At 73.2% G+C, this 55890-nt stretch carries 52 protein-coding genes, 3 tRNA genes and 1 pseudogene (2 of these 56 only partly in view); 26 read left to right on the top strand and 30 right to left on the bottom strand.

The window, feature by feature from the left end; translation table 11 throughout:
• Positions 1–1123: the 3' portion of a tyrosine-type recombinase/integrase gene (locus tag GA0070624_RS10385; RefSeq protein WP_091339530.1), read on the top strand. The gene continues 140 nt to the left of window position 1, outside the view; 1123 of the gene's 1263 nt are visible here — the last part of the coding sequence; its start codon lies off the left edge, out of view; the stop codon is at positions 1121–1123.
• A gap of 85 nt (positions 1124–1208) precedes the next feature.
• Here the strand turns inward: GA0070624_RS10385 and GA0070624_RS10380 are convergent.
• Positions 1209–1284, bottom strand: a tRNA-Lys gene (locus GA0070624_RS10380).
• A 187-nt stretch (positions 1285–1471) separates the two neighbouring features.
• Between GA0070624_RS10380 and GA0070624_RS10375 the strand changes: the two genes are divergently transcribed.
• Both GA0070624_RS10375 and GA0070624_RS10370 read left to right on the top strand, forming a co-directional pair.
• A complete protein-coding gene (locus GA0070624_RS10375) occupies positions 1472–2728 on the top strand; it encodes a L,D-transpeptidase (RefSeq protein ID WP_091339526.1) in 1257 nt (418 codons plus the stop codon).
• Positions 2729–2934: 206 nt separating this feature from the next.
• A complete protein-coding gene (locus GA0070624_RS10370) occupies positions 2935–4212 on the top strand; it encodes a L,D-transpeptidase (RefSeq protein WP_091339523.1) in 1278 nt (425 codons plus the stop codon).
• Positions 4213–4317: 105 nt separating this feature from the next.
• Here the strand turns inward: GA0070624_RS10370 and GA0070624_RS10365 are convergent.
• Positions 4318–4393, bottom strand: a tRNA-His gene (locus GA0070624_RS10365).
• Between the two features lie 116 nt (positions 4394–4509).
• Positions 4510–5100, bottom strand: coding sequence for an oligoribonuclease (gene orn, locus GA0070624_RS10360; RefSeq protein ID WP_091339520.1), 591 nt, complete (start codon positions 5098–5100; stop codon positions 4510–4512).
• Positions 5101–5173: 73 nt separating this feature from the next.
• Between orn and GA0070624_RS10355 the strand changes: the two genes are divergently transcribed.
• Positions 5174–6442 (top strand): glycosyltransferase 87 family protein, encoded by a 1269-nt coding sequence (locus GA0070624_RS10355; protein ID WP_091339516.1) that lies wholly within the window; start codon positions 5174–5176, stop codon positions 6440–6442.
• A gap of 157 nt (positions 6443–6599) precedes the next feature.
• On the opposite strand, the gene GA0070624_RS36800 is transcribed toward GA0070624_RS10355, so the two are convergent.
• From GA0070624_RS36800 to GA0070624_RS10335, 4 genes are all read right to left on the bottom strand, one after another.
• Positions 6600–7592, bottom strand: coding sequence for a hypothetical protein (locus tag GA0070624_RS36800; RefSeq protein WP_425413498.1), 993 nt, complete (start codon positions 7590–7592; stop codon positions 6600–6602).
• Positions 7593–7743: 151 nt separating this feature from the next.
• On the bottom strand, positions 7744–8469 hold the full coding sequence (locus tag GA0070624_RS10345; RefSeq protein WP_091339512.1) for a YcnI family copper-binding membrane protein: 726 nt from the start codon (positions 8467–8469) through the stop codon (positions 7744–7746).
• A 15-nt stretch (positions 8470–8484) separates the two neighbouring features.
• Entirely contained in the window at positions 8485–10167 is a 1683-nt protein-coding gene (locus GA0070624_RS10340; protein WP_091348558.1) for a copper resistance CopC/CopD family protein, read from the bottom strand.
• A 44-nt stretch (positions 10168–10211) separates the two neighbouring features.
• Complete coding sequence (locus tag GA0070624_RS10335; protein WP_091339508.1) at positions 10212–10856, bottom strand: zf-HC2 domain-containing protein; 645 nt, start codon at positions 10854–10856, stop codon at positions 10212–10214.
• Between the two features lie 106 nt (positions 10857–10962).
• On the opposite strand from GA0070624_RS10335, the gene GA0070624_RS10330 reads away from it, so the two are divergent.
• From GA0070624_RS10330 to GA0070624_RS10315, 4 genes are read left to right on the top strand one after another with little or no spacing between them, the layout of a single operon-like run.
• Positions 10963–11550 (top strand): sigma-70 family RNA polymerase sigma factor, encoded by a 588-nt coding sequence (locus GA0070624_RS10330; RefSeq protein WP_091339505.1) that lies wholly within the window; start codon positions 10963–10965, stop codon positions 11548–11550.
• Positions 11551–11581: 31 nt separating this feature from the next.
• On the top strand, positions 11582–12106 hold the full coding sequence (locus GA0070624_RS10325) for a DoxX family protein (RefSeq protein WP_091339502.1): 525 nt from the start codon (positions 11582–11584) through the stop codon (positions 12104–12106).
• Positions 12099–12812: a DsbA family protein gene (locus tag GA0070624_RS10320; protein ID WP_091339499.1), complete on the top strand. Its 714-nt coding sequence runs from the start codon at positions 12099–12101 to the stop codon at positions 12810–12812. The genes GA0070624_RS10325 and GA0070624_RS10320 overlap by 8 nt, the downstream gene beginning before the upstream one ends.
• Entirely contained in the window at positions 12809–13921 is a 1113-nt protein-coding gene (locus GA0070624_RS10315) for a hypothetical protein (protein WP_342672745.1), read from the top strand. The genes GA0070624_RS10320 and GA0070624_RS10315 overlap by 4 nt, the downstream gene beginning before the upstream one ends.
• Here GA0070624_RS10315 and GA0070624_RS10310 read toward each other — a convergent pair.
• From GA0070624_RS10310 to GA0070624_RS10295, 4 genes are read right to left on the bottom strand one after another with little or no spacing between them, the layout of a single operon-like run.
• Entirely contained in the window at positions 13885–14655 is a 771-nt protein-coding gene (locus tag GA0070624_RS10310) for an energy-coupling factor ABC transporter ATP-binding protein (RefSeq protein WP_091339496.1), read from the bottom strand. The genes GA0070624_RS10315 and GA0070624_RS10310 overlap by 37 nt on opposite strands.
• Positions 14652–15422 carry a cobalt ECF transporter T component CbiQ gene (gene cbiQ / locus GA0070624_RS10305; protein ID WP_091339493.1) on the bottom strand — a complete coding sequence of 257 codons (771 nt, stop codon included), beginning with the start codon at positions 15420–15422 and terminating at the stop codon, positions 14652–14654. Before cbiQ ends, GA0070624_RS10310 begins: the two co-directional genes overlap by 4 nt.
• A 12-nt stretch (positions 15423–15434) precedes the next feature.
• On the bottom strand, positions 15435–15938 hold the full coding sequence (locus GA0070624_RS10300) for a PDGLE domain-containing protein (RefSeq protein WP_091339491.1): 504 nt from the start codon (positions 15936–15938) through the stop codon (positions 15435–15437).
• Complete coding sequence (locus GA0070624_RS10295; protein WP_091339488.1) at positions 15935–16654, bottom strand: energy-coupling factor ABC transporter permease; 720 nt, start codon at positions 16652–16654, stop codon at positions 15935–15937. The genes GA0070624_RS10300 and GA0070624_RS10295 overlap by 4 nt, the downstream gene beginning before the upstream one ends.
• A 160-nt stretch (positions 16655–16814) precedes the next feature.
• Between GA0070624_RS10295 and bcp the strand changes: the two genes are divergently transcribed.
• The 4 genes from bcp to GA0070624_RS10275 all read left to right on the top strand — a co-directional run bounded on the left by bcp (position 16815) and on the right by GA0070624_RS10275 (position 18895).
• Positions 16815–17285, top strand: a complete 471-nt coding sequence (gene bcp, locus GA0070624_RS10290) for a thioredoxin-dependent thiol peroxidase (protein WP_091348552.1) — start codon at positions 16815–16817, stop codon at positions 17283–17285.
• Between the two features lie 31 nt (positions 17286–17316).
• Entirely contained in the window at positions 17317–18228 is a 912-nt protein-coding gene (locus tag GA0070624_RS34660; protein WP_218105139.1) for an HNH endonuclease signature motif containing protein, read from the top strand.
• A tRNA-Leu gene (locus GA0070624_RS10280) sits at positions 18214–18297 on the top strand. Before GA0070624_RS34660 ends, GA0070624_RS10280 begins: the two co-directional genes overlap by 15 nt.
• Positions 18298–18364: 67 nt before the next feature.
• Positions 18365–18895: a GNAT family N-acetyltransferase gene (locus GA0070624_RS10275; RefSeq protein WP_091348549.1), complete on the top strand. Its 531-nt coding sequence runs from the start codon at positions 18365–18367 to the stop codon at positions 18893–18895.
• 223 nt (positions 18896–19118) lie between these two features.
• Here GA0070624_RS10275 and GA0070624_RS10270 read toward each other — a convergent pair whose 3' ends face one another.
• The 3 genes from GA0070624_RS10270 to GA0070624_RS10260 form a co-directional block, all read right to left on the bottom strand.
• Positions 19119–19403 carry a hypothetical protein gene (locus tag GA0070624_RS10270; protein WP_245718736.1) on the bottom strand — a complete coding sequence of 95 codons (285 nt, stop codon included), beginning with the start codon at positions 19401–19403 and terminating at the stop codon, positions 19119–19121.
• A 100-nt stretch (positions 19404–19503) separates the two neighbouring features.
• Positions 19504–20319, bottom strand: coding sequence for an MOSC domain-containing protein (locus tag GA0070624_RS10265; RefSeq protein ID WP_091339486.1), 816 nt, complete (start codon positions 20317–20319; stop codon positions 19504–19506).
• Positions 20316–21149, bottom strand: coding sequence for an O-methyltransferase (locus GA0070624_RS10260; protein ID WP_091339483.1), 834 nt, complete (start codon positions 21147–21149; stop codon positions 20316–20318). The genes GA0070624_RS10265 and GA0070624_RS10260 overlap by 4 nt, the downstream gene beginning before the upstream one ends.
• 139 nt (positions 21150–21288) lie before the next feature.
• Between GA0070624_RS10260 and GA0070624_RS10255 the strand changes: the two genes are divergently transcribed.
• The 6 genes from GA0070624_RS10255 to hutH all read left to right on the top strand — a co-directional run bounded on the left by GA0070624_RS10255 (position 21289) and on the right by hutH (position 29357).
• Complete coding sequence (locus tag GA0070624_RS10255; RefSeq protein WP_091339481.1) at positions 21289–22137, top strand: MurR/RpiR family transcriptional regulator; 849 nt, start codon at positions 21289–21291, stop codon at positions 22135–22137.
• Positions 22138–22149: 12 nt separating this feature from the next.
• Entirely contained in the window at positions 22150–23805 is a 1656-nt protein-coding gene (gene hutU, locus GA0070624_RS10250) for a urocanate hydratase (RefSeq protein ID WP_091339478.1), read from the top strand.
• A gap of 55 nt (positions 23806–23860) precedes the next feature.
• A complete protein-coding gene (locus GA0070624_RS10245; RefSeq protein WP_091339475.1) occupies positions 23861–25060 on the top strand; it encodes an allantoate amidohydrolase in 1200 nt (399 codons plus the stop codon).
• A gap of 154 nt (positions 25061–25214) precedes the next feature.
• Positions 25215–26573, top strand: a complete 1359-nt coding sequence (locus GA0070624_RS10240; RefSeq protein ID WP_091339471.1) for a formimidoylglutamate deiminase — start codon at positions 25215–25217, stop codon at positions 26571–26573.
• Between the two features lie 58 nt (positions 26574–26631).
• A complete protein-coding gene (gene hutI, locus GA0070624_RS10235) occupies positions 26632–27831 on the top strand; it encodes an imidazolonepropionase (protein ID WP_091339468.1) in 1200 nt (399 codons plus the stop codon).
• Positions 27819–29357, top strand: coding sequence for a histidine ammonia-lyase (hutH, locus tag GA0070624_RS10230; RefSeq protein ID WP_091339465.1), 1539 nt, complete (start codon positions 27819–27821; stop codon positions 29355–29357). The genes hutI and hutH overlap by 13 nt, the downstream gene beginning before the upstream one ends.
• Positions 29358–29431: 74 nt before the next feature.
• Here hutH and rdgB read toward each other — a convergent pair whose 3' ends face one another.
• The 9 genes and pseudogenes from rdgB to GA0070624_RS10185 form a co-directional block, all read right to left on the bottom strand.
• Positions 29432–30046: an RdgB/HAM1 family non-canonical purine NTP pyrophosphatase gene (rdgB, locus tag GA0070624_RS10225; protein WP_091339461.1), complete on the bottom strand. Its 615-nt coding sequence runs from the start codon at positions 30044–30046 to the stop codon at positions 29432–29434.
• The gene (rph, locus tag GA0070624_RS10220; RefSeq protein ID WP_091339458.1) at positions 30043–30771 is read right to left on the bottom strand and encodes a ribonuclease PH; all 729 of its coding nucleotides are present in this window, start codon (positions 30769–30771) and stop codon (positions 30043–30045) included. The genes rdgB and rph overlap by 4 nt, the downstream gene beginning before the upstream one ends.
• Positions 30772–30828: 57 nt before the next feature.
• Positions 30829–31584 carry an MBL fold metallo-hydrolase gene (locus GA0070624_RS10215; protein ID WP_091339455.1) on the bottom strand — a complete coding sequence of 252 codons (756 nt, stop codon included), beginning with the start codon at positions 31582–31584 and terminating at the stop codon, positions 30829–30831.
• 213 nt (positions 31585–31797) lie between these two features.
• Complete coding sequence (locus GA0070624_RS10210) at positions 31798–32763, bottom strand: PLP-dependent cysteine synthase family protein (RefSeq protein ID WP_091339452.1); 966 nt, start codon at positions 32761–32763, stop codon at positions 31798–31800.
• A gap of 136 nt (positions 32764–32899) precedes the next feature.
• Positions 32900–33199: pseudogene (locus tag GA0070624_RS10205) on the bottom strand (MoaD family protein); the annotation flags it as partial.
• A gap of 71 nt (positions 33200–33270) precedes the next feature.
• Positions 33271–33759, bottom strand: a complete 489-nt coding sequence (locus GA0070624_RS10200; protein ID WP_091339449.1) for a M67 family metallopeptidase — start codon at positions 33757–33759, stop codon at positions 33271–33273.
• A 55-nt stretch (positions 33760–33814) separates the two neighbouring features.
• Positions 33815–34318, bottom strand: coding sequence for a DUF2017 domain-containing protein (locus GA0070624_RS10195; RefSeq protein WP_176731997.1), 504 nt, complete (start codon positions 34316–34318; stop codon positions 33815–33817).
• Positions 34319–34320: 2 nt separating this feature from the next.
• On the bottom strand, positions 34321–34611 hold the full coding sequence (gene clpS, locus GA0070624_RS10190; RefSeq protein WP_089010866.1) for an ATP-dependent Clp protease adapter ClpS: 291 nt from the start codon (positions 34609–34611) through the stop codon (positions 34321–34323).
• 115 nt (positions 34612–34726) lie between these two features.
• Positions 34727–36301, bottom strand: coding sequence for a P-loop NTPase family protein (locus GA0070624_RS10185; protein ID WP_091339442.1), 1575 nt, complete (start codon positions 36299–36301; stop codon positions 34727–34729).
• Between the two features lie 200 nt (positions 36302–36501).
• Between GA0070624_RS10185 and GA0070624_RS10180 the strand changes: the two genes are divergently transcribed.
• Genes GA0070624_RS10180 through GA0070624_RS10165 form a run of 4 tightly spaced genes read left to right on the top strand, consistent with a single transcriptional unit; the run spans position 36502 to position 42349 of the window.
• Complete coding sequence (locus tag GA0070624_RS10180) at positions 36502–39174, top strand: LuxR C-terminal-related transcriptional regulator (RefSeq protein WP_091339438.1); 2673 nt, start codon at positions 36502–36504, stop codon at positions 39172–39174.
• A 16-nt stretch (positions 39175–39190) separates the two neighbouring features.
• Positions 39191–40477 (top strand): nicotinate phosphoribosyltransferase, encoded by a 1287-nt coding sequence (locus tag GA0070624_RS10175; protein ID WP_091339435.1) that lies wholly within the window; start codon positions 39191–39193, stop codon positions 40475–40477.
• A gap of 12 nt (positions 40478–40489) precedes the next feature.
• Positions 40490–41071 carry an isochorismatase family protein gene (locus GA0070624_RS10170; RefSeq protein WP_091339432.1) on the top strand — a complete coding sequence of 194 codons (582 nt, stop codon included), beginning with the start codon at positions 40490–40492 and terminating at the stop codon, positions 41069–41071.
• A 39-nt stretch (positions 41072–41110) separates the two neighbouring features.
• Positions 41111–42349: an MFS transporter gene (locus GA0070624_RS10165; protein WP_091339429.1), complete on the top strand. Its 1239-nt coding sequence runs from the start codon at positions 41111–41113 to the stop codon at positions 42347–42349.
• 886 nt (positions 42350–43235) lie between these two features.
• Here the strand turns inward: GA0070624_RS10165 and ctaD are convergent.
• The 3 genes from ctaD to GA0070624_RS10150 all read right to left on the bottom strand — a co-directional run bounded on the left by ctaD (position 43236) and on the right by GA0070624_RS10150 (position 47132).
• Positions 43236–44993 (bottom strand): aa3-type cytochrome oxidase subunit I, encoded by a 1758-nt coding sequence (ctaD, locus tag GA0070624_RS10160; protein WP_091339426.1) that lies wholly within the window; start codon positions 44991–44993, stop codon positions 43236–43238.
• Between the two features lie 138 nt (positions 44994–45131).
• On the bottom strand, positions 45132–46241 hold the full coding sequence (locus GA0070624_RS10155; RefSeq protein WP_091339421.1) for an FAD-dependent monooxygenase: 1110 nt from the start codon (positions 46239–46241) through the stop codon (positions 45132–45134).
• A 96-nt stretch (positions 46242–46337) separates the two neighbouring features.
• Entirely contained in the window at positions 46338–47132 is a 795-nt protein-coding gene (locus tag GA0070624_RS10150) for an aldo/keto reductase (RefSeq protein WP_091339418.1), read from the bottom strand.
• Positions 47133–47267: 135 nt separating this feature from the next.
• On the opposite strand from GA0070624_RS10150, the gene GA0070624_RS10145 reads away from it, so the two are divergent.
• The gene (locus tag GA0070624_RS10145) at positions 47268–48296 is read left to right on the top strand and encodes a DNA polymerase ligase N-terminal domain-containing protein (protein ID WP_091339415.1); all 1029 of its coding nucleotides are present in this window, start codon (positions 47268–47270) and stop codon (positions 48294–48296) included.
• 8 nt (positions 48297–48304) lie between these two features.
• Positions 48305–49588: a threonine synthase gene (locus tag GA0070624_RS10140; RefSeq protein WP_245718735.1), complete on the top strand. Its 1284-nt coding sequence runs from the start codon at positions 48305–48307 to the stop codon at positions 49586–49588.
• On the opposite strand, the gene GA0070624_RS10135 is transcribed toward GA0070624_RS10140, so the two are convergent.
• The 3 genes from GA0070624_RS10135 to GA0070624_RS10125 all read right to left on the bottom strand — a co-directional run bounded on the left by GA0070624_RS10135 (position 49548) and on the right by GA0070624_RS10125 (position 52616).
• Positions 49548–51332: a glycoside hydrolase family 15 protein gene (locus GA0070624_RS10135; protein WP_091339413.1), complete on the bottom strand. Its 1785-nt coding sequence runs from the start codon at positions 51330–51332 to the stop codon at positions 49548–49550. The two genes, GA0070624_RS10140 and GA0070624_RS10135, sit on opposite strands and share 41 nt — an antisense overlap.
• 28 nt (positions 51333–51360) lie before the next feature.
• Positions 51361–51768, bottom strand: a complete 408-nt coding sequence (locus tag GA0070624_RS10130) for a cupin domain-containing protein (RefSeq protein WP_091348543.1) — start codon at positions 51766–51768, stop codon at positions 51361–51363.
• 260 nt (positions 51769–52028) lie between these two features.
• Positions 52029–52616 carry a YcxB family protein gene (locus tag GA0070624_RS10125; protein ID WP_091339409.1) on the bottom strand — a complete coding sequence of 196 codons (588 nt, stop codon included), beginning with the start codon at positions 52614–52616 and terminating at the stop codon, positions 52029–52031.
• A gap of 86 nt (positions 52617–52702) precedes the next feature.
• Here GA0070624_RS10125 and GA0070624_RS10120 point away from each other — a divergent pair, with 86 nt between their 5' ends.
• Positions 52703–53806 (top strand): beta family protein, encoded by a 1104-nt coding sequence (locus tag GA0070624_RS10120; protein ID WP_176731650.1) that lies wholly within the window; start codon positions 52703–52705, stop codon positions 53804–53806.
• Positions 53807–53817: 11 nt separating this feature from the next.
• On the opposite strand, the gene GA0070624_RS10115 is transcribed toward GA0070624_RS10120, so the two are convergent.
• Entirely contained in the window at positions 53818–54099 is a 282-nt protein-coding gene (locus GA0070624_RS10115; protein WP_091339407.1) for an iron-sulfur cluster biosynthesis family protein, read from the bottom strand.
• 299 nt (positions 54100–54398) lie between these two features.
• On the opposite strand from GA0070624_RS10115, the gene dacB reads away from it, so the two are divergent.
• Positions 54399–55890, top strand: partial view of a D-alanyl-D-alanine carboxypeptidase/D-alanyl-D-alanine endopeptidase gene (gene dacB, locus GA0070624_RS10110; RefSeq protein WP_091339403.1) — the 5' portion only. It continues 92 nt past the right edge of the window; only the first 1492 of its 1584 coding nucleotides appear in the window; its start codon is at positions 54399–54401; its stop codon lies off the right edge, out of view.

Below are 55890 nucleotides of genomic sequence, written 5' to 3'. Positions count from 1 at the left end.
CGACGGCACCTTCAAGCGGGTGCCCGTCTATGGCAAGTCGGCAGAGGAGGTCGACGCCAAGCTAACTGAGATCAAGAGCCGTTCCAATCGGGGACTACCGGCTGAGGCCACCGGCTGGACGATGGCGTCCTACGCGGATTACTGGATGGAGCACGTTGCCTCACCCAAGCTGCGCCCGACCACCCTGGTCCGGTACCGGTCATCGGTCGCGCGCTACGTGGTGCCCGCTATCGGAAAGAGGCGTCTTACCGCCTTAACACCGGCCGATGTCCGACTCATGCTCTCCAAAGCTGCGGCAACGCGTACCGCCGGTCGGAAGGGTCAGCCTGAGGACGAGCGTCCCACCGTCTCGCCACGAACCGTCCAGCAGGTTCACGCGGTGCTGCGGGCGATGCTCAGCCAGGCCGTACGTGAGGAGCTGCTCGCCCGCAACGTCGCCCGGTTGGTGCAGGTGCCCACGCCTGATCGGGAGGAGATCCACCCTTGGACCGAAGCTGAGGCTCGCGCGTTCCTGGCCTCAGCGAGGGCGCACCGGCTGCATGCCCTGTTCGTGGTCGCGTTGGCTCTTGGTCTCCGCCGTGGTGAACTTCTCGGGCTGCGGTGGTCGGATCTCGATTTGAACGCCGGACAGTTGCGGGTGTGGCAGACATTGCAGCGAGTCCGCGGCGACGGCGTAGTTTTTGGTCCGCCCAAGTCGCGCCGCTCCCGTCGGGTCCTGACGATGCCGGCCGTCGTGGTGCAAGCGCTGAAGCGCCATCGCAACGTTCAGGAGCAGGAGCGCAGACTCGCCGACGGGCAGTGGCAGGAGACAGGGCTTGTCTTTACGACCGCCACCGGTCGCCACGTTGAACCACGCAACCTGAACACGGCCTTCGGGCGGTTGATCGCGCGAGCCGGTGTGCGGCTGATCCGGTTTCATGACCTGCGGCACACCTGCGCCACGCTACTTCTGGCCGCCGGTGTGTCGCCTCGGGTGGTCATGGACATCCTCGGTCACTCGCAGATCGCGGTGACCATGAACATCTACGGGCACGTCATGCCGGCAATGCAGCAGGAGGCGGCGGGCCACATCGACGCGGCGCTGAGCGAGCAGGAAGAGACGGGTGACGATGGTGACGACTGACACGGTTGCTGTCGCCGTTGCTGTCACTCACCCCGAAATGACATCTGGGCACCCACCCGTGAGGGGTGAATGCCCAGGTGATTGCTGGTGCGCCGCCAGGGACTCGAACCCCGAACCCGCGGATTAAGAGTCCGCTGCTCTGCCAGTTGAGCTAGCGGCGCTCGCTGGCAACGGGGAGAACACTAGCACGCCTCCCGACCCGGGTTCCAATCCGTTCCCGGGCTCCCCCCTTCGGCCGAGCTTAACGGGCAAAGCCCCGGAAACTGCCCAGCTCACGGCCAGCGGGGCCCAACGTGATGGCCGTGATGTTGCACGATGTGCGCCAGGTACGCGAGAACAGAGGTGGGGATGGGCAGGTTCGCGCGGACCAGGGCCATGGTGGGCGCCCTGGTCCTAACGGCGTCGCTGGCACTGACCGGGTGCGGGGACGACCACAAGCAGCCGGAGGTCGTCAGCGGTGGCCAGCAGGCCGGCGCCTCGGCGACGGTGGGGCCGACGGGCGAGCCGTCGCAGCCGGCCGCCCCGCTCCGGGTGAGTCCGGCCGACGGGGCGGACGACCGGCCGGTCAGCACCGAGATCAGCGCGAAGATCCCGGGCGGCGGGCAGGTGTCGGAGGTCGTCCTCACCGCCGCGAACGGCGAGACGGTGGCGGGCCGGATGCGCCGCGACGGCTCGTCGTGGGTGCCGTCCGCCTCGCTGAAGTACGCCACCCGCTACACCGCGACCGTCACCGGGACCGGCCCGGACGGGCAGACCCACGAGGGCACCAGCACGTTCACCACCATGGCCAAGCCCAAGTCGATGATCGGCTCCGGGCTCTACCTGTTCAGCGGGAAGACCTACGGGGTGGCCATGCCCGTGGTCGCCGAGTTCTCCCCCGGTATCCCGAAGAAGGACCGGGCCGCCGTGCAGAAGCGGATGTTCGTCCGCACGGACCCGCCGCAGCCGGGCGCCTGGCACTGGCTCTACAACGGCACGCAGGCGTACTACCGGGCTCCGGAGTACTGGAAGCCGGGTACCACGATCACCGTACGCCTGGCGCTGGCCGGCATCCCGCTGAGCAACGGCCGCTACGGCAACGTCGACCGGACCGCGACCGCGAAGATCGGCCGATCCTTCGAGATGAAGGTCGACAACGCGACCAAGAAGATGAGCGTGTACGAGGACGGCGCGCTGGTGCGCACCCTGGCGGTGAGCCTCGGCAAGAAGAGCACCCCCTCCTCGAGCGGCACGATGGTGGTGATGGAGAAGAAGGAGTCGACGGTCTTCGACACCCGGGACGAGCCGGACCCGGACAACCAGTACGTCACGAAGATCGATTTTGCCCAGCGGCTCACCTGGGGTGGCGAGTACATCCACGCCGCCCCCTGGTCCGAGGGCGTGCAGGGCCGGGTGAACGTCTCCCACGGCTGCGTCAACGTCTCGATGGCGAACGGGAGGTGGCTCTTCGACCGGACCCTGATCGGCGACCCGGTCACGGTCCGGGGCACCGAACGGAAGCTGGCGCCGGGCAACGGCTGGACCGCGTGGAGCATGAGCTGGTCCGAGTTCATCAAGGGCAGCGCTCTGCCGGTGCCGGAGGGCGGCGCAGGCCCGGCCTTCTGAGCGTTGGTCAAGGTGGGCTGAGGGGTCACCGTGACCGGAAGCGCGCTGCGGCGGCTGGTAGAGATGTGCCTCACTCACAAAGCACCGCATCCTACCAAAACCCATACATCCTGGCCGGGATGTTCGGTTCACTCCCGGCAACGGGTATCCGTATCCCTGCGTCAGTAGAGGACGATGGGACCGGGGATCACGACTGTGAGGGAATCATGCGAGCTAGCCAGGATGAGCTGATCCGGTGCGGGACCGTCCGGCGCGGCGGGCGACGCCGGTTGTTCGCGGCGGGCATGCTCGCCGCCGCCATGGCGCTCACCTCCGCCTGCAGCAGCGGCGACGGCGGCAAGCCGTCGAGCTGGCAGGGCCCCAGGGAGAGCCCTCCGAAGGCGGCGGCCACCATCACCGAGCCCCAGGCCGATGCCAAGGACGTGGCCGCCTCCACCGGCATCGCCTTCACCACGAAGGACGCCCAGGAGACCACCGTCGAGCTCAAGGACTCGGCCGGCAAGGCCGTCGAGGGCGAACTCTCCTCCGACGGCAAGAGCTGGCTGCCGGACGGCGCCCTCAAGTACGGCGAGACGTACACGGCGACGGTGACCGCGACCGGCGACGACGGCAAGCCGGCGACCGCGACCAGCACCTTCACCACCATGCAGCGGCCGTCGAAGCAGATCCGGGTGGTCAGCTTCCTCGGCGACAACCAGGTGGTCGGCGTGGGCATGCCGCTGATCGTGAGGTTCAGCCGGGCGATCCCGGAGGACTACCGGGACGACGTCCAGAGCCGGATGACGGTGACCGCCAAGCCGGCCCAGGAGGGCGTCTGGCACTGGGTCAGCCCCACCGAGGTCCGCTACCGGCCGAAGGAGTTCTGGAAGGCCAACAGCACGGTGTCGTACCGCGTGCAGGCCGGCGGTCTGCCGCTCGGCGACGGCTGGTACGGCCGCTCGGACCTCGCCGTGGACATCAAGATCGGCCCGTCCTTCGTGATGAGCGTCGACAACCGCACGAAACGGATGACCGTCACCAAGGACGGCAAGGTGATCAAGACAATCCTGGTCAGCCTGGGCAAGAAGACCACCCCGTCCTCCAGCGGCACCATGGTGGTGATCGAGAAGCTCCGCAAGACGGTCTTCGACACCCGGGAGGAGCTGGGCCCGCAGGAGGGCTACCGGACGGACATCGACTACGCCCAGCGGCTCACCTGGGGCGGCGAGTTCATCCACGCCGCCCCCTGGTCGGAGGGGCAGCAGGGCACCGTCAACGTCTCGCACGGTTGCGTGAACGTCTCGATGGCCGACGGTGCGTGGCTCTTCGCCAACACCCGGATCGGCGACCCGATCACGGTCAAGGGCACGGAACGCAAGCTGCAGAACGGCAACGGCTGGACCGACTGGAACATGAGCTGGGACGAGTACGTCAAGGGCAGCGCCCTGCCGTACGAGCCGCCCGCCGAGCCCGGCGACGAGGCCAGCGCCGAGCCGACCGCCTGATCGACCGGCAGGAGCCCCCGGCCGACCGGAGGGGGCTCCTGCGTCTGCGGCCACGAATCCCCGCACAACGACGGAAGCCCCTCCCGAGGGAGGGGCTTCCGTTTCTGGGGTGACTGATGGGAATTGAACCCACGACAACCGGGACCACAACCCGGTGCTCTGCCAACTGAGCTACAGCCACCATGCTCTCCGCGGCCGGTCGAGCCGGGCGGGGTGCGGACCAATAATAGCCACATCCGTGCCCACCGCGTCCAGCGGGTTCCGCCCAGCGGCCGGGGCGCAGCCGTGCCGCCGGGGTCAGAGCTGGGCGGCGATGGCCTTGGCGCTCTCCACGTCCGGTCCGGGCAGCGGTACGAAGATCGTCCGGCGGTAGTACTCCAGCTCGCGGATGCTCTCCCGGATGTCCGCCAGCGCCCGGTGGGCGAGCCCCTTCTGCGGCTGCCCGAAGTACACCCGCGGGTACCAGCGCCGGCAGAGCTCCTTGATCGAGGAGACGTCGATCATGCGGTAGTGCAGCTGGGCGTCGAGGCGCGGCATGTCCCGGGCGATGAAGCCGCGGTCGGTGGCGATCGAGTTGCCGCAGAGCGGCGCGCTCCCCGGGACCTTCACGTATGTGCTCACATAGTCCAGCACCATGTCCTGGGCCTCGGCCAGACTGACCGTGGACCGCCGGACCTCCTCGGTCAGCCCGGACTTGTCGTGCATGGTCCGAACGATCTCCGGCATCCCGTCCAGCGCCGCCTCGTCGGCGTGGATGACCACGTCGACGCCCTCACCGAGCACGTTCAGGTCGGGGTCGGTGACGAGGGCGGCGACCTCGATCAGTGCGTCCCGGCCGAGATCCAACCCGGTCATCTCACAGTCGATCCAGACGAGAAGATCAGCCACCGGAACAGACTACGCGTAGCCCGCGTGCCCGCGCCTCGGCACTGTGGCCGGAGGGGACCAGTAGGGTTTCCCCGTGCCAGCCGAACCCGTTGCGCCACCCGCCGTCACCGAGGACGACCCGGGCGGTCGTACGGTCCGTCGGCTCGTCACGGTGGTGGCGCTCGCGGCGGTTCTGCCGGCGCTCTACCTGCCCGGCCGGGTGCACGACTTCTTCGACCTGAAGATCTACATGCGGGCGATGGACTGGTGGGCGGCCGGCCACCCGCTCTACGACTATGTCCAGCCGGACCGGGTGCAGGGCGCACTCTACTTCACCTACCCGCCGTTCAGTGCGCTGCTGCTGCGACCCTTCGCCCTGCTACCGCTGGGCGCCACCGTCGCGATCTTCACGACCCTGACGGTGATCGGGGTGGTGGTCACCACCCGGTGGCTGGTGCGGCCGCTCGCCGAGCGGCACGACCTGCCCCGGCTGTTCACCGTCACCCTGGCCGTCCTGCTGGTCTTCGCCGTGGAGAGCACCCGGGAGACCATCACCTTCGGTCAGATCAACATGCTGCTGGTGGTGCTGATCCTGGCCGACCTGCTCTTCGCCGTACCGCAGGAGCGGCGCTGGGCCGGCGTGGGCGTGGGGCTGGCGACGGCGCTGAAGCTCTACCCGGGAATCTTCGTCGTCTACCTGCTGGCCGCCCGGCGGTGGCGGGCGGCGGTGGTGGCGGCGGGGACCGCGGTGCTGGCCACCCTGCTGTCGACGGCGGTCGCGCCCACGGACTCGTGGCGGTTCTGGACGCACGAGCTCTGGGCGACCGACCGGGTCGGTCGCACCGACTACACCGGCAACCAGTCGCTGTTCGGCCTGCTCAGCCGGTTCACCGCGCCGGAGAAGCCCGGCCAGCTCCCGTGGCTGCTGCTGGTCGCGGTGGTCGCCGGGTACGGGCTGTGGCGGGCCGCCCGGGCGGCGCGGGCCGGCGACACGCTCGCCGGCCTGACGCTGACCGGGCTGGTCGGCGGGCTGGTCAGCCCGATCACCTGGACGCACCACCTCTACTGGTTCATCCCGGCGGTGGTGGTGCTGTCGGACGCCGCACTGGACGCCGACCGGAGCACGGCCGAGGGGGCCCGCCGCCGGCGCTGGCTCCTCACCGTCGCCGCCGGTACCGCGTTCGTGATCATCTACGGGGTGGTGTCCTTCCAGGACTGGGGCGTCGCCCCGGCCCACACCGACAACCTCGGGGAGTTCGTCGCCCGCAACCCGTACGTGCTGCTCAGTCTGCTGCTGTTGGTGGTGCTACCGACCCGGCACGCCGCCCGGCCGGCCGAGCCCGGCGCATCGGCCACACCCTGAAACCCTGCCTGAAATGGGCATATTTCCCAGTCGGTGCTGTTCGGCGTTAATCTGGTCACAACTACCTCAATTTTCTCCGAGGTAGCACCGGATCCCCCCGGTGACGGTGGCCCTCCGCGTCGGCAGCGCGGAGGGCCACCGTCGTTCCGCCGGCCGCTCAGCCGTCCGCGGTCGCGTCGCCGGGCTGCGCGGGCCGGATCGGACGGTCCACCTGCGCCGGTCGACCCCCCGTCGTCTCCGGGGGCCAGGACCAGATCGTCGTCGTCCCCTGGCTCGACGGCAGGTCGGCCAGGGTGGCCGGTCGACGGCTCGGCACCGGCCCGATCGCGGCCCGGGGGCGCTCGGCCAGGGCCGAGCCGACGGAGACCAGTTGCCGCTCGGCCAACGGCCGCCGCCCCTCGGCGGTGGGCTGCGCGCCCAACCCGCTGAGCGAGGTCACGCCGAGCCGGCCGGCGAGCACCGGGACCTGGTCGGGTTCGACGACGAAGACCACCTCGCGCGGGCGGACCGGGCGCAGCAGCAGCGCCACGGCCAGCGACACCAGCAGGATCCCGCCGGCGAGCAGCCCCCACGCCGCGGCGGGGAACCAGCCGACCCGCAGTTCGGCGCGCAGGTCGAGGGCCAGGTCGGCCCGGCCGTCGGGGCGCATCACCACGAGGCTCAGCGACCGGTCGGCCAGCGCGCCGGGGTTCCACTCCAGCGAGCCGATCCCCTCGCGTACCCAGAAGCGCTGGCCCAGCGGGACGGCGACGGTGTCGGCAGCCGGCGGCCCAGCCGGATCGAGACGGACCGGCAGCGGCCCCCGGGCCAGGGCCACCCGCCGCACGGTCGCGTGCGGGACGGGGTCGAGCCAGCGCTGCACCGCGTCGGTGGGCGCCAGGCCGATGAAGGCCGGGCCGCCGGCAGTCCGCGCGGTCAGCCGGAGCCGGGCCTGCCCGGTACGAGCGAACGGCGCCTCGGCGCGGAGCAGGTCGTCCACATCGGTGACCACCACCGCGCGCCCCGGGGTGCGGACCGTCTCGAACCGGGCGCCGAAGCCGCCGTCGGGGTCGGCGTGCCGGGCGACGGCCCAGAGCGCGCCGGCGGCGAGAAGCGCCGGGATCCCCACGGCCAACAGCAGCATTCCGGCGATCGTCCGCACGAACCGCATTCGCGTCGTCCCCTTCGGTAGCCAACCAACCCGGCCGACCTTACCGACGCCAACCGCCCAATCGCCGGATATCCACGGCAAGGGCCTCGAAGGACCACAGAAAGGTCGCCGGCCCGCCGGATCTACCGACGGGCCGGCGCCAGGCAGGGGTTCAGGCCTTCGGCGCGGGCTCTCGGCGGGTCCGCAGAAATGCCAGGCCGCCCAGGATCAGACCGGCCAGGCCGGCGACCAGACCGGCGACGCCAAGCGCGGTCCCCGCGCCGTCGGCGTCGTCGTCGGTGTCGGCCGGGGCGGCCGCGACGGCGTTCGCGGCGGGGGCCGCCGACGGCGCCGCGGCGGTCAGGGTGAGCACCGGCGCCGGCTTCTCCGGCTCCTCACCGCCGGGTGTCGGCTCCTCGATCCAGCGGACCACGTTGCCGTCGGAGTACGTCTGGAGCGCCTTGAAGACCATCTTGTCCACCTGCGGCAGCGGCCCCACCGAGACCGGGAACTCCTGGAACTGGCCCGGCTTGATCGCCGCGTCCCCGGTGGCCGTCCAGGTCAGCTTGGCCACCGCCTCGGTGAGCTGGCTGCCGTGCACCTCGATCGGCGGCTCGACCTTGCGCTTCTCCACCGCCACCGTCCACCCCGGCACCGGCATCGTGGAGACCGAGCCGACCGGGGCGTTCTCCGGGAGCACCACCTCGACCTTGGTGGTCGAGGCGCTGTCGCTCTCGTTGGGCACCCGGAACGCGAATCGGCCATAACCGCCCTGGGTCGCCTCCTTCGGGTTGACCGAGACGTGCGCGGAGGCGGGCCCGGCGAAGCCGAGCACGGCGGTGGCGACCGCCGCGAGCGCGAGCGCGGCGGCGGTTCCGGGACGTCGGAGACGGAACATGGACGAGAGCCTCGCTTACTTGATGGGCACGGTGGCGGTCACCGTGGCCTGGTCGATGTCGGACGTGCGGACGGTGAAGCGGAACTTCCACTCCCCCGCCGCCGGGAGGTTGATCTCCCCGGTCACGTGGTTGTCGGTCAGCGGCAGCAGCGGGATCTCGATCGGCTCGATCCCGGCCGACGGCAGCGCGGCGGTCGCCCTCCACTCCGCCACCGGCTGCGGCCGGTTGTCCTTGCTGTACGCGTAGAGGTGCATGGAGTTGTTGCCCCGCGCGGCCGGGTCCAGCTCGACCTGCAGGGAGTAGAGCGGGCTGGAGAGCGTCGTGGCGTAGTAGCCGGTGGGCGTCCCGGCCACGTCGGCACCGGCGGTGCGGGCCGGGGTGGTCTGCACCAGGTTCGCCGAGACGCCGAGCACCACCGCGGTGATCGCCAGCTCCACCCAGATCGCCCGGCGCACGGGCGCCGGCCGCTGCGCCGCGGTGCGCCGCCGCACCAGCGACCGGGAGTACGCGGCGACCGCGATCACCAGCGCGAACAGCCCGATCTTGGCGAGCAGCAGCCGCCCGTACGTGGTGTCGACCAGGGCCTTCGGGGTGGCCACCTCGATCAGCCCCTGCACGGTGCCGGCGAGCAGCAGCGCCGCGACCGCGAGAGCCGCCCAGCGGGACCAGATCGGCAGGATGGCCGCCAGCTCCCGCTCGTCGGCGCGGCGCAGCAGGAACACCGCGAGCATCACCAGGCCGCCCAGCCAGACCGCCATGCTGCCGAGGTGCACCGCGTCCACCACCACCGAGACGGCCGGCGCCGGCGAGGCGGCCGGATGGCCGGCCAGCGGCCAGGTGAACAGCGCCGCCCCGCCGAGGAGGGCCAGGATGATCCCGTCGGTGCGGCCGACCGGCCCGGCGAAGAGCGGCCGGACCAGGAATGCCGCCGCCGCGAGCAGCCCGAGCCGGACCAGGTGCGCCGTGCCGTACACGCTGCCCAGCACGTCACCGAGCCCGGAGCCGGTCACGTCGAGAAGCCCGCCGCCGACGGTGTAGGGCACCTGGAGCCACAGCTCGGCGAGGGTGGCGAGGAGCACCAGCCCCAGCCCCGCCCAGCCCAGCCGGGCCGGGCCGCGCCGGGACAGCCGGCGCGGCCAGAGCGCCGCGAGTACCAGCGCCGGGCCGACCAGCAGCAGCAGGCCGGCGTAGCCGAGGTACTTCGCCACCTTGACGGCGGTCTCGACCACCGGATCGGCCCGGTTCTCGGTACCCGAGTCGACCGGCTGCGGCGACGGCGCACCGACCGAGTAGGTGAAGGCGCCGGAGACCGGGTGACTGTCGGCGGAGATGACCCGGTAGCTCACCAGGTAGGTGCCGCGCCCGCCGGCCGGGTCCACCGGTACGGTCACCACCGCCCCCTTGAAGGACGGCTCGCCCCGGTCGGCCCGCGAGCCGTCCGGCGCGATGACCCGGATCTTGCCGGGCACCTTGCGGACGCCCTCGCTGAAGGTCAGCACCACCTCGGCCGGCCCGCTCGGCACCACCGCCGACGCCGCCGGACTGCTGCTGACCAGCACGGCGTGCGCGCTCGCGGGGGTGGCCGGGGCGAGCAGCAGGGCGACGACGGCGACCAGGAGGCCAACGGTGGCCCCCAGTCGGGCGCCCCATCGGCGGTCGGCAACGGCCACGGACCGGCGGCGTACGGCGAGAATCATGGCCCCCATGCTCTCCGACCGCACCCGGGACCGGCGACCCCGCCTCACCCGCGTCCCGGCGCGAGGACGGTGGGCAGCGGAGGCTCGGGGTCACGGCTGACCCGGCTCAGTGCCCAGAGCAGCCCCGCCTGGACCGCGGCGGCCAGGTGGCCCACCTCGTGCACCAGTGCTGTGGTCGACCTGGCGACGTCCACCGCGCTGGTCCCGGCGAGGCAGACCGCCAGCACCAGCGCGACCGGCAGGAACGCCCGGGCGCGCTCCGGTCGCCAGGCGGCCAACGCGAACCCGACCGCCACCGCCGCGTCGAAGGAGGCCATCTCCCGGCTGGTGTGCGGGTCCGCCTCCACTCCGAGCCCGGCGAGCAGGATCGGCAGCGCGATGGCGAGCTGGGCGATCGCGGCCACCGCCACGGCCACCCGGAGCACCTGGCGGCGGGCCCGCGTGGTGGCGGCGGCCGTGTGCCGCGCCGCCGCCTGGTCCGCGGCGACCGCGGCCAGCACCGGGGCGGTCAGGTCGGGTACGTCGACCGCCTGGAGCCGGGTGAGCCGGGTCACCCGCTCCGCCCGGGCCAGCCAGGAACGGCAGCCCGGGCAGGAGTCGGTGTGCGCCTCCAGCGCCGTCGCCGGCACCTGCGGGTCCTCCCCGTCCAGCCGAGCCGACAGCGCGACGCGTACGTCGTCGCAGTTCATGAGGGGGTAGTCGACCGGCGCGACGGAAAAGTTCCCGGCGTGGCGCAGGCCATGAAGGGTCGAAGGACTCTGTTCGGTCCGTGACCGCCGCGTAACCTGGTCTGTCGTGATCCCCGCCCCGCGCGACACCGCCGCCGGTCCGACCCACGCGGCGGACGATGCTGGGCGGGAATCGGCCACCCACTGGGCGCTCGCCGCACGGGACGGCGATCCGGTCGCCCAGGCCGCCTTCGTCCGGGCCACCCAGGCCGAGGTGTGGCGCTTCGCCGCCGCGCTGGTCGGCCCGGGGAACGCCGACGACCTCACCCAGGAGACCTACCTGCGGGCGTTCCGGGCGTTGCCGGGGTTCGAGGGGCGGGCCAGCGCGCGTACCTGGTTGCTCGGCATCGCCCGGCGGGCCTGCGCGGATCACCTGCGCACGGTGGTGCGCCGCCGGCGGCTCGACGAACGGCTCGCCGCGCACGCCCTGACCGACCTGCCGTACCCCGACCCGGCCGGTCAGCTCGGCGCCGCCGACCTGGTCCGCCGGCTCCCCGCCGAGCGGCGCGAGGCGTTCGTGCTCACCCAACTGCTCGGCCTGTCGTACGCCGAGGCCGCGGCGGTGGAGGGGGTGCCGGTGGGCACCATCCGCTCCCGCGTTGCCCGGGCCCGCGACGAGCTGGTCAGGGCGGTCGGCGACGGGCTCACCGGTTGACGCGGAACTATCGCCGGATACGGGACGACCAATGACCGTGACTGCACCGAGCACCCGGGCCGCCCGCTGGCCCGCCCTCCGGCCCTGGCTCGGCACCGCCGCCCGGCTCGGGCTGGCCGCCGTCTGGTTGGTCGCCGGCGGCGCCAAGGTTGACGACCTGGCCGCCTCCGGCCGGGCCGTCAACGCCTACCAGGTCATGCCGTACGAGCTGGCCACCGTGATCGGCGCCGCGCTGCCCTTCGTGGAGCTGGCGCTCGGCGTACTCCTGCTCATCGGGCTGGCCACCCGACTGGCCGCCGGCGTTTCCGCGGCGCTGCTGGTGGTCTTCATCACCGGCATCGCCTCGGCCTGGAGCCGCGGCCTGGCCATCGACTGCGGGTGCTTCGGCAGCGGCGGGCAGCTCGCCGCCGGTCAGGCCCCGAGCTACCTCCCGGAGATCCTCCGGGACCTGGGATTCCTGGCGCTGGCCGGATTCCTGCTGATCTGGCCCCGCACCCCCGTCTCGGTGGACGGCTGGCTGGCGGGCGAACCTCCCGTGGAGGGCGAGGATGAGTAGTCGCAAGGGGCAGAGGAGCGCGGCGCGGGTGGTCCGGGAGCAGATCGCCCGGGAGAAGCGGCGCAAGCGGACGATCTGGACGTCCGTCGCCGCCGTGGTGGTGCTGGTGATCGCCGGTCTGATCGGGTGGAGCGTCTACTCCAGCCAGCGCGCCGGCGAGTTCACCGCCCCGCCCGGCGCGAACGAGGCGGGCACCGGCGTCGTCCTCGGCAGCGGCCCGGTCACCATCGACCTCTACGAGGACTACCTCTGCCCGGTCTGCAAGCAGTTCCAGCAGACCAGCGGCCCGACCATCAACCAACTGGTCAGCGAGGGCAAGGCCAAGGTGGTCTTCCATCCGGTCGCCTACCTGGACCGGTTCTCCACCACGGAGTACTCCACCCGCTCCTCGGCCGCCTCGGGCTGCGCCGCAAAGGGCGGGAAGTTCAAGGAGTTCACCGACGCCCTCTTCGAGCGGCAGCCGGCGGAGGGCAGCGCCGGGCTGAGCAACGACGAACTGATCGACATCGGCGCGGGCGTCGGGTTGAACCGGGACGACTTCGGCTCCTGCGTCAGGGACGGCACGTACAAGGCGTGGACCGAGCACGTCACCGAGGACGCCAGCAAGTCCGGCGTCACCGGCACGCCGACCATCAAGGTCAACGGCAAGGAGCTCACGGACCGCAGCCCGGAGGGGATCAAGGCGGCGGTGGAGGCGGCCCGGTGATCCTGGTCCTGCTCCGGCGGGCGGGGCTGGTCGTCACCGCCGCGCTCGCCGCCACCCTCGCCCTGGCCGGGCCGGCCTTCGCGCACGGCGCGGACGCCCCGGACGGCACCGACTACCGCACCGAGGTGACCGGCCTCGCCCCCGCGCGGTCCGGGCTGGCCGTCCGGGCCATCGAGGCGGGCGCCCGGCTGGAGCTGGTCAACCGCACCGGGCGGGACGTCGAGGTGCTCGGCTACTCCGGAGAGCCGTACCTGCGGGTCGGCCCGGGCGGGGTCTACGAGAACAGCCGCTCCCCGGCGACGTACCTGAACCGGACCATCGCCGGGGACACCGAACTGTCGCCGGAGGCCGACCCCGCGGCGACGCCGGTCTGGCGGCGGATCTCCGGCGGGCAGTCGGTGCGCTGGCACGACCAGCGGGCACTCTGGCTCGAGTCGGCCCCACCGGCCCAGGTGAGCGTCGACCCCGAACGGGAGCAGCGGGTCCGGGACTGGGTGGTGCCGGTCCGGGACGGCGACGAGACCGTGGAGATCCGGGGCACCCTGGACTGGGTGCCGCCGCCGGACCCGTACCCGTGGTGGGTCGCCGCCGCGCTCGGCTTCCTCGCCATCGGGGCGGCCGGGCTGGCACCGGCCGGCTCGGCGGCCGGGACGCGGGCGTTGCGCGGGGTGGGGTTCCTGCTCGTCCTCGGCGGGGCGACGGCGGTGGCGTTCACCGTCGGTCGGGAGCTCGACGCCGGCGCCCAGGGCGTCGGTGGGGTCCTGCTCGGGCTGTTCAGCGGGCAGATCTGGGCGCTGCTCACCGGGCTCGGCGCCATCGCGGCCGGCGGGTACGCGCTGACCCGCCGGGCGGCGGGCGACTTCGCGCTGGCCCTGGCCGGGGCGTGTCTGGCGCTCTTCGCCGGGTTCGCCAACGTCGCCGTGCTCTCCCGCTCGGTGGCCCCGGTGCCCTGGCCCGCCACCGCGGCCCGGGTCATGGTGGTGCTGGTCCTCGCCGCCGGTGCCGGCGCGGTGGCCGCCGGCGTCCTCCGCCTGCACGCCGCCTCCCGCACGGCGGCCTCGCGCAGCGGCGATCAGGGGCGGGCGGCCGTGTGGGGGTTGAAGCCGTAGGGGAGTTCGAGGCGGTGGGCCGCCAGGAGATCCTCGTCGGTGAGGATGTCGACGGTGGGGGCGTCGGCGACGATGCGGCCGGCGTCGAGGATCACCGAGCGGTCGCAGAGCTCCGCCGCGTACGGCAGGTCGTGGGTGACCATCAGCAGGGTCACCGGGAGGGCGCGCAGGATCTCCGCCAGCTCGCGCCGGGCGGCCGGGTCGAGGTTGGACGACGGCTCGTCGAGGACCAGGATCTCCGGGTGCATGGCGAGCACGGTGGCCACCGCCACCCGACGCCGCTGGCCGAAGGAGAGGTGGTGCGGCGCCCGGTCCCGGTGCTCGCTCATCCCGACGGCGGCGAGCGCCTCGTCGACGCGAGCGGCCAGTTCCGCCCCGCGCAGCCCCAGGTTCGCCGGGCCGAACGCCACGTCCTCGGCGACCGTGGGCAGGAAGAGCTGGTCGTCCGGGTCCTGAAAGACGATGCCCACCCGGCGGCGGATCTCGGCGAGGGTGTCCCGGTCCCGGCTGACCGTCAACCCGCCGACGCTGACCGTCCCCTCGGTCGCCGTGAGGATGCCGTTGAGGTGCAGCACCAGGGTGGTCTTGCCGGCGCCGTTCGGCCCGAGCAGGGCCACCCGGTCCCCGCGCGGCACGGTCAGGTCCACCCCGCGCAGGGCGACGTGGCCGTCCGGGTACGCGTACCGGACGCCGCGCACGTCGAGGGAGGGAGCCGTCTGCACGTACCCGATCATGTCAGCACGACCGCCGCGGCGGCGATGGTGACCGCCGCCAGCGGCACGGTGGCCGCGGCCGCCCACTGGCCGGCGGTGGCCGCGCCGGTCCCCTGCCAGACCGCCGGCATCCGGCCGGAGTAGCCGCGCGACACCATGGCCAGGTAGACCCGCTCGCCGCGCTCGAAGGCGCGCAGGAAGAGCGCGCCGACGCCGGCGGCGAAGCCGCGCAGCTGCCAGAGGAAGCGCGGGTCGTCGCCCCGGGAGACCCGGGCCACCCGCATCCGGCGGGCCTCGCCGACCAGCACGTCCAGGTAGCGCAGCATGAAGGTGGCGATCTGGGTGAGGATCTGGGGGCAACGCAGTCGGTCCAGGCCGACGATCAGGTCGCGCGTCGTGGTGGTCGCGGCCAGCAGAAGCGACGCCAGTACGCCCAGCGTGCCCTTGGCCAGGATGTTCCAGCCGCCGAGCAGCCCGTCGACGGAGAGGTTCAGCCCGGCCACCTCGACCCGCTCCCCCGCCCCGAGGAAGGGCAGCGCGAACGCGAAGAGCACGAACGGCAGCTCGATCAGCGCCCGGCTGAGCAGCCAGCGGGGGCCCACCCGGGCCAGCGCCGCCACACCGGCGACCAGCAGGGCGTACCCGCCGAAGGCCCAGTACGCCTCGCGCGGCGTGGCGACCACGGCGACGGTGAAGAGCACCATCGCGGCGATCTTCACCTCGGGCGGGAGGCGGTGCACCGCCGAGGTGGACTCCCGGTAGAGGACGTGTGCGTGCCCGGCACCCATCGGGCGTACCCCTCAGCCGGCCCGGGCGGGCGTCGACCGCCCGTCGGCCTGCTCGTCGGTGGCCGCGTCGGGGCCGGCGTCGCCGGCCCGCTCGCGCTCCGGCCGGTCGCCGTCGACTCGGTCGCCGGCGGCCCGGGGGTTGTCGGTTCGGTCGCCACCGGTCCGGGGGCCGTCGGGTCCAAGGCCGCGGCGGCGGGTGAGCCAGAAGAGGCCGCCGCCGAGGACGAAGGTGAGCAGCACGCCGGCCACCCCGGAGAGGCCGGTGGAGAGGAACCGGCTGTCCACACCCTTGATGCCGTAGTCGGCCAACGGGCTGTCCGACAGCTCGTGGTCCTTCGTCCGCTGCGCCGGGCAACTGCCGCCGGTGATCTCGCCGTTCGCGTCGACCGTGCACCCCTTGAGCAGCGACGAGTCCAGGCCGTCCGGGTGCGACGAGGCGTAGTTGCTCACCACCCCGGCGAGCAGCAGGGCGACCAGCAGGCCGCCGAGCACGAAACCCCAGGACCGCTTCCTCATCGGACACCTCCGGCCACCGGACCGGCGGGAACCGGCGCGGCCGGCTTCCGGGCGCCCAGCGCGTACACCAGGTCGGGACGGACCTTGGCGACGGTGACCACGGTGGTGGCGGTGATCAGGCCCTCACCGATGCCGATCAGCAGGTGGACGCCGGCCATGGTGCCGGCCAGCCCGGCCAGGTTGCCGCCCAGGTCGGTGGTGCCGCCCAACCAGTACTGCAGGACAAAGCCCTGGCTGGCGACCAGGACGCTGACCAGGCCCGAGACGAACGCGGTGACGCCGAGCCCGGCCGGGGTGCGGGGCAGCACCCGCAGCAGCAGCGCGATCAGCAGGTACGCCGTCGCGGTGCCGAGGATCGCCATGTTGGTGACGTTGAGGCCGAGCATGGCCACCCCGCCGTCGCCGAAGACGAGGGCCTGCACGACGAGGACCACGGCCACGCAGAGCGCGCCGACCCAGGGGCCGACCAGCAGCGCGGCGAGCGCGCCGCCCAGCAGGTGGCCGCTGACCCCGGCGGTGAAGATCGGGAAGTTGAGCATCTGCACGGCGAAGATGAACGCGGCCACCAGGCCCGCCATCGGGGCCAGCCGGTCGTCCAGGTCACGGCGGCCGCGCAGCACGCAGAGCGTGAGCACGGCGAGCGCGAAGGCGGCGAAGACCGCGGCCACGGGACCGTTGATGATCCCGTTCGAGATGTGCATCGCCAGCGTTTCCACTCGACCTCCCGGTGCGGCGGGCGGATCTCCACCGTGATGGTCAGCTTATTTCCACCGCGTCCTTGTTGCCAATCCATTGCAACAAGCCATGCTCTTGATCACCCGCGGCGCGGCGCGGCACCCCGTCCGCGTACGCAACGGCGGCGGTATCGTCTCCGCCATGACCGACCGTCTCAACCCCGGCGACCCCGCGCCCGAGTTCACTCTCCCCACCGACACCGGCGGGTCGATCTCCCTGGCCGACCTGCGCGGCCGCAAGGTCATCCTGTACGCCTACCCGGCCGCCATGACGCCCGGCTGCACCAAGCAGGCCTGCGACTTCCGCGACTCGCTCGCGTCGCTCCAGGCCGCCGGCTACGAGGTAATCGGCATCTCCCCGGACAAGCCGGAGAAGCTGGCCAAGTTCCGCGACCGGGACGCGATCACCTTCCCGCTGGCGGCCGACACCGACAAGGCGGTGCTGACCGCGTACGGCGCGTACGGCGAGAAGCAGATGTACGGCCGCACGGTGACCGGCGTGATCCGCTCGACCTTCGTCATCGACGAGGACGGGAAGATCGAGCGGGCGCTCTACAACGTCAAGGCCACCGGGCACGTCGCCAAGCTCCGCCGGGATCTCGGCCTGGACTGAGGTTGTCGTACCGGGCCGCTACGGTGCGTGCGTGGTCCGGTACAAGTACACACCCGAGGCGCTGGCCGAGGCCGCCGCCGGTGCGCAGAGCATTGCCGGGGTGATGCGGGCGCTCGGCGTGCGGATCAGCGGCGGGTCGCACGCGCATATCAGTCGGCAGCTCAAGCGGTTCGGCATCGACACGTCGCACTTCACCGGCAGCGTGCACAACAAGGGGCAGCGCGGCGCTCGCCGGACCAACTCCTTACAGCTCCTGGTTCAGCTGCCAGCCGGTTCCCGCCGCGCACCTGGCGGCCGCCTGAAATGGGCGCTACGCGACATCGGCGTTCCAGAGGAGTGCGAGGAATGCGGCGTCGGGCCGAGGTGGCGAGGCCGACCCCTGACGCTGCATGTGGACCACATGAACGGCGACTTCCTCGACAACCGGCCGCCAAACCTCCGAATACTCTGCCCGAACTGTCACAGTCAGACCGACACCTACGCCGGTCGAAACAAGCGCAGTCCTGGCCCGGGGCAGCCACTCTCGGCCGCGGCACCGACACCCCCCATACGTCACGGACCACTGCCGGTGGACGAGGTGGAGGAGGTGGTCAGGCAGGTGGAAGCCGGCCTCCTCGGCCCGAGCGAAGCCGCGAGGTGGATCGGTTGCCATCGGAATCACATCGCTAGGCTCCGGAAGCGACTCGCCACCCGAGGCACCCTCGTCACCGCGCCACAAGCTCCCCGAGCAACAGCGACCTCCGCTCGGGACGGCATGGTCATCAACTACGCCCTGGCTAACCCCAGGCTCGGTCCGCGGAAGCTTGCCGAGGTCATCAAGACAGCCACCGCCGGGGAATGTCTGGTGAGCCATGGCACCGTGACCAACATCCTCCGACGGGCGGGACTGCACACCGCCTCCGTAAGACGCTCTAAACTCAGCGGATCTGCGGGAGTGGCGTAACAGGCAGGCGCGCGGGCCTTAGGAGCCCGTGTCCGAAAGGACGTGGGGGTTCGACTCCCCTCTCCCGCACTATCGGTGGTGTCGTGATCGTCACGATCGGGGGCTCATCCGCCGGCATTCCAGCAGGATGTCGCGGGTGAGCCTGCGTTTCGTCATCGATCCCGATCTCACCCCAGCGCTGCGCGAGCAGATCGTGTCCCTCTGGGCGGACGTCACCAACGCCGGCGGCGCCGTGGGCTTCGTCGCCCCGGTGACCGCCGCCGAGGTCCGGCCCGTAGCCGAGGCGACCTTCACCGACCTCACCGAGGGGCCGGACCGGCTGCTGGCCGGCTACGAGGGTGACCAGCTGGTCGGGGTCCTGATCATCGCCGACAACCGGTTCCGCCTGAAGACGCACTGGCGGGTCCTCCAGCGGGTGATGGTCCACCCGAAGACCCAGGGCCGCGGGTACGGCGCCGCACTGATGCGCGAGGCCGAGCGGATCGGCCGCGAGCTGGGCTTGGAGGCGCTGCACGTGACCGTCCGGGGCGGGCTCGGTCTGGAGTCGTTCTACGACCGGCTCGGCTACCGCGAGGTGGGCCGGCTGCCCGGCGCGCTGCGGGTCGCCCCGGGCGACGACCGGGACGAGATCTTCATGTGGCTCGACCTGGGCACCCGGGCGGCCTGACGGCACGGTTCCCGGCCCCGATCGGGCGCGGATGCCGAGCCCCTCGCCCTGGGGATCCGGCCACGTCGTCGCGGGACCGGACCCACGACGGCGCTACGAACCTGATGTCGTGGATGAATCGCCGGCCGGCGGATGCCCCGGGTACCGCCGAGGTGAGTCGTTCACGTCATCAGGTTCGTAGGACGAGAAGGGCACCGTCGTCTTACCGAGCTGGAGACGCGGGTCAGGGGTGCCGGGCGCGGAGCAGTCCGGCGGCGATCGTGGTGAGGGACCGCAGCTCCTCGGCGACCTCCGGCCGCTCGCGCAGGGTGTCCTCCAGGCGGACCCGCCACCGGCCGGACTCCACCAGCGCGCGGTCGCGGCCGCCCCGGCGCACGTGGTCCCGGGTCTCCCGGAGGGCGTCCTCGGCGGCCGGTCCGAGCAGGTTGCCGATCTCGTGGCTGAGCCACCCGAACAGTTCCTCGTCGTGCACTGCGCCGACGATCACCCGGGCCGTGTCCCAGGCCACCCGGGGTGGTGGATCACCTGCATCTCGACTCCTCTGCCGACGTGACCACTTCGGTCATCATCGAACCCGGCGCCGTGCGGCGACAAGAACCGGTACGAGGTCAGCCCTCGACGGTCACCGGGTCGCCGACCGTCAGCCTTCCCGGCGCCTCGGGGACCATGTGCAGCCCGAAGAGGAGCTTCTGTCCTACGTTGCGGTGCCGGGCGAGGGTGCGCAGCGGCTCCTTGCCGCGTACCCCGGTCTCCTGGTCGGTGGTGGTGACCAGGCAGCGGTCGCACGGCCCGGCGGCGCGGAAGACGGCCGATCCGACGCGGAGCCGGCGGCCGGCCCAGTCGTCCTCGGCCCAGGCGGGGGCGCCGGCGACCACCAGGTTGGGGCGGAACCGGGCCACCGGCACCGGCGGCTCGCCGGCCTCGGCGAGCCAGTCGTTGAGCGCGTCGAGCGAGGCGGCGCTCGCCAGCAGCAGGGGGTAGCTGTCCGCGAAGCTGACCTGGTCACCGGTGTCGTGGTCGCGCTCGCCCGGCTTGATGTGCCGGGTCGGGCGGCCCAGCCAGACCAGCCGGACCGGCCGGCCGAGCAGCGCGCCGAGCCAGTCGTCCGCGGCCGGCCCGGCGGGCAGCGCCGGGACCGGCAGCCGGCTGCGGAACACCCGCACCAGGACCGGCTCGACGGTGGCCGGCTCGGGCACGTCGAGGTCGGGGCCGTCGGGGGCACGCAGCGTCAGTCCGCCGTCGCGTGGGGTGGCGCGCAGGGTGACCAGCTCAGCGGCCTCCCGCTGGGTGACGCCGACGCCGTCGGCGTCGATCACCATCCAGCGCCGGTCGCCCGCCAGGCCCCAGGGCTCGACCCGGGCGCCGTCGTGGTCGAGCCGGTGGCACCCCTTGACCGGGTACGTGTGGACCGCGGCGAGCCTCACCAGGCGACGCCGATGCCGTCACCGGGGTACCAGTGCCGGGCCGGGGTCTCCCGGTAGGCGAGGAAGCGCCGGCCGCTCCGCTCGGCGTGCTCGGCGAGGACGTTGGTGATGGTGACGTTGTCGGTGAGCAGCATCGCGCCGGGGGCGAGCTTCGGCTCGATCGCCTCGAACTCGGCCTTCTCGTGCACCCGGCTGTGGTCGCTGTCGTGCAGGAAGAGGTCGACGGGGCGGTCCAGCGCGCCGATGGAGGCGACCGAGTCGCCGATCACCAGGTCGACCACGTCGGCCCAGGGCGTCGCGCGGGCGAGGTAGCCGGCCTCGGGGTTGATGTCCAGCGAGGTGAGCCGGCCGGGGTGCCCCTCGGCGGCGTTGCGCAGCAGCGCGGCGGCCAGCACGCAGCTGCCCAGCCCCTTGTCCACGCCGGTCTCGACCACATGGGCGGGCTTCCGGGCGCGGACGATTGCGTACCAGCCGATCCGGCGGGCGTACCGGACCTGCCTGTCGGCGAGGCCGCGGCGGGAGGCGGCGGCGGTGGCCTGTTCGATGTGCCCGCGCAGCTCCCCGTCGGTCTCGATCTCGTTCAGGTACGCCCTGACCTGCTTCACCGGCACGGCGCAGACCACGCTGACGAACCAGGCGAGATGGTTCCGGCTCAGCTTGGTCAGCTCGTACGTGTAGTTGTGGTGCTCCCGCGAGGTGACCAGCCAGCGGGCCGAGGTGCGCAGCACCTTGGCGTCGTGCCGGGCGACCCGGGCCAGCCGCTTGGGGAAGGCGGCGACCGGAGCCAACGGGGTGCGGGCGATGGCCCGCCGGAGCTTCGTTGCGTCCACTGAGGGGTTCCACCAGTTCGACGAGGGGTCAACGAGGAACATTTTTCATCACCGACTGGGGGTGCCCGTCGGTCGAACGAGGGTACCCGGGCAAGAGCGGCGGTTGCGCTGTGAAAGTTTTTATGCATAGAGTCCCACCATGAATGAAAGCGGTGCGGCGCCGGCCGACCGCGTGCTCGACCTGTTCCACGGGGTCCGGCTCACCCCGACGCAGCGCCGGATCGCGCACTGCCTCGTGCAGCAGGCCGGGGCGGCGGCGTACCTGTCGGCGGCCGAAGTGGCCGAGCTGGCGGGGGTCAGCCAGCCTTCGGTGACCCGGTTCGCGATGGCGCTCGGCCACGACGGCTACCCGGCGCTGCGCCGCCGACTGCGGGAGCTGAGCGCCACCGACGCCGCCGACCCGACCGACGCCGGGAACGAGCTGCAACGGGCGGTCCGCGCCGAGATGGGCAACCTCGACCGGCTGGCCGGACAGCTCGCCGACCGGGCGCGGATCGCCGAGGTCGGGAAGCTGCTGGCCGCCAGCCGCCCGCTGCCGGTGCTCGGGCTGCGCGCCGCCGCCCCGCTGGCCGCGTACTTCGCCTACTTCGCGGCGAAGGTGCACCCGGACGTCCGGGTGCTCGACGACGGCGGCAGCCTGCTGACCGACCGGCTGGAGCAGGCCGCGGTGGCCGGGGCCCGGGCGCTGCTCGCCTTCGTCCTGCCCCGCTACCCCCGGGAGACCCTGGACGCGCTGCGCGAGGCCCGGGCCGCCGGGCTGACCGTGGTGGCGATCACCGACTCGCCGGTCAGCCCCGCCGGCGAACACGCCGAGGTGGTGCTCCCGGCCGCCGTCGGCACCGACCTCGTCTTTGACCTGCATACCGCCCCGATGACCCTGGCCATGGTGGTGCTCCAGGCAATCTGCGACGCCACCCCGGCCGAGACCCAGACCCGGCTCGAGGCGTTCGAGTCGTCCGCTGCCCGCCGCCAGTTGTTCCTCGGCTGAGAGGAGTACGAGATGCACCAGCCCGTCCGCGCCGCCCGCGGCACCGCACGCACCGCCCAGGGGTGGCCGCAGGAGGCCGCGCTACGGATGCTGATGAACAACCTCGACCCGGAGGTGGCCGAGCGCCCCGAGGACCTGGTGGTCTACGGCGGCACCGGCAAGGCCGCCCGGGACTGGCCGTCGTACCACGCGCTGGTGCGGACGCTCACCGAGCTGCGTGACGACGAGACGATGCTGGTGCAGTCCGGCCGCCCGGTCGGCGTCATGCGGACCCACGAGTGGGCGCCCCGGGTGCTGCTGGCCAACTCCAACCTGGTCGGCGACTGGGCCACCTGGCCGGAGTTCCGCCGGCTGGAGCAGCTCGGCCTGACCATGTACGGGCAGATGACCGCCGGCTCCTGGATCTACATCGGCACCCAGGGCATTCTCCAGGGCACCTACGAGACGTTCGCCGCGGTCGCCGCGAAGCGGTTCGGCGGCAGCCTGGCCGGCACGCTGACCCTGACCGCCGGCTGCGGCGGGATGGGCGGGGCACAGCCCCTGGCGGTCACCATGAACGGCGGCGCGTGCCTGATCGTGGACGTGGACCGCAGCCGGCTGGAGCGGCGGGCGCACGACCGCTACCTGGACGAGATCGCCGACAACCTGGACGACGCGGTCGAGCGGGTGCTCGCCGCGAAGCGGGAGCGGCGGGCGCTGAGCGTCGGCGTCGTCGGCAACGCGGCGGTCGTCTTCCCCGAGCTGCTGGTCCGGGGCGTCGAGATCGACATCGTCACCGACCAGACCAGCGCGCACGACCCGCTGTCGTACGTGCCGGTGGGGGTGGAGCTGGCCGACGCCCGGGACTACGCGGCGAAGAAGCCGGCCGAGTTCACCGACCGGGCCCGGGCGTCGATGGCCCGGCACGTGGCCGCGATGGTCGGCTTCCTGGACGCCGGCGCCGAGGTCTTCGACTACGGCAACTCGATCCGCGGCGAGGCGAAGCTCGGCGGGTTCGAGCGGGCCTTCGACTTCCCCGGCTTCGTGCCGGCGTACATCCGGCCGCTGTTCTGCGAGGGCAAGGGCCCGTTCCGGTGGGCGGCGCTCTCCGGCGACCCGGCCGACATCGCCGCCACCGACCGGGCCATTCTGGAGCTGTTCCCGGAGAACGAGTCGCTGGCCCGATGGATCCGGATGGCCGGCGAGCGGGTCGCCTTCCAGGGGCTGCCGGCGCGCATCTGCTGGCTCGGCTACGGCGAGCGGGACCGGGCCGGGGTGCGGTTCAACGAGATGGTCGCCTCCGGTGAGCTCTCCGCGCCGGTGGTGATCGGCCGGGACCACCTGGACTGCGGCAGCGTGGCCAGCCCGTACCGGGAGACCGAGGCGATGGCCGACGGCTCCGACGCGATCGCCGACTGGCCACTGCTCAACGCGCTGGTCAACACCGCGAGCGGGGCGTCCTGGGTGTCCATCCACCACGGCGGCGGGGTGGGCATCGGCCGGTCCATCCACGCCGGGCAGGTCTGCGTCGCCGACGGCAGCGAGCTGGCCGGGCAGAAGATCGAGCGGGTGCTCACCAACGACCCGGCGATGGGCGTGATCCGGCACGTGGACGCCGGCTACGACGACGCCCGCGAGGTCGCCGAGCGCACCGGGGTCCGGGTGCCGATGGCCGAGGGTGCCGCGTGAGCGCGAGGAGTGCAGCGCAGCGGAGCCCCGCAGTCGCGAACAACAGGGGTGCCGCGTGACCGACCTGGCCGCCCGGTTCCGGAAGCTCTGGGACGAGATCGCCCCGGTCGGACGGGACGAAGGCAGCGGCGGCTACCTGCGCTACGCCCTGACCGAGCCGGAACTGACGCTGCGCGCCTGGTTCCGGGAGCAGGCCGACGGTCGGGGCATGCCGGTGCAGGAGGACGGCAACGGCAACCTCTTCGCCTGGTGGGGCGACCCGGACACCGGGGACGCGGTGCTGACCGGCAGCCATTTCGACTCGGTGCCGCACGGCGGCGCGTACGACGGGCCGCTCGGCATCGTCAGCGCCTTCCTCGCCGTGGACGAGCTGCGGGCCGCCGGCGTCGCGCCGGTCCGGCCGGTGGTGATCGCCGCGTTCGTCGAGGAGGAGGGGGCGCGGTTCGGCGTACCGTGTCTGGGGTCGCGGCTGCTCACCGGGGAGATCGCGGTCGACCGCGCGGCCGGGCTGCGGGACGCCGCCGGGGTGAGCTTCGCCGAGGCGCTGGGTGAGCGGCCCGCGGGCGCCGACCCGGCGCTGGTCGGCCGCTTCGCGGCCTTCGTGGAGCTGCACGTCGAGCAGGGCCGCGCGCTGGTCGAGCGGGACGCGCCGGTCGCGGTGGCCAGCGCCATCTGGCCGCACGGCCGCTGGCGCTTCGACTTCCACGGCGAGGGCAACCACGCGGGTACGACCCGGATGGCCGACCGCCGCGACCCGATGCTCACGTACGCGTTCACCGTGCTCGCGGCGAACAAGGAGGCCCGGCTGCGCGACGCGAACGCCACCGTCGGCCGGGTACGCGTCGAGCCGAACGCCACCAATGCCATCCCGTCCCGGGTGACCGGGTGGCTGGATGCCCGGGCGGCCGAGCCGGAGACCCTGCACGGGCTGGTGGAGGCGGTGCACGCCAAGGCCGCCGAGCGGGCCCGGCGGGACGGCACGGAGCTGTCGCTGACCGAGGAGTCGGCCACCCCGCTGGTCGCCTTCGACGGCGGGCTGGCCGACCGGTTGGCGCGGCTGCTCGACGCGCCGGTGCTGCCCACCGGAGCCGGCCACGACGCGGGGGTCCTCGCCGCGCACCTGCCCACCGCGATGCTCTTCGTCCGCAATCCGACCGGGGTGTCGCACTCCCCCGCCGAGTCGGCCGCCGACGCCGACTGCGCCGCCGGGGTGACCGCCCTGGCCCGGGTGCTGGGGGAGCTGTCATGCCGCTGAACCGCTGCTCCGGCCGCTTGCCGGCGGCCGGCTCCGCCGTGGCCGGCCGGTGCCACCGGTGGATGCCTTTGGACCTGCCCCCACAGACGGGGCAGTGGCGCGCCCCCGGTAGCCCGGTAGCACACACGGGGCAGCTCCGAAGGAAGCTGACACCATGACCACGACCCGCTGGCTCGCCGAGTACGCCTGGCTGCCCGACCACGCCGAGCCCACGCCCGACGTGCTGATCGAGACCGAGGACGGACGGATCACCGCCGTCGCCCCACTGACCGCCGGGAGCCGGCCGCCGGCCGGGGTTGAGGTGCTGGGCGACGCGGTCCGGCTGCCCGGACTCACCCTGCCCGGGCTCGCCAACGCACACTCGCACGCCTTCCACCGGGCGCTGCGCGGCCGCACCCACGGCGGCCGGGGCGACTTCTGGACCTGGCGGGAAGTCATGTACGACGTCGCCCAGCGGCTCGACCCGGACTCCTACCTGGCCCTGGCCCGGGCCGCGTACGCGGAGATGGCGCTCGCCGGGATCACCTGCGTCGGCGAGTTCCACTACCTGCACCACGGCCCCAACGGGACGCCGTACGCCGACCCGAACGCGATGTCCGCGGCACTGGTCGAGGCCGCCGCCCAGGCCGGCATCCGGATCACCCTGCTGGACACCTGCTACCTCACCGCCACCGTGGACGGTGAGCCGCTGACCGGGCCGCAGCAGCGGTTCGGCGACGGCGACGCGCTGCGCTGGGCGGAGCGGGTCAGCGCGTTCAATCCCGAGAACGAGCACGCCCGGGTCGGCGCGGCGATCCACTCGGTGCGGGCGGTGCCCGCCGAACAGCTCGCCACGGTGGCCGGCTGGGCGGACCGGCGGGGCGCACCGCTGCACGCCCACCTCTCCGAGCAGCCCGCCGAGAACGACGCCTGCCGCGCGGCCCACGGCTGCACCCCGACCCGGCTGCTCGCCGATCACGGGGTGCTCGGGCCGCACACCACCGCCGTCCATGCGACCCATCCCACCGGCGCGGACCTGGCGCTGCTCGGGGAGAGCCGGACCGGCGTCTGCCTCTGCCCCACCACCGAACGGGACCTGGCCGACGGGATCGGTCCGGCCCGGCGGATGGCCGAGGCGGGCAGCCCGCTCAGCCTGGGCAGCGACAGCCACGCCGTGGTCGACCTCTTCGAGGAGGCCCGGGCGGTGGAGCTGGACGAGCGGCTGCGCACCCGCAGGCGCGGGCACTTCACCGCCGCCGAGCTGCTGACCGCCGCCACCGTCGCCGGGCACGCCGCGCTGGGCTGGGGGGACGCCGGCCGGCTGGCCGTCGGCGACCGGGCCGACCTGGTCACCGTACGCCTGGACAGCGCCCGCACCGCCGGCGCGCCACCGGTCGGGGTGTTCTTCGCGGCCACCGCGGCCGACGTCACCCATGTGGTGGTGGACGGGCGGGTCGTGGTCGCCGACGGGCGGCACCAGACCGTGGACGTGCCGACCGAACTGCGCGCGGCCATCGAGGAGGTGACCTCGTGAGCGCGAGGAGTGAGCCGGGTTTGCGAGCCCCGCAGTCGCGAACGGAAGAAGGCACGGGATGAGCAGCCTGCTGGTCGACAACATCGGCGAGCTGGTCACCAACGTGGTCGGCGGCGGTGAGGCCGGGCCGCTGGGTATCCGCCGGAACAGCGCCCTGCTGGTGGAGGACGGCCAGGTGGCCTGGATCGGACCGGCCCGGGACGCCCCGGCCGCCGACCGGCGGATCGACGCCGAGGGCGCGGCCGTGCTCCCCGGCTTCGTGGACAGCCACGCCCACCTGGTCTTCGCCGGGGACCGGGCCGCCGAGTTCGCCGCCCGGATGGCCGGCCAGCCGTACACCGGGGGCGGTATCCGGACCACGGTGGGCGCGACCCGGGCCGCCTCCGACGACGAGCTGCGGGCCACCGTGCGCCGGCTGCGCGCCGAGGCGATGCGGCAGGGCACCACCACCATCGAGATCAAGAGCGGGTACGGGCTCACCGTCGCCGACGAGGCCCGTTCGCTGCGGATCGCCGCCGAGTTCACCGAGGAGACGACGTTCCTCGGCGCGCACGTCGTCCCCGCCGAGTACGCCCACCGCCCCGACGACTACGTGGGGATGGTCTGCGGGCCGATGCTGGCCGCCGCGGCCCCGTACGCGCGCTGGATCGACGTCTTCTGCGAGCGGGGCGCCTTCGACGTGGACCACGCCCGGGCCATCCTCGCCTGCGGGCAGGCGGTCGGGCTGGGCGTACGGGTGCACGCCAACCAGCTCGGCCCCGGCCCGGGCGTGCAGCTCGGAGTGGAACTCGGCGCGGCCAGCGTCGACCACTGCACCCACCTCACCGACGCCGACATCGACGCGCTGGTCTCGACCGGGACGGAGGGGGCGGGGACGGCCACCGTCGCCACCCTGCTGCCGGGCGCGGAATTCTCCACCCGGTCGCCGTACCCGGACGCCCGTCGGCTGCTCGACGCCGGGGTGGCCGTGGCGCTGGCCACCGACTGCAACCCCGGGTCGTCGTACACCTCGTCGATGCCGTTCTGCATCGCGCTCGCCGTGCGCGAGATGCGGATGACCCCGGCGGAGGCGGTCTGGGCCGCGACCGCCGGCGGCGCGATGGCGCTGCGCCGCGACGACGTCGGACGGCTGCGGCCCGGCGCCCGGGCCGACCTCATGATCCTCGACGCCCCATCCCACCTGCACCTGGCCTACCGACCGGGTGTGCCACTGATCCGCCAGGTTCTGTACAACGGAGTGCCGCAATGTCGACCGTGACCATCCAGCCCACCGGAATCTCCCCCGCCGACGTGATCGCGGTGGCCCGCGGCACCGCCAAGGTCGTCCTCGACCCCGCCGCGGTGGACGCGATGGCGACCAGCCGCTCCATCGTGGACGGCATCGAGGCGGCCGGGCGTCCGGTCTATGGCGTCTCCACCGGGTTCGGGGCACTCGCCAACACCTTCGTCGCGCCCGAGCGGCGGGCCGAGCTGCAGCACGCGCTGATCCGCTCGCATGCCGCCGGAGTGGGCGCGCCGATGCCCCGCGAGGTGGTCCGGGCGATGATGCTGCTGCGGGTGCGTTCCCTCGCGCTCGGCCACTCCGGGGTCCGCCCGCTGGTCGCCGAGGCCCTGGTCGACCTGCTCAACCACGAGGTCACCCCGTGGGTGCCGGAGCACGGCTCGCTCGGCGCCTCCGGCGACCTGGCCCCGCTGGCGCACTGCGCGCTGGTGCTGCTCGGCGAGGGCTGGGTGCTCGGCCCGGCCGGTGACCGGATCCCGGCCGCCGACGCGCTGCGCCGGGCCGGGCTGAAGCCGATCGAACTGGCGGCCAAGGAGGGGCTGGCGCTGATCAACGGCACCGACGGCATGCTCGGCATGCTGCTGCTGGCGATCCACGACGCCCGGCACCTGTTCGCCATGGCCGACGTCACCGCCGCCCTGGCGATCGAGGCGATGCTCGGCTCGGAGCGGCCGTTCCTGCCGGAGCTCCACGCCATCCGGCCGCATCCGGGGCAGGCGACGTCGGCGGCGAACATCCACCGGCTGCTCCAGGACTCCCGGGTGATGGACTCGCACCGCGACGACCTGTCGCACGCCGTGCAGGACGCGTACTCCATGCGCTGCGCCCCACAGGTGGCCGGCGCGGCCCGGGACACCCTCGACTTCGTCGCGACGGTGGCCGGGCGGGAGCTGCTCTCCGTGGTGGACAACCCGGTGGTGCTGCCGGACGGCCGGGTCGAATCCACCGGGAACTTCCACGGCGCGCCACTCGGCTTCGCCGCCGACTACCTCGCCATCGCCGCCGCCGAGGTCGGCGCGATCGCCGAACGCCGGGTGGACCGGCTGCTGGACGTCACCCGCAACCGGGAGCTGCCGGCGTTCCTCTCCCCCGACGCCGGGGTCAACTCCGGCCTGATGATCGCCCAGTACACCGCGGCCGGGATCGTCGCGGAGAACCGGCGGCTCGCCGCGCCCGCCTCGGTGGACTCGCTGCCCACCAGTGGCATGCAGGAGGACCACGTCTCGATGGGCTGGGCGGCGGCCAAGAAGCTGCGCACCGTCCTGGACAACCTCGCCAGCCTGCTCGCGGTGGAGCTGCTGGCGGCGGTCCGCGGGCTCCAACTCCGCACCCCGCTGGAGCCGTCGCCCGCCGGCCGGGCGGCCATGGCGGCGCTGGGCGGGATCGCCGGCGAGCCCGGCCCGGACGTCTTCCTCGCCCCGGTGATGGAGGCGGCTCGGGCCGTGCTGACCGGCCCGGAGCTGCGCGCGGCGATCGAGCGCGAGGTCGGGCCGCTCGGCTGACCGATCCGGCACGTCCCCGTTCCAGACTGGAGAGGTGGAACCGACAACCGCTCGGGTGCTGGACGATGCTGGGCTCAGGACTGCGGGAGCACCTTGGCGACCAGCTTGCCCAGCTCGCGCAGCGCCTTGCCGCGGTGGCTGACGGCGTCCTTCTCCTCCGGTGTCAGCTCCGCGTTGGTCCGGTCCTGGCCGTCGCCGAGGAAGATCGGGTCGTACCCGAAGCCGCCCTCGCCGCGCGGCGCGCGCAACAGCCGACCGGCCTGGCGGCCGTCGACCAGGTGCTCCTTGCCGTTCGGCAGCACCAGCGCGACCGCGCAGACGAAGGCGGCGCCCCGGTGCTCGTCCGGCAGGTCGGCGATCTGGTCCAGCACCAGCTGGAGGTTGGCCAGGTCGTCGCCGTGCCGGCCGGACCACCGGGCGCTGAACACGCCCGGCATGCCGTTTAGCGCGTCCACGGCCAGCCCGGAGTCGTCGGCGATCGTCGGCAGGCCGGTCCGCCGGGTGCCCTCGCGCGCCTTGATCAGCGCGTTCTCGCCGAAGGTCAGGCCGGTCTCCGGCAGCTCCGGGTACTCCTCGACGTCGTCCAGCCCGAGCAGGGCGATCCGGTGCGCGCCGAGCGCGGTGTCCAGGATCCGCTGGAGCTCGACGAGCTTCTTGCGGTTTCGGGTGGCGAGCAGAAACTTGTTCATGATGCGAGCGCCTTCCGCTGAGCCTCGGCGAGATCCAGGCAGCCCAGCACGCCCAGGTCGAGCAGGGCGTCGAGCTGCTCGCGGGCGAAGACGTTGGCCTCACCCGTCCCCTGCACCTCGACGAAGTCGCCGCTGCCGGTGCAGACCACGTTCATGTCCACCTCGGCGGCCACGTCCTCTTCGTAGCAGAGGTCCAGCCGCGGCTCGCCGCCGATGATGCCCACGCTGACCGCGGCCACCGACCGGTGCATCACCTTCTCCGCCTTGCCGACCAGCGCCCTGCGCTCGGCCAGCCAGCCGACCGCGTCGTGCAGTGCCACGTACGCCCCGGTGATCGCCGCGGTGCGGGTGCCGCCGTCGGCCTGGAGCACGTCGCAGTCGAGCACGATCGAGTTCTCGCCGAGCGCCTTCAGGTCGATGGCGGCCCGCAGGCTGCGGCCGATCAGCCGGGAGATCTCGTGGGTCCGACCACCGATGCGGCCCTTGACGCTCTCCCGGTCCGAGCGGGTGTTCGTGGCCCGGGGCAGCATCGCGTACTCGGCGGTCACCCAGCCGAGCCCGGAGCCCTTGCGCCAGCGGGGCACCCCCTCGGTCACGCTCGCCGTGCAGAGCACCCGCGTCGCGCCGAACTCGACGAGCACGGAGCCCTCCGGGTGCGTGCTCCAGCCCCGGGTCAGGGTCACCGGTCGGAGTTGGTCGGGCCGCCGCCCGTCAGGTCGCGCCATGCCTGCACCTTATGCGGTGCCGTGATCGAACCGTCCCGGGGTGCCGGGCTGGCCGGCTCAGACGTCGTAGCAGGCGCCGGGGCGGACCACCTCGAGCGGGCCGGCGTACGCGGCGGCGGCCGACTCCAGGGTGTGCGCCTCGCTGCCCCAGGCGGGCACCAGATGGGTGAGCAGCAGCCGGCCGACGCCTGCCTTGGTCGCGGCCTCGCCGGCCTCCCGCCCGGTGAGGTGCAGGTCCGGCGGGTTCTCCACACCGTCGAGGTAACTGGCCTCGCAGAGGAAGAGGTCGGCGCCCTGGGAGAGCCGCAGCAGCGCGTCGCAGGGGGCGGTGTCAGCGGAGTAGCAGAGCACCCGCCCGCCGTGCTCCAGCCGCACGCCGTACGTCTCGACCGGGTGGTTCATCCGGTCCACGGTGACGGTGAGCGGGCCGATCGGGAAGGTGCCCGGCTCCAGGGCGTAGAACTGGTAGACGTCCTCCACCGTGCTGTCCTCCTGCCCATACGCGTCTGACGCGGCGGCCAGCCGGTCCGGCGCGCCGGCGGGCGCGTACACCGGCAGGGGCGGGTACGGCCCGTCCGGGGCGTACCGGCGCACCACCACGTACGACACGGCGTCGAGGATGTGGTCGCAGTGCAGGTGGGTGAGGAGGATGGCGTCGGGGGCGTGCAGCCCGACGTAGCGCTGGAGGGTGGAGAGCGATCCCGAGCCGAAGTCGATCAGGAGCCGGAAGCCCTCCGCCTCCACGAGGTAGGCCGAGCAGGGGGACTCGGGGCCCGGGAAGCTGCCCGCGCAGCCGAGGATGGTCAGTCGCATCCGGTGGTCCTGATGTCACGCCCCGTAGTCGCCACGCCGGCTCCTGATCCGCCGATGATCTTTACCGACGCGTACGCCACGCTGCGCAGCCTACGCTGAGGTACTGCGGGGCAAGAATCATCCCCTGGAAGTTGTCGTCAACGTGACACCCGTACACGTCCGCCGGGTCGGGCCCGCGGGCCGGCCGGCGGCGAGCCGACCGGCCGCCCGTCGTCAGGCCCAGAGCTGACCCTCCAGGGCGTCCTCGGCGTCCGCGAGGGTGCCGCCGTACGCCCCGGTCGAGAGGTACTTCCAGCCGCCGTCGCAGACCACGAACGCCACGTCGGCCCGGCGGCCGTCCCGCACCGCCTCGTGCGCCACCGCCAGGGCAGCGTGCAGGATGGCGCCGGTGGAGAAGCCCGCGAAGACGCCCTCCACCTCGACCAGCTGGCGGGTGCGCAGCACGGCGTCCCGGGTGCCCACCGAGAAGCGCCGGGAGAGCACGCCGGCGTCGTAGAGCTCCGGGACGTATCCCTCGTCGATGTTGCGCAGGCCGTAGACCAGCTCGCCGTAGCGGGGCTCGGCGGCGACGATCTGGATGCCGTCGACCTTCTCCCGCAGGTAGCGCCCGGTGCCCATCAGCGTGCCGGTGGTGCCCAGGCCGGCCACGAAGTGGGTGATCGTGGGCAGGTCGTGCAGCAGCTCCGGCCCGGTGGTCTCGTAGTGCGCCCGGGCGTTCGCCTCGTTGCCGTACTGGTAGAGCATCACCCAGTCGGGGTGCTCGGCGGCGGTCTGCTTCGCGGTGGCGACCGCCTGGTTGGAGCCGCCCGCGGCCGGCGAGAAGATGATCTCCGCGCCGTACATCCGGAGCAGCTGCACCCGCTCGGTGGAGACGTTCTCCGGCATCACGCAGACCAGCCGGTACCCGCGCAGCTTGGCCACCATGGCCAGCGAGATGCCGGTGTTGCCGCTGGTCGGCTCCAGGATGGTGTCGCCCGGGCGGAGCCGGCCGGCCTCCTCGGCCGCGCGGACCATGAACAGGGCCGCCCGGTCCTTGATGCTGCCGGTCGGGTTCCGGTCCTCCAACTTCGCCCAGAGCCGCACCGGCGGCGCCCCCTCGGGCACCGTCGGCGAGAGCCGGGGCAGTCCGATCAGGGGCGTGCCGCCGCAGGCGTCGAGCAGGCTGTCGTACCGCGCCATGGGGCTGCCCTCAGCGGGCGGCGACGGCCGACCGCGGGGCGGTCGCCGCGACTGCCGCCGCACCGTGCTGCGCGATCGCCGCTGCCGCGGCACTGTGCTGCGCGATCGCCGCTGCCGCGGCACTGTGCTGCGCGATCGCCGCTGCCGCGGCGAAGCCGAACGCGCCACCGGCCACGGCCGGCAGGATGGTCACGCTGTCGCCGTCGTTGAGCTTGGCGTCCAGCGCGCCGAGGAAGCGGACGTCCTCGTCGTTGACGTAGACGTTGACGAAGCGGTGCAGCGCCCCGGCGTCGGTGACCAGCCGGGCCTTCAGGCCGGCGTGCCGGGAGTCCAGGTCGGTGAGCAGGTCGCCCAGGGTGTCCCCGGTGCCCTCGACGACCTTCGCGCCGCCGGTGTAGCTGCGCAGGATGGTGGGGATGCGAACCTCGATGGCCATGATGTCGTGCTCCTTGATGATCGGGTGTGCCACGGTGACGGGAGAGGAATTGGTGAGCCGGCGCTGAGGGATCAGCGGCCGGAACACTCGTAGTCGACCGTCGCCGGGCTCTGCCCGAACATGTAGGACTGGACGGCGTGCGGGTCCACGGCGGGATCAACGATCCGGACCGGCTCCTCGGTCACCACGCCGTCGACGATGCGGAAGGAGCGGATCTCCTCCGTGTCGGGCTCGCGGGTCGAGACGAGCAGGTAGTGCGCCCCCGGCTCACCGGCGAAGGAGACGTCCGTGCGGGACGGGTACGCCTCGGTGGCGGTGTGCGAGTGGTAGATGACGACCGGCTCCTCGTCGCGGTCGTCCATCTCCCGCCACACCCGCAACTGCTCCATCGAGTCGAACTCGTAGAACGTCATGGACCGGGCGGAATTCTCCATCGGGATGTGCCGCGCTGGAATGTCGCTGCCGATGGGACCGGCGACCACGCCGCACGCCTCGTCCGGATGGTCGCGGCGCGCGTGGGCGACGATCGCGTCGACGATCGACCGGTCGATGCTCAGCACGCCGAACAGCCTAACGCCTGCCCGTGACGCCCGGCGAGGTGGTGACCGTCACGGCTCAGTCGATCAGGGCGTTGAGCAGGGATTCCTGCAGATAACCCAGGTACGCGTAGACCGATAGTTGGAACACCCGGGAGGAGGTCGGGTCCTCGGCGATCGCGTCGTCGAGCTCCTCGCCCAGGTCGGTGCCGTCCTTGATCTCCAGCCGGACCCCCATCGCGAGCCGGGCGTCGTTGAGCGCGCGCAGCCAGGCCTCGGCCGCCTCGCCGTCGAGCTTCACCTCGCCGCCGGCCTCGCCGGATTCGTCGGGCAGGGCCGCGAGGATCGCCCCGGCCTGGTCGATCTTGGCGGTCTTGAGGTCGCCCTCGGTGTACCGGCGGAACTCGGCGGTGCTCGCGGAGTCGTCCGGGTAGACCTCCGGAAAGAGCCGGCCGACCACCGGGTCGCTGTGGTCGAAGCCGTCGGTCAGCAGCCCGACCACCTCCGTGGCGACCTTGCGCAGCACCCGGACCTCGTCCGGGGCGAAGGTGGCGACGTACCGATCGCCCTGGCGACGGAACATGCTCACGACCGGTCCACCGTCGCCCAGAGCCCGTACGCGTGCAGCTGCGACGCGTCGTGCTCCATCCGCTCCCGGGCCCCGCTGGAGACGACGGCGCGGCCCTTGTGGTGCACGTCCAGCATCAGCTGCTCGGCCTTCTCCCGGCTGTACCCGAAAAGCTTCTGGAAGACCCAGGTCACGTACGTCATCAGGTTGACCGGGTCGTCCCACACGATCGTCACCCATGGCCGGTCGGAGACCGGCACCTCGTCGGTGTCCGGCGTCTCGACCGGTGCAACCTGTGGAGCCGCCATGCCACCCATCGTGCCACCGGATTCGGCGAACCGATGAACCGGAACGCCGGGCGGCCCCGGATCACCCTCCCGGGCCGCGGCGAGCGGCCCGGGAGAGCGGTCGGCGGCGCCGGCCTCAGGCGAGCAGGATGCCGTGGTCGACAGCATCGGTGAGCACCGCGCCCAGCGAGAGGCGGATCACCTCGAAGCGGCGGGACACTTCCCGGGTGAGTTCCAGCTCGACCTCGCGCAGCGCCCGCTGGGCCCAGGAGCGCGCACGGTTCGGGTCGTCGTTGCCGGGGCTGCGCCAGTGCTGCCAGCAGCCACCGGAGAGGGCCACCGCCACCGGCGGGAGCACCTCGACGCGCTCCGCACCGGGAAAGCCGGCCAGCGCGTCGGTGGCGCCGGCGCCGGTGAGCTCGGCCACCCCGGCGGTGCTGGTGACCAGGAGCACCCGGTCCAGCTCCCGGCCGGTCGGGTGGTCGACGAGGCCCCAGCGGACGGCTGCGGCGATCCGCCGGCGCACCCCCTCGGCGAGCGGAGCGCCGAAGACCTGGGCCGCCGCCTCGTCGACGATGCCCCGCACGGCCTGGTCGCCCTGTGCCGTGGCGAGCAGGGACAGGGCCTGCATCTCCCGGTCGAGCAGCTGTGGCAGGCCGGCGCAGCCGACCCCGAAGACGATCTCCTGCACCACCCGGAGGTGGATGTTGGCCAGTTCCAGGGCGAGGTGCTGGCGGATTCGCTGGGCGCAGGAGCGCACCTGACGGTCGAGCCGCTCGGGGAGCTCGCCCGGGTCGAGCCCGGGGACCACGCTCACCCGGCCGTGCGCACCCGGCGGCACCGGCGGCTGGGCGCTGGCGCGGCGCAGCCCCTCGTCGGCGGCCCAGCCGACGAGCGCCCGGCGCAGGGCGGCGTGGTCGGCCTGCCGAATCGGGTACCAGCGGGCGGCGGCGAGCCCGGGCACGGCCGCGAGCAGGGCGGCCCGGTGGGCCGCGACGGAGACCTCGACCGGATCGACCGGGCGCCGGCGCTGGGCCGGAGCCCGGGTGCGGAGGGCCGGCGGTAGGGACGCCCCCGCGTCCTGCCTCGGCGTCCCGCCGTCCGACCCCGCGGCCCAGCCGGCCGTCCCAGGGGTGACCGCGAAGAAGACCTCGACCCGGGCCTGGGAGATCTCCGCCAGCAGGTGCAGCTCGGCGGCGGTGAACGCCTGGTCGGCGGAGATCACGAAGAGCAGCGCGCCGCCCCGGCCGACCGCGTCGAGCAACACCCGTCCCCCGGCCAGGCCGAGCGAGCCGGTGTCGGGCGTGTCGAGCACCTTGAAGTGCCGCAGCAGCGGCTCGGGAATGCTCAGCTCCACCCGGCGCGGCGGGCGGGCCAGCGCCGGACCGGCCGCGGCGGGGTCGGCGCCGTAGGAGTGCGGCTGGCGGTAACCCGGCACGTACGCGGCACGGGTCGGCGTCCGCGCATGGCTGACCACCAGGCAGCTACCGTCCGGCACGGCGAGCATCTCGGGCTCGAGCCCGAGCAGGGCGGCCAGCAACTCGCGGCGGTCGGCGCCGGACGGACCGGCGGCGACGACGGCCAGCGGCTCGTCGGGGTTCGGGGTGGTCACGCCGAGCCGGACGGGCAGCGGCGCACCGCGGGGCAGCTCAACAGTCGGCCCGCCCGCGTCGTCGGGGACGGCGAACGCGGGGACAGGACCCGGCTTCATCAGACGGCCTCCCGGAGTGGACGACCGGGTTGCGGGCCGGTCGCTAGGTAATCCGGCGGTGGCACCCGGATGCCGGAAGAGTACGGGCGGAGACCCTACCCTCCCGAACAACTCGGATACTCACCAGTAATGGACAGGTTACTCAACTTCGGTGGGTGACGGTCTACTCGCAGCCGGATTTCCGTCGATATGCTGCTCCGATGAGTCGGTGGGACTTCGTCGGTCGAACCGATGAGCTCAACCGTCTGTTGTCGGCGGTCGGCGGCCCCGAGGGGCGCGGACTGCTCTTCAGCGGCACCGCGGGCGTCGGCAAGAGCCGACTGCTGCGGGAGGGAGTGGCCGCCCTCCCCACCGACGGGTACGCGATCTGGACGGTCGCGGCCAGCGCCACCACGGCCGCCCTGCCCTTCGGCGGGCTGGTCCAGGTGCTCCCGGCGGACCAGCCGCAGGGGCTCTCCCCCGCCGGCATCCTGCGCTGGGCCGTGGAGGTGCTGCAGGAGCAGGCCGCCGGCCGGCCCATCGTGCTGGCGATCGACGACGCACACCTGCTCGACCCGCCGTCGGCGGCGTTGGTGCACCTGCTCTCCCACTCGGAGAACGCCACCGTGATCGGTACGCTGCGGGACGGCGAGCAGATCCCGCTGCCGATCCGTGCCCTGTGGACCGACGACATGGTCGACCTGGTCGAGCTGGGCCCGCTGGGCGCCGCCGAGACCACCGGGCTGCTCGCCGCCATCCTGGACGGTCCGGTCGACAGCGGATCGGCCGAGCGGCTGTTCCGGCTCTCCGCGGGCAATCCGCTGCTGCTCCGCGAGCTGGTGCTGGCCGCCACCGCCGGCGGCGAGCTGACCCGCACGTACGGGATCTGGAAGTGGACCGGCCGGCTGGAGCTGGCGCCGAGCCTGACCGAGCTGATCGGCACCCGGATCGGCCAGCTCACCCCCGGCGTGCGGGCGGTGGTCGAGCTGGTCGCGTTCGGCGAACCGCTCGGTCTGCACCTGCTCGAGCAGGCGGTGGACCCGGCCGACGTGGAGACCGCCGAGGAACGCGGCCTGATCAGGATGCTCCGCAACGACCGGCGGCTGAACGTGCGGCTCGCCCACCCGCTCTACGGGGAGGTGATGCGCCGGCAGTGTCCGGTGAGCCGCACCCGCCGGTTGCAGGCGACCCTGGCCGAGCTGTTGGAGCAGGTCGGCAAGCGCCGCCGAGACGACCTGCTCCGGGTGGCGGTGTGGCGGTTGGACTCGGGCACCGCGCAGGATCCGGCGCTGCTGCTCGAGGCGGCGGCGCAGGCCTTCGGCCGGTACGACGTACCCCTGGCGACCCGGCTGGCCCGGGCGGCGCTGGAGGCCGACGGCGGGTTCGACGCCGCGGAGCTGCTCGCCACCATCCTGATGTTCGGCGACCAGCCGGACGAGGCGATCCGGGTGCTGGACTCGGTCGCCCGGGAGATCCACTCCGACGGGCGGCGCAGCCGGTGGCTGACGGTGCGCGGCATGGTCAGCTACTGGGGACTCAGCCGGGAGTCCACCGTGGAGGAGATCGCGGCGCGGGCCGGGGAATTGGCCGACCTCACCGCCCGGGCCCGAGTCCGCGCCTTCGAGGCGATCATGCGGCTGCACCGGTTGGACACCCGCGCGGCGCTCCGGCTCGCCCAGGCGGTGCTGGACCGACCGGCCTCCTCAGTGGCCTCCCGGGAGCTGGCCCGGTGCACCATCGCCCACCTCCGGGCCGGGCAGGGGCAGTACCGGCGCAGCGCGACGGCAGTCGCCCGGGTACAGGCCGAGGCGGCGCGCTGGCGCGGCGAGATGCCCTACCTCCAGCTCGCCATGGAGCTGGCCCGGGGGACCCGGCTCGCGCTCTCCGGCGACCTGCCCGGCATCGACGCGATCGTGGCCGACGAGTTCGCCGACCTGGCGGGCGCGGGCGAATTCCGGCTGGGCACGGGCTACCTGGCCATCCTCCAGGCGTACGCGGCGCGGCTGCGGGGGCAGAGCGACGAGGCGCTGAGGACCAGTCTCGGCGCCTGCGCGGTGCTGGCCACCAGCCGGGTCTACGCCGGGCTGGCGCACGCCGAGCGCGCCCAGGCGGCCGCGCTGCGCGGGGAAACGGGACACGCCGTCGAGGCGATGGCCGAGGCGGACCGCACCCACGCACCGGGGATGGCGGTGCTCTACCCGTGGCTGGAGCAGGCCCGGGGTGCGGTGTACGCGGCCGCCGGCGACCTGCCGGGCGCGACCAAGCACCTGTGCGCGCTCGCCGAGCGGGTCCGCGCGGACGGGCTGGCCGGTCACGAGGTGCTGGTCCTGCTCGACCTGGTCCGGCTGGACCAGGCCGCGGCCCCGGTCGGCCCGACCTGCACGGACGGCGGCCGGCGTACCGTCGCGCAGCGGCTGGCCGACCTCTCCGAACGGGTCGACGGGGCGCTGCCGCCGCTGGTCGCCCGGTACGCCCGCGCCGCCGTCGAGGACTCCCCCACCGAACTGCTCGCGGTCGCCGACGCTCTCGCCGCGCGCGACCTGACCGTCTTCGCCGCCGAGGCGGCCGCGCTGGCCCTGCGCCGGCTGCGCCGCTCCGCCGCGACCGGCCCGGCGCGGGAACGGCTCGCCGCCCTGCTGAGCCGCTGCGACCAGGTCTCCACCCCGGCGCTGCGGCTGCTCCGGCCGGCGCTCAGCGACCGCGAGCGGCAGGTCGCCCGGCTCGCGGCCGACGGCGCCACCAGCCGGGCCATCGCGGAGCAGCTGTATCTGTCCAGCCGGACGGTGGAGAACCACCTGCAGCGCGTCTACAGCAAGCTCGGCGTGGCCGGGCGGGCGGAGCTGCGGGCCGCCCTGCGATCGATGCCGGGCCACGACGGCGCGGATTCCGCTTGAACTCTAGGCTGGAGCGGTGAGCACCCTTCGCCCCGCGCTGCTGACCGATCACTACGAGCTGACGATGGTCAACGCCGCCCTGCGGGACGGTACCGCCGACCGCCGATGCGTCTTCGAGGTGTTCACCCGGCGGCTGCCGGCGGGCCGCCGTTACGGGGTGGTCGCCGGGACCGGGCGACTGATCGAGCTGATCCGCGACTTCCGGTTCGACTCCGACGAGGTGGAGTTCCTGCGCCGGACCGGGGTGGTGGACGACCGGGCCGCCGAATGGCTGGCCAGCTACCGCTTCACCGGCGACGTCGACGGGTACGCCGAGGGCGAGCTCTTCTTCCCCGGCTCCCCCATCCTCAGCGTCTCGGGCGGCTTCGCCGAGTGCGTGGTGCTGGAAACGCTGGTGCTGTCGGTGCTCAACCACGACAGCGCGGTCGCCGCGGCCGCCGCCCGGATGGTGACCGCGGCCCGGGGCCGGGCGCTGATCGAGATGGGCTCGCGCCGGGCCCACGAGGAGGCGGCGGTGGCCGCGGCCCGGGCGGCGTACCTGGCCGGCTTCCGGTTCACCTCCAACCTGGCCGCGGGTCAGCGCTACGGCATCCCGACCGCCGGTACCGCCGCGCACGCGTTCACCCTCCTGCACGACGACGAGCAGGCCGCGTTCACCTCGCAGGTCGCCACGCTGGGCAAGGAGACCACGCTGCTGGTCGACACGTACGACATCAGCCAGGGCATCCGCAGCGCGATCGCGGTCGCCGGGCCGGAGCTGCGGGCGATCCGGATCGACTCCGGCGACCTGGCGGTGATCGCGCAGCAGTCCCGGGAGCTGCTCGACTCGCTCGGCGCCACCGAGACCAAGATCATCGTTTCCGGCGACCTCGACGAGTACGCCATCGCCGCGCTCGCCGCCGAGCCGGTCGACATTTACGGCGCGGGCACCGCCGTGGTGACCGGCTCCGGCGCGCCCACCGCCGGGCTGGTCTACAAGTTGGTCGAGGTGGACGGGCGGCCGGTGGTCAAGCGCTCCGAGCACAAGGCCACCATCGGCGGGCGCAAGGTGGCCGTCCGCCGGCACAAGCCGACCGGCACCGCCACCGAGGAGGTCGTCGTGCCGCAGGGGGTGCCGGACCGGCAGCCCAACGACCGGCTGCTCCAGCGCTCGTTCGTGGTCCAGGGCGAGCCGGTCGCGCTGCCGACGCTGGACGAGTCCCGGGAGCACCTGCGGCAGTGCCTGATCTCCATTCCCTGGGAGGGCCTGAAGCTCTCCGGCGGCGACCCGGCCGTCCCGGTGACCGTCGTACCCGCGACCTGAGGAGGACCTGGCATGAGCAACGCGCTGATCATCGTGGACGTGCAGAACGACTTCTGCGAGGGTGGCTCGCTGGCCGTGGCCGGCGGAGCGGGCGTCGCGGCCGGCATCTCCCGGCTGCTCGCCGCCGAGCCGGACCGGTGGGACCACGTGGTCGCGACCAAGGACTACCACGTCGATCCGGGCGCCCACTTCGGCGACCCGCCCAACTTCGTCGACACCTGGCCCCGGCACTGCGTGGTCGGCACCTCCGGCTCCGAGTTCCACCCGAGCCTGGAGACCGGGCGGGTGGAGGCGATCTTCCACAAGGGCGAGCACGCGGCCGCGTACTCGGGGTTCGAGGGGCACGCCGACGACGGCGAGTGCCTGGCCGACTGGCTGCGCCGGCACGGGGTGGACCGGGTCGACCTGGCCGGCATCGCCACCGACCACTGCGTCCGGGCAACCGCCCTGGACGCCGTCCAGGAGGGCTTCGACACCACGGTGCTGCTGGACCTGACGGCCGGGGTCGCGAGGGAGACCACCGACCTGGCGCTGCGGTCGATGGATGGCGCCGGGGTCACCATGGTCGGCCGGCCTGTGATCAGCAACGCTTGACCAGGTAATCGCTTGCGGCTGTCGTACCCCCGGTCGAGGATGGCGCCGGAGGTACGGACCGTCGTGAACTTGAAGCCTTACCGGCAGGCGCTCGCCCTGCCTGGTCTCCGGTCGCTGCTGCTGGTGTCGGTGCTGGCCCGCATCCCGCTCACCGCGACCGGGGTGACGCTCACCTTCTACGTCGTCCTCGACCTCGGCCGCGGGTACGGCGCCGCCGGCCTGGTCGGCGCCGCGCTGACCGTCGGCGCTGCGCTCGGCTCGCCGCTGCTCGGCCGGCTGGTGGACCGGCGCGGTCTGCGCCCGGTGCTCGCATTGACCACCGTCGCCGAGGCGATCTTCTGGGCCAGCGCCCCCGCGCTCTCCTACCCGGTCCTGCTGCCCGCCGCGTTCCTCGCCGGGCTGCTCGCCCTGCCGGTGTTCTCGGTGGTCCGGCAGTCGGTCGCCGCGCTGGTACCGGCCGAGCGGCGCCGCCCGGCGTACGCGCTGGACTCGATGTCGGTGGAGCTGTCGTTCATGGTCGGCCCGGCGCTGGCGGTGGCGCTGGCCACCGCCGCCTCCCCGCGCACCACCCTCTGGGCGGTCGGCGCCGGGATCGTCGCCTCCGGCGTGCTGTTCTGGCTGCTGAACCCACCCACCCGCAGCGCCGACGAACCGGCCGGCCCGCACCGCAAGGTGCCCCGCCGGGAGTGGCTGACGCCCCGGCTGCTCGCCGTGCTGGCGGTGAGCCTCGCCGCCACCCTGGTGCTCGGTGGCACCGACGTCGCGGTGGTCGCCGTGCTGCGGGCCAGCGGGGAGGTCGGCTGGACGGGGGCGGTCCTGGCCATGTGGGCGGTCGCCTCGCTGGTCGGCGGCTTCGCGTACGGGGCGGTCAGCCGGTCGTTCTCGCCGCTGACGCTGATGGCCGCGCTCAGCCTCTGCACCATCCCGGTCGGGCTGGGCGGGGCGCACTGGTGGCTGCTCTGCCTGACGCTCGTCCCGGCCGGTGCGCTCTGCGCGCCGACCATCGCCGCCACCTCCGACGCGGTCAGCCGGCTCGCCCCGGCGGGCGTGCGCGGCGAGGCGATGGGCCTGCACGGCTCAGCGGTCACCGTCGGCATCGCGCTCGGCGCCCCGCTCGCCGGCGCGGTGATCGACGCCTCGCTGCCGCTCTGGGGCTTCGCGGTGACCGGCGCGATCGGCCTGCTGGTGGCACTGGTGGTGCTGCCCGTGGAACTGCGCCACCGCCGCGAGACCCTCCCGGCCGCCCCGGAACCCGAGCTGGCCCCCGCCACCATCTGAGCGCCCCGCCGCCCGCCCTGCCGGACGCGGTCGACGGCGGCTGTCGCCGCACAGGGCGTCCAGCGAGGGCCTACCGCCGCGGCCGGAGCCCGCACGCGTAGTCGACCCCGGATCCGCTCCAGCAGAGGGCCACGCGCGGCTGCGCACGCTCTATCGCTGCACCACCACCCGCTGACCGCCGCGTACGGCCGACAGGCGGTGGAGAACTAGCTGCTGGCCGGCCAACGGCCTCGTGGGCACCCAGTCATCGGGCGCCTTCGGCCGGCGCGAAGGGGCCCGCTTCCGCCTGCACGCGGCGGCCCCCACCCGCACCCGACTGGCGGGCGCCGCATGGGTCGGCGTGTCGGCCGCCACCAATGTATGCCTGGAGAGCGATATGACTGTGAGTCATAAACATGCCTGACAGTCATATCGCTCTCCAGGTGTGGTCGCCTTGACGGCGCCACCTGGGCGGCAAGCCGCCCTCGCCGCCCGGCGGGACCAGCCACCGCCGACCGGGGCCCGGCGGCCCGGCTCGGCGGCCGGTGGCCCGGCGCCCCGGTGGCCCGGCGGCCCGGCGCCCCGGTGGCCCGGGCGCCGCGGTGGCCCGGCGGCCCGGCGGCCCGAAGATCCACACAACTTCTCGCCAGTTGTCGCCTCCCGCGACCGGGAGACAGCAACCTTCGGGAAGTTGCGGCCCGAACCGGGCCGGGAGCCCGATCGGGGAGACGGAGAGGCGAGACGGGACGGGGCCGGGGCGAGACGGGGCGGGGGCGGGGCGAGACGGGGCGGGGGCGGGGGCGGGGGCGAGACGGGGCGGGAGCGGGGGCGGGGCGAGACGGGGACAGACGGCGACGGGCGCCGTACCCGAGGGGTACGGCGCCCGTGGCGCGGTGTCCGCAGCGCGTCAGCGGCGGTCGAGGTTGCCGGCGGTGTCCTCCTGGTAGCTCGCACCACCGTTGGACTCGCTGGTCAGCGGCTTGGCGCCGCCCTCCGGCGGACCGGCCAGGGTCTGGCCGGCAGCCAGCTCCGGGAACTTGAGGTCGAACGCCGGGCGCTCGGAGCGGATCCGCGGCATCCGGTCGAAGTTCCGCAGCGGCGGCGGGCTGCTGGTGGCCCACTCGAGCGAGTTGCCGTGACCCCACGGGTCGTCGACCTCGACCACCGGGCCGGCCTTGTACGACTTCCAGCAGTTGTAGATGAACGGCAGGGTCGAGATACCGGTGAGGAACGCGCCGATCGTCGAGACCGTGTTCAGCGTGGTGAAGCCGTCGCTGGGCAGGTAGTCGGCGTACCGGCGCGGCATGCCCTCGTTGCCCAGCCAGTGCTGCACCAGGAAGGTGGTGTGGAAGCCGATCATGGTGAGCCAGAAGTGCACCTTGCCGAGCCGCTCGTCGAGCATCCGGCCGAACATCTTCGGGAACCAGAAGTAGATGCCGGAGAAGACGGCGAACACGATGGTGCCGAAGAGCACGTAGTGGAAGTGCGCCACCACGAAGTACGAGTCGGAGACGTGGAAGTCCAGCGGCGGGCTGGCCAGCAGCACGCCGGTCAGACCACCGAAGAGGAACGTCACCAGGAAGCCGACCGCGAAGAGCATGGGGCTCTCGAAGCTGATCTGGCCGCGCCACATGGTGCCGATCCAGTTGAAGAACTTCATGCCAGTCGGCACGGCGATCAGGAAGCTCAGGAAGCTGAAGAACGGCAGCAGCACCTGGCCGGTGGCGAACATGTGGTGCGCCCAGACGCTCATCGACAGGGCGGCGATGGAGAGGGTCGCGGCGACCAGGCCCTTGTAGCCGAAGATCGGCTTCCGGGAGAAGACCGGGATGACCTCGCTGATGATGCCGAAGAACGGCAGCGCGACCACGTACACCTCGGGGTGCCCGAAGAACCAGAACAGGTGCTGCCAGAGCATCGGCCCGCCGGTCGCCGGGTCGAAGACGTGGGCGCCCACGAGCCGGTCCGCCGCGAGCGCGAAGAGCGCGGCGGCCAGCAGCGGGAAGACCAGGATCACCAGGAGGCTGGTGACCAGGATGTTCCAGGTGAAGATCGGCATCCGGAACATGGTCATGCCCGGCGCGCGCAGGGTCAGGATCGTGGTGATCATGTTGACCGCGCCGAGGATGGTGCCGAGACCGGAGATGGCCAGACCGATGATCCACATGTTGGCGCCGACGCCCGGGGAGTGCTCCGCGGTGCTGAGCGGCACGTAGGCGAACCAACCGAAGTCGGCCGCGCCGCCCGGCGTGATGAAGCCGGCGGTGGCGATCGTGCCGCCGAACACGTACAGCCAGTAGGCGAAGCTGTTCAGCCGGGGGAACGACACGTCCGGCGCGCCGATCTGGATCGGCACGATGTAGTTGGCGAAGGCGAACACGATCGGCGTCGCGAAGAACAGCAGCATGATCGTGCCGTGCATGGTGAACAGCTGGTTGAACTGCTCGGGCGACAGGAACTGCATCCCCGGCCGCGCCAGCTCGGCGCGCATGATCAGGGCCATCAGGCCACCGATCATGAAGAACGCGAACGCGGTGACCATGTACATGATCCCGATCTGCTTCGCGTCCGTGGTGCGCAGCAGCCGCGCGATGGCCGACCCCTTGACCGGCTCCCGGACCGGCCAGGGCCGGGTCACGACCGGCTTGGGTGCGACGGTGGTCACGAGTGGCCTCCGGTTCTGGTTGTCTCGCTTGGCACGCGCTGGTTATCTGCGAGCCGTCATCCGCAAGGAGGATAGTCCCCGGCAGGTGACCCCGCCGCGTGGGGTGGGCGGCTACGATCACCGCCCGCTGGGCCGCGCTCAGAGCGGGTCGACCAGCAACCGGTAGTGCTCCTGGAAGATCCGTCCGCCACGTCCGCGCAGCAGCGGGTCGCGCAGCGCCGGCGGCACGTCCCGGGTCCGGTTGCGGTCCCGGGTCCGGTCCCGCACCCATCGGGTACGCGGCCGCCGACGACTCTCGTACGCCAGCAGCGCCGCCTCGACGCTGCCGGCCGCCTTCAGCGACTCGGCGAGCACGACGGCGTCCTCCAGGGCCATTGCCGCGCCCTGGGAGAGGGTGGGCGCGGTGGCGTGGGCCGCGTCGCCGATCAGCAGCACCCGGCCGTTGAACCAGCGTCCCAGCTCGACCTCCTCGGTGACGCCCACGTGCACCTGCTCCAGCGCCGCCAGCACCTCCGGCACCGGGCCCCCGTAGTCATCGAAGAGTTCCCGCAGCCGGGCCGGCGGATCGGCCGGCGGCACGGTGCCGGCCTCGTCGGCGTAGCAGTACAGCCGACCGGCGCCGATCGGCGCCACCAGGAAGCCGGCGCGCTGGCCGAACAGCGCGGTCCAGTCGGCGACCCGCGGCCCGTCGCGGACGACGCTCCGATAGACGACCTGGCCGGCGGGGCGCGGCGGGCCGCCGAGCGCGGCGAGGGTACGGACCGCGGACCGCGGCCCGTCGGCGCCGATCACCAGGTCGTACTCGCCGGAGGTGCCGTCCGTGAAGCCGACGGCGACGCCGCCGGGCAGCAGCTCGACGGAGCTGACCTCGGCGCCGTGCCGGACTGCGCCGCCGGCCCCGGTGAGCAGCACCCGGTGCAGTTCGGCGCGGGGCAGCGCGCGACACTCCCCCACCCCGGCCCAGAGGGCGTCGAGGTCGACCTCGCAGAGCGGCGCGCCGGCCGCGTCCAGGAAGCGCTGCCGATGGATCACCTCACCGAGCGGACGCACCGGCCCGTCCAGGTCGAGCCGGCGCAGCGCCCGGGCCGCGTTGCCGGGCAGGTAGAGGCCGGTGTCGACGAGCTCCCCGGCGGGCAGCTTCTCGGTGACGTCGGGCCGGAACCCCGCCAACCGCAGCGCCCGGGCCACGGCCAGGCCGGCGAGGCCCGCGCCGACGACGAGGATGCGCACGGGGGAGCTGCCACCCATGGTGCTGTACGCCTCCGGAGGGGTTCGGAACGCGTTGGAGGCAAGACATTACTCGGCGCTATCGAGGCGCACCAGGGCCGATCGGCCCGCCCCGGCTCAGGCGGATGTCAGGCCGAGGGCGTCGATGTCGCGCATCTCCTCGGCGGTGAGCGAGAAGTGGAAGACGTCGATGTTGGCTCGGATTCGGTCCGGGGTGACCGACTTGGGGATCACCACGATCTCGTGGTCGATGTGCCAGCGGAGCACCACCTGCGCGGGCGACACGTCGTGCGCCTCGGCGATCCGGACCAGCACCGGGTGGGTCAGGTCGCTGGTCTTGAACGGGCTGTAGCCCTCCAGCACCACGCCCCGGTCCCGGTGGGCGGCGTGCGTCTGCCGGTCGTACAGCGACGGGCTCCACCGGATCTGGTTGACCGCGGGGGTCTCCTCGGTGGACTGGATCAGCTCGTCGATCTGTCCGATGCTGTAGTTGCTCACCCCGACCGTCCGGGTCAGGCCCTCGTCCCGGGCGGCCAGGAACTCGCGCCAGATCGGGATGCTGTCGCCCGGCGAGGAGGGCGGCCAGTGGATCAGCCACAGGTCGACGTGGTCGGTGTCCAGGGCGCGCAGGCTCGCCTCGATGGTCTCCCGTTCCCGGCCCGCCCGTTCCGGCGGCAGCTTCGTGGTGATGAAGACGTCCTCCCGGCGCAGTCCGCTCTCCTTGATCGCCCGGCCCACCTCCTTCTCGTTCCCGTACATGGTGGCGGTGTCGATGAGCCGGTAGCCCGCGTCGAGGGCGGCGAGCACGGCCTCGTAGCCGGCCTGGCCGGTGGCCTGCCAGGTGCCGAAGCCGAGCAGCGGTATCCGGGCGTCGCCGGCGAGCGGGACCGTGGGCTGTTCAGCGGTGGTCATGGCGGCTGTTCTACCCCTGATCACGGCGGCCATGCCCGCGACCCGCCGGGGCCGAAAGACTCGCGGAGGAGGAAACGGGACGATCCGCCGCGCCGGTCGGCTGCGGACCACCGCCGCGTACCGGAGAATGCGGGAGTGGCTGACCGGTTGGAGGAGTACCGGCGCAGACGGGACGCGAAGCGTACCCCCGAGCCGGTGCCGGAGCGGACACCCGCGCGGAAACGGACCGGCCGGGGAAAGGCCCGCTTCGTCATCCAGCAGCACCACGCCCGCCGGCTGCACTGGGACCTGCGACTGGAGCACGAGGGGGTGCTGGCCTCGTGGGCGGTGCCGCGCGGCCTGCCCCGGGAGCCCGGCCGCAACCACCTCGCCGTGCACACCGAGGACCACCCGATGGAATACCTGACGTTCCACGGCGAGATCCCGGCCGGCGAGTACGGCGGCGGCAAGATGATCATCCACGACACCGGGACGTACCGGGCCGAGAAGTGGCGCGACGACGAGGTGATCGTGGTCCTGGACGGCAAGCGGACCACGGGCCGCTACGTGCTCTTCGCCACCGGTGGCCGGGACTGGATGATCCGCCGCACCGACCCCCCGCCGGCCGACTGGACCCCCATGCCCGAGCTGGTCCGACCGATGCATCCGACCCCGGCGGGCAGGCTGCCGAAGGACGAGAGCGAGTGGGGGTACGAGCTGCGCTGGGACGGCGTCCGGGCGATGGCGTACGTCTCGGGCGGCCGGCTGCGGCTGCTGTCGGAGTCGGACGAGGACGTGACCGGGACGTACCCGTGGCTGCGGCAGATGGCGGAGGAGCTGGCGCCGACGGAGGCGGTGCTGGACGGCGTGCTGGTCCGGATCGACGCCGCCGGACGGGTCCGGCCGGCGACCGGCAGAGACGGCCAGTTCCTGATCTTCGACCTGCTCTGGCTCGAGGGCGCGACCAGCATCGACGTGCCGTACGCGCAGCGCCGGGAGCTGCTCGACGGTCTGGCGCTCGCCGGCCCGCACTGGCAGACCCCGCCGTGGTTCCCCGGCGTCGGCGCGGACGCCCTGCGCACCGCCGCCGAACAGGGGCTCCCCGGAGTGGTCGCGAAGCGGCTCGACTCCCCGTACGAGCCGGGTCGGCGCAGCCGGCGCTGGCTGAGCATCGACACGAGCTGAGGATCATCGTGCACCTGACGCACCTGGAGTGCCCGCGCTGCGGCCGGGAGCACCCGACGGAGAAGTTGCAGAACCTCTGCGACTGCGGCTCGCCGCTGCTGGCCCGCTACGACCTGGCCGCGGTGGCGGAGTCGGTGACCCCGGAGCAGTTCGGGCTGCGCCCGGCCGATCTCTGGCGCTACCGGGAGCTGCTGCCGGTGGCCGACCCCCGGTTCGTCACCACGTTGGGCGAGGGCTGGACGCCGCTGCTGCGGGCCCCGGCGTACGGGGCGGAGATCGGCATCCCGGACCTGCTGGTGAAGGACGAGGGGCTCACCCCGACCGGCTCGTTCAAGGCGCGCGGCGCGGCGGTGGGCGTGAGCCGGGCCCGGGAGCTGGGCGTCGAGCGGATCGCCATGCCGACCAACGGCAACGCGGGGGCGGCCTGGGCGACGTACGCGGCCCGGGCCGGGATGGGCGCGACCATCGCGATGCCGCTGGACGCGCCGGCCATCTGCCGGCGCGAGTGCCTGGCCGCCGGCGCGGATCTGCGGCTGATCGACGGCCTGATCAGCGACGCCGGCCGCTGGGTCGCCGGCCAGATCGCCGAGTCGGGCGGCCGGGTCTTCGACGCCGGGACGCTGCGCGAGCCCTACCGGCTGGAGGGCAAGAAGACGATGGGGTACGAGATCGTCGAGCAGCTCGGCTGGCAGGTGCCCGACGTGATCATCTATCCGACCGGCGGCGGGGTCGGGCTGATCGGCATCCACAAGGCGCTGCACGAGCTGCGGGAGCTGGGCTGGGTGGAGGACCGGCTGCCCCGGCTGGTGGCGGTGCAGTCCACCGGCTGCGCGCCGATCGTCCGGGCCTTCGCCGCCGGGGAGGAGCGGGCGACGCCGTGGCCGGACGCGCACACGGTGGCATTCGGCATCACCGTGCCGTCCCCGCTCGGCGACGAGCTGATCCTGACCGCGCTGCGGGAGAGCGGCGGGACCGCGATCGCGGTCGACGACGCGGAGATCCTGGCCGATCTGCGGGACTTCGCCGCCCGGGAGGGGCTGCTGCTCTGCCCGGAGGGGGCGGCCTGCCTCTCCGCCGCCCGGCACCTGCGGGCGGGCGGCTGGATCCGGGCCGGCGAGCGGGTGGTGGTGCTGAACACCGGCGCGGGCCTGAAGTACCCGGAGACGGTGGACGTGTCGGCGGTGCCGGTCATCCGTGACCTGGCGGCCTGGGGCCCGGCACGGTACGCGATCAGGCAGGTGATCGCCCGGCTCAGACCGTCGTCGGGTCGGTCAGTCGCCAGGCCGCGTTGATCAGGCCGATGTGCGACAGCGCCTGCGGCGTGTTGCCCAGCTGCGCCCCGGTGCTCAGGTCGATCTGCTCGGCGAAGAGGCCCAGGTCGTTGCCGTAACCGAGCACCTTCTCGAACAGCGCCCGGGCCCGGTCCATCTCGCCCGCCATCGCCAGGCACTCCACCAGCCAGAACGAGCAGACCACGAACCCGGCCGGGTCGGTGTTCCAGCGCCGGACCAGTCCGTCCTCGGTGCTCAGCTCGCGCTCGATCACGTCGATGGTGGAACGCATCCGCGGATCGGACGCGGGGAGGAAGCGCACGATCGGCATGTAGAGCGCCGAGGCGTCCAGCTCGGCCGAGCCGAAGGCGGCGGTGTACGCGCCGATCCGGTCGTTCCAGCCCTCGCGCAGCACGGTCTCGCGGATCTCGTCCCGGATCTCCGCCCAGCGGCGCGGGTCGGCCCGGTCCCCGAGCTGCGGCGCCAGCCGCACCGCCCGGTCCAGCGCCGCCCAGCAGAACACCTTGGACGACAGGTAGTGCCGCTCGCCGTCCCGAATCTCCCACACCCCCCGGTCGGGCAGCCGCCAGGTCGCGGCCACGTGCTCGGCCAGCCCGACCACCATCTCCAGGAGCTCCTCGTCGAGCGTGGCGCCGAGGTAGTCGTGCAGCCGCCAGACCGCCGAGAGCACCTCGCCGGGCACGTCGAGCTGACGCTGGCGCCAGGCGTCGTTGCCGATCCGCACCGGGCGGCTGTCCGCGTACCCGCGCAGGTGGGTGCACTCGTGTTCGGAGAGGTCCCGCTCCCCCTCCAGGCCGAAGACCACCGGCACCGGCTGGTCCCCGACCCGGCCGATCGAGCGGGCCGCCCAGGCGAAGAGGCGGGACGCCTCGATGGGGCAGGCCGCCACCCAGAAGGCGCGCATGGTCGCCGCGAAGTCGCGCAGCCAGGAGTAGCGGTAGTCGTAGTTGCGGTCGCCGCCGATTCGCTCGGGCAGCGAGGTGGTCAGCGCGGCGGCGACCGCGCCGCTGCGGGTGTACGTCAGCCCGGTGAGCACGGTTGCGCTGTTCCGGACCTGGTCGGGATAGCAGCCGGAGTACCGGTGGTTCTCCCGGTACGCCTCCCACGCGCGCGTCGTCTCGGCGAGAGTGGTGACCGGGTCGAGCCGGGCCGGCGGGTTCCCGTAGACCGGGGCGTACGCCAGGTCGAAGCCGACGACCTGGCCGGCGGCCACCTCGAAGGTGTGCGCGACCCGGTCCCGGTCGGTGCGCAGCGCCTGCCCGCCGCCGCGCAGCGTCAGCCGCACCGGTCCGGCGGCGGCCAGCACGCCGCCGTCCGGCTGCTCGTGCAGGTATGGGGTGAGCAGCCCGTACTCCGGTCGGGGGGCGAAGTCCAGGTGCATCCGGACCCGACCGGTCAGCCCCTCGACCACCCGGAGCAGCACCGCCGGGGAGTTCATCCCCAGCTGGTGGCCGCGGGCGCCCAGTTCGGCGGCCAGCGCGTCGGTGACCGCGACGCTCCCGTCCGGGGTGTGGTGGACGGTACGCAGGACCAGCGTGTCCGGGTGGTACGCCCGCTCCACCCGGCTCGCCGCCAGCGGCGCGATCCGCCAGTGCCCGCCGTCAGGGTCGAGCAGCCGGCCGAAGACCGAGGGGGCGTCGAACCGGTCCGGGCACCACCAGTCGACCGACCCGTCCCGCCCGACGAGGGCGCCGGAGCGGCAGTCGGAGAGGAATCCGTAGTCGGAGATCGCCGGCTGGTCCACCCGGTCCTGGTACCCCGACCGGAAGTTTTCAGACCGTATGGCCCCTGGCGGTCGGCGGCTCGTCCTGGCCCGCCGCCTCTGCCGCTTCGGCCTCCTCCTTGGTTCGGTGCACCACCTGGTCGGCGTGCTCCGGCGGCCCGTAGACGGTGTAGAGGACCAGCGGGTTGGGACCGGTGTTGACGAAGTTGTGCTTGGTGCCGGCCGGCACGACCACCAGGTCCCCGGCGACGACCTCCTTCTTCTCGCCGGCCACCCGGGCCTCGCCCGTGCCGCTGACGAAGGTGAGGATCTGGTCGACGTCCTCGTGGACCTCCTCGCCGATCTCCCCGCCGGGCGGAATGGTCATGATCACCAGCTGGGTGTACTCCCCGGTCCAGAGCACCCGACGGAAGTCCGGGCTCCTCTCGGCGACGGTCGCGATCGTGAAATGCTCCATGGCGCGCACATACCCGGTCCCCGCCGCCGCCACGCCGAGACTGCCAAATGATGGAATTCCCCACTGATTCCTGGTTTGCATCCCCGCTGGACGGGCATGTGGATCGGCAAGACCGGTGCACGGACGGCCGGTCGAGCCAGGTCCCCGCTGTCGTACCGCCGTACGGCTGCGGTGGTGGGAGACGGCCGAGCGCGGCGACGTTACGACTGAGGTCGAGCGGCGCCGTGCGCTCGTGTGCGCGTACCCGTCCCGGCTGGTCGTCACCGGTCGCCGAGCCGACGCGTGTGCGCGGCGAGCAGCGCCCGCAGCCCCGCCGCGTCAGTCTCCCCCATCGCCCGCTTCGGCAGCACCAGCACGGCGGCGCCGAGCCGGTCCGAGGCGAGCAGGGCGAACGACCGCGCGGTCTCCAGGTGGTAGGGGTACTGGCTCCAGGCGGTCCTCGTCTCGCCGGTGGCCCCGGCGATGTGGACACCGGCCTCGCCGACCGACACGCGCAGCGGCCGGGCCAGCATCGGGTTGCCCTGGATCAGCTGTCGGGACGACCACCGGTAGGTGAGCCGGGCCGGGTTGAGCCGCCGACGGAACAGCAGGGTGAGCCCGACCGAGAACAGCAGCATGAACATCGCCAGGATGGCCAGCGCGACCCCGACGGTGGGCGTGAGGTCGCCGGACAGGGCCGACTTCAGCGCGACGACCAGGACGATGCCCAGGGTCAGCAGCGGGGCGAGCCAGCGCAGGTACCACGGGCGGCGGATCACGCGGTGCGCGGCGGTGAGCCCGTCGAGCAGGTCGTCGGCGGTGAGGGTGAACTCCAGCAGCACGGGCTGGGCGGTCGCGTCGGCGGACATGGTGTCGAAGCTTACGACCGGGTCACCGTGAGGTGCCGCGCCGGAAGGACCGGTGACTAAATGCGAATGTTTGGTTACATTGAACTATGGTGCCCGCCCACGGGGGTCGGGCGGCGGAACCGGTCTACCGCCCTATCCTGCTCAGCCGACGTGGTGAGCTGGAGGCGCTGACTCATCTCGACGGCGCCACCGCTCCCCTGCTCGGTCCGATTCTCTACGTCCCCGCAGTCGATCCGTGCATTGTGGACCTGCTCGGTCGGTTGCCCGCCGGGCTGGTCCCGGCCGTCGACGTCTCCGCCCTGCCGGACACCCCGGAGGCCGAACTGGTCCGCTGGGGCGTACCCCTGGTGCCGGTGCTCGGGCTCGCGGAGAGCAACCGACGGCTGGTGGCGCACGGCGTCGCGGCGCGGGCGTACGCCCGACGGGCGGTGGTCCGGCTGCGGACGGGGCAGGACCGGGCCGGCCCGGACGCGACGACCACTGCGATGGAGCGGGTCTGGCGGCTGGCCCGGCTCGTCCCCGAGCAGTGCGACCTGCTGGTCGACGCGGGCGACGTCTGCTGCCCGGCGGACGTGCGGTTGGTTGAACCCCGGGTCCGGCGGCTGCTGGAGTGGGCCCGGCGGCACGCCTGGCGGTCGGTGACCGTGGCGGCCGGCGGGATGCCGCCGACGCTGACCCGCCTGCCCACTGACGAGCCGGTACGCCTGGAGCGCTTCGACTGGCAGCTCTGGCAGCGCCTGGCCGACCTCGGCGTCGGCTATGGCGACTACGGGGTGAGCCACGCGGCGCCGAGCGCGGACGGGCCGGGCGACCGGCTGCCGACCTTGCGGTACACCGCCGACGGTGCGTGGTGGATCTACCGCTGGTCTCGGCGGGGCGGGCGGGGCGACGAGCGCTTCGCCGACCTGTGCCGGACGCTGGTCTCGGCCCCGCACTGGCCGACCGCCGGGGCGGCCTTCTCCTGGGGCGACCATGAGATCGTGCGGCGGGCCCGCCGGGTGGCCGGCCCGGGCTCGTCGACCAACTGGGTTGCCTGGGGCACCTCGCACCACCTGGCGCACGTGCTGGGCGCGCTGCTCCGGCCGAGCCGGGAGCAGCGTCCCGGGCCCTGGCGCGCCGGCCAGGACACCCCCGAACGTGGACGGTCGGGCCGGCCGCAACGCGGCGGCGAGACCCGCCGTGCCGGCTGAGCCGGCGGCGGTCACTCCTTCTCGGTGAAGCCGAACTGGACGATCCCCTCGTCGTCGACGGTGGCGTCGACGGAGGTGTCGTTGAGCAGCTGGGCGGCGTCGGTGTCGAGGAAGATGCGCGCGCCCTGGTTGTCGACCACCTGGTCGCCCTGCACCGGCTGCGGCACCAGCTCGATGGAGAGCGAGCCGGCCTGGGTGTCGGCCGCGATGCGCAGCCCGCCGGCCTCGCCGACGTCCTGCTGGTAGGCGAGGTCGCGGATCACCATGACGGCGTTGTCGGTCATGGTCAGCATGAGGAACTCCTAATGGCTGTTGGGGATCGCGGCGGGTCTGCCGGCCGCTGTCGGCCGGGCCCGGGACCCAGGAAGGCGAATCGGGCCGCCGTGAACCGGGGCAGGTCGAAGGCCCCTCAGGGCCTACGGTGCCCCCTGCCGAGGCATCCGTCAAATAGAGCGAGGTCAGTCGAGAGTGCCCACGGGACCGGCGCATGTCCCGCCCGGCAACGGGTAACCGTGCTGGTTCGGGCGGATCGCGGCAATAACTTTCGCTGTAGAGGGTTCTCCGGAGGAAACCTCCATGGCAGCATCGACGCATGCATCGTCGTCTTTTTCCGCGGACGCTCGCGGTACTGGCGCTGGTCGCCACCGCGGCCACCGCCGGCGCGCCCACCGCCACGGCCGAGTCGCCCACCCCCGCGCAGACCCGCCTGAACGCCACCATCGACGCGGTCCTGGCCGACTCCCGGCTCGCCGGGGCACAGGCCGGAGTGGTCGTTGTGGACACCGCCACCGGCCAGACCCTGTACAACCGCAACGGCGACCGCCGGCTGGTGCCGGCCTCGAACACCAAGCTGCTCACCTCGACCGCGGCGCTGCAACTGCTCGGCCCCGGCCACCGTTTCAGCACCGACGTCGCCACCAGCGGAGCACGCGGGGCCGGGATCGTCTCCGGCGACCTCTACCTGCGCGGCGGCGGCGACCCGACGATGCTGGCCGAGGACTACGACGCGCTCGCCGCCCAGGTCGCGGCCGACGGCGTACGGGTGGTGACCGGCGATCTGGTCGCCGACGACACCCGCTACGACAAGACCCGGCTGGGCAACGACTGGACCTGGGACGACGAGTCCTACTACTACGCCGCGCAGGTGTCCGCGCTGACCGTGGCGCCGGACACCGACTACGACGCCGGCACCGTGATCGTGCACGCCGCCCCGGCCGCCGACGCCGGCGCGCCGCCGGTCATCACGATGACCCCGCCCAACGGCTACCTGCGGATCGAGAACCGGGCCGAGACAGTCGCCGACGGGAAGACGACGATCTCGTTCGAGCGTGAGCACGGCGGTAACACCATCGTGGTGACCGGGCAGATCGCGGTCGGCGAGGCCCCGCAGAGCGACTGGATGACGGTCTGGGAGCCCACCGGGTACGCCGCCGACATCTTCCGGTCGGCGCTGACCCGGCACGGGGTCCGGGTGCTCGGGCGGACCGTCCTCGGCCAGGTCACCCCCGCCGAGGCGACGCCGGTCGCCCGGCACGACTCGATGACCCTCGCCGACCTGCTGGTGCCGTTCCTCAAGCTCTCCAACAACGGGCACGCGGAGGTGCTGACCAAGGAGGTCGGCCGGGTCCGCGCCGGCTCCGGCACCTGGTCGGCCGGCCTCACCGCGATCGGCGAGTACGTCGGCGACACCGGCATGGACACCGGGACGCTGCGCCAGCGGGACGGCTCCGGCCTCTCCAGGCGCAACCTGATCCCGCCGGCCGAGTTCGTCAAGCTGCTCTCGGCGGTCCGCGCCGAACCCTGGTTCGACACCTGGTACGCCGCGCTGCCCATCGCCGGGAACGCCGAGCGGTTCGTCGGCGGGACGCTGCGCAGCCGGATGCGCGGGACGCCGGCGGCGAACAACGTGCACGGCAAGACCGGCAGCCTGACCGGGGTGTCCAGCCTCTCCGGCTACGTCACCGACGCCGACGGCCACCTGCTGGCCTTCTCGATCGTGCTCAACAACTATCTGGCCTCCTCGGTCAAGGGGCTGGAGGACCAGATCGCGATCGCGCTGGCGTCGTACACCGAGCAGGAGACGA

It is taken from the genome of Micromonospora rhizosphaerae (assembly GCF_900091465.1).
Classification (GTDB): Bacteria; Actinomycetota; Actinomycetes; order Mycobacteriales; family Micromonosporaceae; genus Micromonospora; species Micromonospora rhizosphaerae.
The sequence above is the reverse complement of the archived record's forward strand: the minus strand, read 5'-3'. Positions and strand labels throughout refer to the sequence as shown.

Coding starts and splice junctions, on each gene's coding strand:
- GA0070624_RS10370 (WP_091339523.1), top strand. CDS start 2,935: ATGCGAGCTAGCCAGGATGAGCTGATCCGGTGCGGGACCGTCCGGCGC.
- GA0070624_RS10320 (WP_091339499.1), top strand. CDS start 12,099: ATGAGTAGTCGCAAGGGGCAGAGGAGCGCGGCGCGGGTGGTCCGGGAG.
- GA0070624_RS10185 (WP_091339442.1), bottom strand. CDS start 36,301: ATGAAGCCGGGTCCTGTCCCCGCGTTCGCCGTCCCCGACGACGCGGGC.
- rph (WP_091339458.1), bottom strand. CDS start 30,771: ATGGCGCGACCTGACGGGCGGCGGCCCGACCAACTCCGACCGGTGACC.
- GA0070624_RS10240 (WP_091339471.1), top strand. CDS start 25,215: ATGACCACGACCCGCTGGCTCGCCGAGTACGCCTGGCTGCCCGACCAC.
- GA0070624_RS10165 (WP_091339429.1), top strand. CDS start 41,111: ATGGCGCCGGAGGTACGGACCGTCGTGAACTTGAAGCCTTACCGGCAG.
- GA0070624_RS10130 (WP_091348543.1), bottom strand. CDS start 51,768: ATGGAGCATTTCACGATCGCGACCGTCGCCGAGAGGAGCCCGGACTTC.
- cbiQ (WP_091339493.1), bottom strand. CDS start 15,422: ATGGGTGCCGGGCACGCACACGTCCTCTACCGGGAGTCCACCTCGGCG.
- GA0070624_RS10310 (WP_091339496.1), bottom strand. CDS start 14,655: ATGATCGGGTACGTGCAGACGGCTCCCTCCCTCGACGTGCGCGGCGTC.
- GA0070624_RS10150 (WP_091339418.1), bottom strand. CDS start 47,132: ATGACCACCGCTGAACAGCCCACGGTCCCGCTCGCCGGCGACGCCCGG.
- bcp (WP_091348552.1), top strand. CDS start 16,815: ATGACCGACCGTCTCAACCCCGGCGACCCCGCGCCCGAGTTCACTCTC.
- GA0070624_RS10255 (WP_091339481.1), top strand. CDS start 21,289: ATGAATGAAAGCGGTGCGGCGCCGGCCGACCGCGTGCTCGACCTGTTC.
- GA0070624_RS10210 (WP_091339452.1), bottom strand. CDS start 32,763: ATGGCGCGGTACGACAGCCTGCTCGACGCCTGCGGCGGCACGCCCCTG.
- hutH (WP_091339465.1), top strand. CDS start 27,819: ATGTCGACCGTGACCATCCAGCCCACCGGAATCTCCCCCGCCGACGTG.
- GA0070624_RS10325 (WP_091339502.1), top strand. CDS start 11,582: ATGACCGTGACTGCACCGAGCACCCGGGCCGCCCGCTGGCCCGCCCTC.
- GA0070624_RS10120 (WP_176731650.1), top strand. CDS start 52,703: ATGGTGCCCGCCCACGGGGGTCGGGCGGCGGAACCGGTCTACCGCCCT.
- GA0070624_RS10155 (WP_091339421.1), bottom strand. CDS start 46,241: ATGGGTGGCAGCTCCCCCGTGCGCATCCTCGTCGTCGGCGCGGGCCTC.
- GA0070624_RS10180 (WP_091339438.1), top strand. CDS start 36,502: ATGAGTCGGTGGGACTTCGTCGGTCGAACCGATGAGCTCAACCGTCTG.
- GA0070624_RS10115 (WP_091339407.1), bottom strand. CDS start 54,099: ATGCTGACCATGACCGACAACGCCGTCATGGTGATCCGCGACCTCGCC.
- GA0070624_RS10335 (WP_091339508.1), bottom strand. CDS start 10,856: ATGAACTGCGACGACGTACGCGTCGCGCTGTCGGCTCGGCTGGACGGG.
- rdgB (WP_091339461.1), bottom strand. CDS start 30,046: ATGAACAAGTTTCTGCTCGCCACCCGAAACCGCAAGAAGCTCGTCGAG.
- hutU (WP_091339478.1), top strand. CDS start 22,150: ATGCACCAGCCCGTCCGCGCCGCCCGCGGCACCGCACGCACCGCCCAG.
- GA0070624_RS10340 (WP_091348558.1), bottom strand. CDS start 10,167: ATGATTCTCGCCGTACGCCGCCGGTCCGTGGCCGTTGCCGACCGCCGA.
- GA0070624_RS10300 (WP_091339491.1), bottom strand. CDS start 15,938: ATGAGGAAGCGGTCCTGGGGTTTCGTGCTCGGCGGCCTGCTGGTCGCC.
- hutI (WP_091339468.1), top strand. CDS start 26,632: ATGAGCAGCCTGCTGGTCGACAACATCGGCGAGCTGGTCACCAACGTG.
- GA0070624_RS10195 (WP_176731997.1), bottom strand. CDS start 34,318: ATGTTCCGTCGCCAGGGCGATCGGTACGTCGCCACCTTCGCCCCGGAC.
- clpS (WP_089010866.1), bottom strand. CDS start 34,611: ATGGCGGCTCCACAGGTTGCACCGGTCGAGACGCCGGACACCGACGAG.
- GA0070624_RS10215 (WP_091339455.1), bottom strand. CDS start 31,584: ATGCGACTGACCATCCTCGGCTGCGCGGGCAGCTTCCCGGGCCCCGAG.
- GA0070624_RS10375 (WP_091339526.1), top strand. CDS start 1,472: ATGGGCAGGTTCGCGCGGACCAGGGCCATGGTGGGCGCCCTGGTCCTA.
- GA0070624_RS10125 (WP_091339409.1), bottom strand. CDS start 52,616: ATGTCCGCCGACGCGACCGCCCAGCCCGTGCTGCTGGAGTTCACCCTC.
- GA0070624_RS10170 (WP_091339432.1), top strand. CDS start 40,490: ATGAGCAACGCGCTGATCATCGTGGACGTGCAGAACGACTTCTGCGAG.
- GA0070624_RS10345 (WP_091339512.1), bottom strand. CDS start 8,469: ATGTTCCGTCTCCGACGTCCCGGAACCGCCGCCGCGCTCGCGCTCGCG.
- GA0070624_RS36800 (WP_425413498.1), bottom strand. CDS start 7,592: ATGCGGTTCGTGCGGACGATCGCCGGAATGCTGCTGTTGGCCGTGGGG.